Here is a 54,974-nt window from a genome sequence, read left to right as displayed (position 1 = left end):
AGCGGCGGACGAGGTCGGCCAGGGCCGGGGTGGGCACGAAGCGGTGGACCGGAGGGCTGAAGCCCCGCTCGTCGCGCAGGTGGGCGCGCTCGATCGGGTCGACGGCGCGGGGTGCGACCGGCTCCTCGGGCATGTGTCGGATTCTTACCAGACCCACCGACACCGCGGCCGCCACGATGGGGCCATGACCGACCTCACCGACCAGTACCTCGCCGACGCCCACCGCCTCACCGCCCTGCTCACCTCCGCCCACGACGCCGACTGGTCGGCGCCGAGCCCGTGCGAGGGCTGGAGCGCCGCCGACGTCGTCGACCACGTCGTCGACACCCAGCGCGACTTCCTCGCCCAGCGCGAGGCCGACCTCGGCGAGCGGCCGAGCGGCCCCCCGGACGCGGTGTGGGCCGCGCACACCGACGCCGTACGGCGCGCGGTCGCCGACGAGGCGTTCGTCTCCCGCGAGTACGACGGCTACTTCGGGCGCACCACCGTCGCCGACACCCTGGCCCGCTTCTACGGCTTCGACCTGCTGGTCCACCACTGGGACGTCGCCCGCGCCCTGGGCCGGGACGTCACCTGGGACGACGCGGAGATGGACCGGATCGACGCCGCGCTCGACGGCTTCGGGGACCACCTCTACGGCGAGGGCGTCTGCCGGCCCGCGCTCGAGACGCCCGCCGATGCGCCGCGTCAGGTGCGGCTGCTCGCGCGGATGGGCCGGGCGGCGTAAGACTGGAGGGGTGCTGCCCCTCTCCCCCGACGGCCACGAGCTGGCCGACCTGCTCCCGGCCGTGGGCCGGATGCTGGGCATCACCGGCGCCCCGGGCGCCGGGAAGTCGACGCTCGCCGCGCTCCTGGCCGCCCGGCACGCCGCGACCGTCGTGCCGATGGACGGCTTCCACCTCGCCGACGTCGAGCTCGACCGCCGCGGGCTGCGGGACCGCAAGGGCGCGCCCGAGACGTTCGACGCGGCCGGGTACGCCGCCCTGCTGCGGCGGGTGCGCGACCGCGAGGACCTGGTGCTGGCGCCGGCGTTCGAGCGCGACCTGGAGCAGCCGCTCGCGGGCGCGCTGCCCGTTGCCGGCGACGCCCGGCTGGTCGTCACCGAGGGCAACTACCTGCTGCTGCCCGAGCAGCCTTGGCCCCGCGTGCGCGCCCAGCTCGACGACGTCTGGCACGTCGTGGTCGACGACGACCTGCGCCTCGAGCGGCTCGTCGCGCGCCACGTCCGCTTCGGCAAGACGCCGGAGGAGGCTCGCGCCTGGGTCGAGCGGGTCGACCAGCCCAACGCGGTGCGGGTCCAGGCCGCCGCCGGCCGCGCCGATCTGGTCCTCGACCTCACCCACCTCGCCGAGACCCCCGGGGGTTGAGGAAGGCGCGCTAGCGCCTGTCTCGAAACCCCTTCTGCCGACAGGGTTTCGAGACGGGACTTCGTCCCTCCTCAACCCACGAGGGCGACGGGACTTCGTCCCTGCTCGACCACCGGAGGTGCTACTTGGGGGGCATCCGGATGCCGCCGTCGACGCGGACGACCTCGCCGTTCATGTAGGCGTTGGTGAGGCACTCGACGACCATGCTGGCGAGCTCGGCGGGGGTGCCGAGGCGCTTGGGGAACAGCACGTTCCTGCCGAGGTTCTCCTTGAAGGCATCCGCGTCGGGGCCCTCGCCGTAGATCGGGGTGTCGATCAGGCCCGGCGCCACGGTGTTGAGGCGGATGCCGGAGGCGGACAGGTCGCGCGCGACCGGGAGGGTCATGCCGACGACGCCGCCCTTGGACGCGGAGTACGACGCCTGGCCGATCTGGCCGTCGAAGGCCGCGACGCTGGCGAGGTTGACGATCGCCCCGCGGCAGCCGTCCTCGTCGGGCTCGTTCAGGCTCATCACGGTGGCGGCCTGGCGGACCATGTCGAAGGTGCCGATGAGGTTGATCTGCACGACCTTGGTGAACGCCTCGAGGGAGTGCGCCGACTCCAGCTGACCGTCGCGGCCGATGGTGCGCTGGGCCCAGCCGATGCCGGCGGAGTTGACGACCGCGCGCAGCGGCGCGATGTCGGCGGCGGCCTTGACCGCGGCGGCGATCTGGTCGGTGCTGGTCACGTCGACCTGGGCGAAGACGCCCTTGATCTCCTCGGCCAGGGCCTCGCCCTTGTCGGCCTGGAGGTCGGCGACCACGACGGTCGCACCGCGGGCGGCGAGCGCGCGGGCGGCGGCCGCGCCGATGCCCGAGGCGCCGCCGGTGACGATGGCAGAAGATCCGGTGAGTTCCATGGGCCGGACTCTAGTGCGGCTAGAGGTCGGTGGTCCCGCGGGCCACGAGCACCGCGGGACCCGTCATCAGGATCCGGTCATCAGCCGTCCACACGATCGAGAGGGTGCCGCCGGGGACGTCCACCCGGTACGTCGTGCCGCGCGGCGCCGCGTCGGCGACGGCGGCCGCGACCATCACCGCGCAGGCGCCGGTGCCGCAGGAGCGGGTCTCGCCCGAGCCGCGCTCGTGCACCCGCATCGCCACGTGGGCGGCGCCGCGGCGCACGACGAACTCGACGTTGACGCCGTCGGGGTAGACCGCCTCGTCGTGGGTCGGCGGGGTGACCAGGTCCCCCGCGTCGGCCAGGTCGTCGACGAACGCGACCGCGTGCGGGTTGCCGACGTCGACGTGGGTGGCCGGCCAGGAGTGGCCGGGCACCGACACCTCGGTCTCGCCCAGCACCTGCGGGGTCCCCATGTCGGCGGTGACGAGCCCGTCGTCGCGCATCGTGAGCACCTTGACGCCGTCGCGCGTGCCCACCGGGATGGGCGACGCGGGGTCGACGAGCCCCTCCTGGACCAGGTGCCGGGCGAAGACCCGGATGCCGTTGCCGCACATCTCCGAGAGGGACCCGTCGTGGTTGCGGTAGTCCATGAACCACTCGGCGTCCTGGCCGCGGCCGGCCTCGATCGCGTCCGTGCGGACCACGCGCAGCACGCCGTCGCCGCCGATCCCGGCGCGCCGGTCGCACAGCGCGCGCACGCGCGCGGGGTCGAGGTCGCCGTGGACGGTGCCGTCGTGGTCGGGCAGCAGGACGAAGTCGTTCTCGGTGCCGTGGCCCTTGAGGAAGTCGTAGGTCATGCGTACAGCTGCTCCTCGTAGGAGGGTCCGTAGTACTCGTCGAGCTCCTCGATCGTCTTGCCGCTGGGCTCCACGTCGTGGGCGAGCACGGCCCGGCGAGGCACGAGGCCGGTGGGGTCCCAGGTCTCGGGCTTCCACAGCTGCGAGCGCAGGAACGCCTTGGTGCAGTGGAAGAAGATCTCCTCGATGTCGACGACCACCGCGAGGATCGGGCGGTGGCCCTTGACCACGAGCTCGTCGAAGAACGGCGCGTCGCTGACGAGGCGGGCCCGGCCGTTGATCCTCAGGGTGTCGCCGCGGCCAGGGATCAGGAAGTCGAGACCGACGTGGGGGTTGTCGAGGATGTTCTTGTAGCCGTCGGCCCGGCGGTTGCCGGGCCGCTCCGCCAGGGCGATCGTCACGTCGTCGACGACGTGCACGAGCCGGCCCGCGGGGTCGCCCTTCGGCGAGGCGTCGCAGGCGCCCGACGCGCTCGAGGTCGCCATGACGCAGAACGGCGAGGCGGCGAGCCAGTCGCGGTCGACGTCGAGCAGCGACGTGCGGCCCTTGCCGACGGCCCGCGCGTTGGGCTCGCCGAGCAGGGCGACGAGCTCGTCGAGCGTCGTGATCTCGGGCCAGGCAGCGGTGCTCACTCCCACAGCGTAGGGGGCCCGACCACCTCGTAGCGGAGGCAGGCGAACGCCTTGTTCTGCGCGACCTCGACCAGCCGCAGGGCGTGGCGCCGCGGGAAGACGGGGCGTCCGGCGCCCAGGGTGACCGGCGCGACGTGGGCGACGATCTCGTCGAGCAGGCCCGCGTCGGCGAACTGCCCGGCGAGGTCTCCCCCGCCCACCACCCAGATCCCCTTGCCCGCGGCCGCGGACGCCATCTCGGCGTGCACCTGCGGCACCGGGGCGGAAGTGATCGTCACGGTGTCGGCGACCGGCTGCAGGTCGCGGTGCGTGAAGATCCAGGCCGGCATGTCGTAGGCCCAGGGGTCGCCGGTCCGGGCGTTGTGGGCGAGCACCCACTCGTACGTCGTGGCGCCCATCGCGATCGCGCCGATGCCCTGGATGAACTCGTCGTAGCCCATCGGCCCGGACTCGTCCTGGTCCTGCACGAACAGCCAGTCCAGCGAGTCGTGCTCGTCGGCGATGAACCCGTCGAGCGTGGTCGCCGTGTAGTACGTCGTCCGCGTCATCACGCGACTCCCGTCCGGGCGCGCAGCCAGTCGATCGGGTCGCCCTGGTCGACCGCGTGGCCGCCGGCGCGCAGCAGCTGGCGGACCAGGTGGCGACGGTGCGCGGCGTAGGTGAGCACGTGGGCGACCACGCTGCTCATCACGAAGCTCTCCGGCGGCTCGCAGAGCGCGTCGACGAGCCGGTCCTCCCAGCCGCCGCGGCGGTCGATGGCGCGCACGGTCGCCAGCCAGCGCGGGGCGACGGCGTCGTGGCGGGCGAGGAGCGACGCCGGGTCGTCGTCGCCGCGGGCCGGCAGGTCCAGGCCCTCGATGGCGGCCAGCCACACCTCCTTGCTCCAGACCAGGTGCTCCAGCACGGCCGCGAGCGACGCCTCCTCGCCGTCCCACTCCAGCACGGTGTTGCCGGGCAGGTGGTCGCGCCGGTAGTCATCGGCCCCGAGCCCCTTGGCGAGGTCGATCAGGGCTCGGGTGTCGTCCAGGTCGTGCTGGACCATCAGCTCGGTCACGGGGTTCATCGAGTGCTCCTGCGCGCGGACCCACAGCGAGGTGGGCGGGTGGAAGTGGATGCCGTTGGGGGCGGGCAGCCAGTGGCCACCCTCGCGGTCCCGGCTGGACACGTGGCTGGACATGTGACTGGACACGTGGCTGGGCACGTGGCCGAAGGCGCGACGGAAGGCGCGGCTGAAGCCCTCGACCGACTCGTAGCCGGCCTCGAACGCCGCGTCCGTCACCGACGTGCCGCCGCGCAGCCGCCAGGCCGCGCGCTCGAGCAGCACCCGACGCCGCATCGACACCGGCGGCTCGCCGGTGTCGCGGCTGAGCAGCCGGCTGAAGTGGTACGGCGAGGAGTGCGCGCCGCCCGCCATCTCGTCGAGCGTGCGGTGCTCCTCGTCCAGCACGGCGTCGAGCAGCTCGCGCAGCCGGTCACGTCCCTCCATGTCCACCAGTCTGGACCGCCCCGAGCACCGGCGCCCGACCGAACTTGCTCCGATGAGTCCGGGCCACCGGCGGGGTCGGCACGTCCATGACCACCGTGATCGGCGACATCACCCTCTCCCTCGACGGCTTCGTCAGCGGCGCCGGCGACGGCGTGGAGCGACTGCACTCCTGGGTCCTCGCGAGCGACGACCCGGTCGACCGCGAGGTGCTGGTGGAGGTCGGCGCCGCCGGGGCCGTGGTCATGGGCCGCACGACGTTCGACGCCGTGGACTCACCCGAGGGATGGGCGCCGGGACTCGGCTACGGCGCGCGCCAGGACACGCGTCCGCCGTTCTTCGTGGTGACGAGCAGTCCGCCCGAGCGGGTGCGGCTCGCCGACACCCACGACTTCACGTTCGTGACCGACGGACCGGCCGCTGCGGTCTCGGCGGCGGTCGCGGCCGCGGGCCCCGGCGACGTCCACGTCATGGGCGGCGGCGCCCTCGTGGGCTCGTGCCTGGCGGCCGGGCTCCTGGACCGGCTCAGCCTCCACATGGCGCCCGAGGTGCTCGGGGCGGGCACGCCGCTCTTCGAGGGCGTGGGCGGGCACCGGCTGGAGCGGCGCGACGTACGCGCGTCGGCGCACGCCGTGCACGTGGTCTACGACGTCGTGCGCTGAACCGCCGCGAGCGCCTGCTCCACGCGGTCGGGGGCGTCGAACGGGACCCAGACGATGCGCGGGTCCTTCTTGAACCAGGCGTCCTGCCGGCGCGAGAACTGGCGGGTCCCGATGACCGTGCGCTCGCGGGCGGCGTCGAGGGTCATGTCGCCGGAGAGGAAGGCCGCCACCTCGCGGTAGCCGATGGCGCGCGACGCCGTACGACCCTCGGCCAGGCCCTCGTCGAGCAGCCGCTCGACCTCCTCGACCAGCCCGGCGGCGAACATCTCGTCCACGCGCTGCTCGATGCGGCGGTCGAGGGCCGGTCGGTCGATGGTGAGGCCGATCTGCACGGTCGCCGGGTCGGCGTACGTGAGCTCGGGCAGGGCCGCCGACCACGGCTCGCCGGTGATCTCGATGACCTCGAGGGCCCGCACGACGCGGCGGCCGTTGTCGGGCACCATCTTGGCCGCGGCCCCCGGGTCGATCTCGGCGAGGCGCGCGTGCAGGGCTCGGGCGCCGACGCGCTCCAGCTCGGCCTCCCACCGCGCGCGCACGGCCTCGTCGGTCGCCGGGAAGTCGAAGCGGTCCAGGACGGCGCGGGTGTAGAGCGCGCTCCCGCCGACCAGGACCGGGGTGGTGCCGTCGCCGCGCAGTCGCGCCGCGGTCTCGCGGGCCTGGTCCTGGAAGTGCGCGACGGTGAGCGGCTCGCGCACCGAGAGCAGGTCGAGCAGGTGGTGAGGGATGCCGCGCCGCTCGGCGGGCGGGACCTTGGCGGTGCCGATGTCCATGCCGCGGTAGACCTGGAAGGCGTCGGTGTTGACGACCTCCCCGCCCAGCGCCTGCGCCAGGTCGAGCGACAGCCCGGTCTTGCCCGACGCGGTCGCGCCCACGAGCGCGACGATCGGGGGCAGGGTCATGTGGCTAGTGTGGCAAGCAACCACCCCGACCCAGACACGGAGGAGCGCCATGGGCTTCCTGGACGACGCGAAGAAGAAGCTGACCGACGCCGTGGACAAGCACGGGGACAAGATCTCCGACGGCATCGACAAGGCCGCCGCGGCGGCCGACCAGAAGACCGGCGGCAAGCACGCCGACAAGATCGCCAAGGTGCAGTCCAAGGCCAAGGACGGGCTGGACAAGCTCGACGGCAAGAACGACGACCTGCGATGAGCGAGTCGCCGACCACCGACGACGAGCTGACCGGCGAGCCGTTCGACACCCCGCCGGGCGAGCACGACAGCGAGCTGCCCGACGAGCACGACGACGGCCACACCGACCCCCTCCAGGAGGAGAACGCCGGCACCACCGAGGACCAGCCGTCCCAGTGAGCGACCCGGGCAGCGGCGACACCCACGGCCGCTTCGTGGTCGTGCCCGCGGCCTACGTCTTCCTGGTGCGTGACGGGGTCACCGGGCCGGAGGTGCTGCTGCAGCTGCGGCAGAACACCGGCTACATGGACGACCACTGGGCGGCCGCCGCGGCCGGGCACGTCGAGCGCGGGGAGACGGCGTACGACGCCGCCGAGCGCGAGGCGGCCGAGGAGATCGGCGTCAGCGGGCTGGACCTGCGGTTCGTGACCTCGATGCAGCGCACCCGCCACGCCGACGCGATCGACGAGCGGGTCGACTTCTTCTTCACCTCCCGGACCTGGACCGGCGAGCCCCGCGTCGTCGAGCCCGAGAAGTGCGCCGAGCTGCGCTGGTGCGCCCTCGACGCGCTGCCCGACCCCGTCGTGCCGCACGAGCTGGCTGTGTTGCAGTCGGTGCGGTCGGGTACCACGAAGCCCTACAGCACCTTCGGATTCTGAGGAGACGCCGCATGGTTGACGAAGACCTGGGCCCCAAGCCCGAGCCGCAGATCGAGCCCGGCGAGCCCAACCCCGGAGGCGTCGACGCGATCGACCACGGTGACGGCGTGGACGGCGAGGCCGCCGACGGCGACCCGACGCCCGCCGACCTGGACCCGCAGGACAACCCCGCCATCCAGGACGAGCCCGACGAGGTGCAGGAGGGTGAGGACACCTCGACCGAGGCCACCGAGACGGAGACCGACGAGGACAACACCGGTGGCGCCGACGAGGCCGACCGGGAGAACCCGGTATGAGCGGCGAGGGCGCCGCGGGGGCCGGAGGTCCGGTGGGGCCGGCTGGGCAGGACGAGCAGGCCGGTCCTGAAGGGCAGGCCGGGCGGGCCGGGCAAGCCGGTCCGGAGGGTCCGGAGGGGCAGGCCGGGAAGGCCGGTCCGGAGGGTCAGGCCGGTCCGGAGGGGCACGAGGCGCGTCCCGACGTACCCGACGACGACTACGACATCCAGTCGTCGGACCAGGACCCCTCGGGCGACCTCGGCGTGAGCAGTGAGCGCGAGGGCCACGCCGGCCCCGGCCAGCACGCCGCCACCGGCGTACGCGACACCAGCGAGGGCCGCACCACCTCCCTCGACGACGCCCCGCCCGAGCAGTCGACCGGCGGCCACGAGCCCAGCCCCGACGGCCTCGAGCCCAAGGCCGGCTACTCCAGCAAGGACCCGCGCTCCGACTGAGCGGCCCCGCGGTGCCGTGCGCCGCCCGCGTGAGTTTCGCCGGTCGACCGGCGAAACTGGACCTTGACCGCCGAAACTCCGTCGGTCAGGCGGGAGTTTCGTCGGTCAGGCCCGTGCCCGAGCTCGATGTCGGCAGTTGGTCAGCACATCGGGTCGCTCAAGCGCGGACAGGTCCGTCCGATGCCCCAACTGCCGACGTGGGTGACACCTCCGCGCACGTTTCTGGACCCTGACCGCTGAAGCTTCGTCGGTCAGGCGTGAGTTTCGCCGGTCGACCGGCGAATCTGGACCACGGCGCCTACCGCAGGCGCCGCACGTCGAGCGGGGTCTCGAGGGCGGTGCCGTGGGGGGTGCGGTCGACGGAGTAGGCGCCGGCGGAGCCGTTCTCGGCGAGGGCCTCGACGAGCTCGGTGCCGCGGTAGAGCAGGCCGGCGCCGTCGTCGGTGGCGTAGCCCGGCGGGAGGGTGCCGTCCGCGACCAGCGACTGGAAGAGCGGGCGGCGCTGCTCCTCGGAGTCGTAGTGGACGCCGTTGGAGTAGGGCAGGAGCGCCAGGCCGTTGGTGATCGGGCGCAGGTCCGGGCCGAAGGAGTCGGTGGTGCCGCCGACGTGCCAGCAGATCGAGCCCGCCGAGACGCCGGTCAGGACGACGCCGGCCTCCCACGCCTCGCGCATCGCCTCGCCCACGCCGTGCAGCTCCCACGTCGCCAGCAGCCCGGCGACGCTGCCGCCGAAGACCCAGATGACGTCCTGGGCCAGCAGGTGCTCCCGTACGTCGGGGACGTTGGGCATGGTGAAGAGCGACAGGTGCGAGCCGGCGAAGCCGGCCAGCTGGGCCATGTCGTAGAAGTTGCGGATGCCCTCCGCCGCGTCGCCGCCGGCGGTGCCGACGTAGCAGACCCGCGGCGCACGGCCGGTGACGCCGGCCAGGTCGACGGCGTGGCGCGTGAGCGGGCCGACCTCCCAGCGGGTGCGCGACCCGGCGACGATGCCGCCGGAGGTGGCCAGGATCGTGGGGGCGTCGGCGACCATCAGCGGCAGGCCGGGGCGGCGGGCAGCGGCGCGGGCACGCCGAGCGTGGGCATGCCGAGCGAGACGCCGGCGTCCGCCGGGCGACCCTGGCGGGCCTCCCACGCGTCGCCGGAGCGCGTGCGGCGCACGACGGCGGGGCTGTCGGCGACCAGGTGGTGCGGGGCGGCGTAGGTGATGTCGACCGTGACCAGGTCGCCCGGACGCACCGGCTCCGCCGGCGCGAGGAAGTGCACGAGCCGGTTGTCGGGACCACGGCCGGACAGGCGCAACGTCTCGGCGTCCTTGCGACCCTCGCCCTCCGACACCATCAGCTCGACGCGGCGCCCGACCAGGCGCTGGTTCTCCTGCCAGGCGATGTCGTTGACGAGCTCGACCAGGCGGCCGTAGCGGTCCTTGACCACGTCGGGCGGGACCTGCTCGTCGAGCGTGGCCGCCGGGGTGCCGGGGCGCTTGGAGTACTGGAAGGTGAAGGCACCCGAGAAGCGCGACTGCCGCACGACGTCCAGCGTCGCCTGGAAGTCCTCCTCGGTCTCGCCCGGGAAGCCCACGATGATGTCGGTGGTGATCGCGGCCTCGGGCATGGCGGCGCGCACCCGCTCGATGATGCCGAGGTACTTGGTCGAGCGGTAGGACCGGCGCATCGCCTTCAGCACGCGGTCGGAGCCGGACTGCAGCGGCATGTGCAGCGACGGCATCACGTGGGGCGTCTCGGCCATCGCCTCGATGACGTCGTCGGTGAACTCCGCCGGGTGGGGCGAGGTGAAGCGCACGCGCTCCAGCCCCTCGATCGACCCGCAGGCGCGCAGCAGCTTGGAGAAGGCCTGGCGGTCGCCGAACTCCACCCCGTAGGCGTTGACGTTCTGCCCGAGCAGGGTCACCTCGGAGACGCCGTCGGCGACCAGCGCCTCGATCTCGGCGAGGACGTCGCCGGGGCGGCGGTCCTTCTCCTTGCCGCGCAGGGCCGGCACGATGCAGAACGTGCAGGTGTTGTTGCAGCCCACCGAGATCGACACCCACGCGGCGTAGGCGGACTCGCGCTTGGTCGGCAGGGTCGAGGGGAAGACGTCCAGCGACTCCAGGATCTCGACCTGGGCCTCCTGCTGCACCCGCGCGCGCTCGAGCAGCACCGGCAGCGCGCCGATGTTGTGGGTGCCGAAGACGACGTCGACGTACGGCGCCTTGGCGGTGATCGTGTCGCGGTCCTTCTGCGCCAGGCAGCCGCCGACGGCGATCTGCATGTCCGGGTTGGCGGCCTTGATCGGCGCCAGGTGCGACAGGTTGCCGTAGAGCTTGTTGTCGGCGTTCTCGCGGACCGCGCAGGTGTTGAACACCACGACGTCGGCCTGCGTCTCGGCCGCCGCGTCCGCGCGGTCGAAGGCGGTGTAGCCGGCCGTCTCCAGCAGCCCGGTCAGGCGCTCGGAGTCGTGGACGTTCATCTGGCACCCGTAGGTGCGGACCTCGTAGGTGCGCGCGGAGCCGACGGCGGTGCGTGCGGGAGCGCTCGTGGGAGTGGCAGACATGACCCCGAAAGCGTACGGCGGCGCGCCCGCCCGCCCGAATCCCGTGGGTCACGGGTCTGCAACACCCCAGTCTCGACATGGCCCCATCGGACTATGTGCCGCTAGGGTCCCCCGCATGACTGCGCTGGAGAACGAGGAACGGACCCCGGGGACGGGAGAGCCGCTCGTCGTGCTCGACAAGGTCGACAAGTGGTTCGGCCAGCTGCACGTGCTCCGGGACATCAACCTCACCGTCCACCGTGGCGAGGTCGTCGTGGTGATCGGGCCGTCCGGGTCGGGCAAGTCGACGCTGTGTCGGGCCATCAACCGCCTCGAGACCATCGACAAGGGCACGATCACGCTCGACGGGCAGCCGCTGCCGCAGGAGGGCAAGGAGCTGGCCAACCTGCGCGCCGAGGTCGGCATGGTCTTCCAGAGCTTCAACCTCTTCGCCCACAAGACGATCCTCGAGAACGTCACGCTCGGACCGATCAAGGTGCGCAAGAAGCCGAAGGCCGAGGCCGAGGCCCGCGCCCACGAGCTGCTCGACCGCGTCGGCATCGGCCACCAGGCCGCCAAGTACCCCGCCCAGCTCTCCGGTGGCCAGCAGCAGCGCGTCGCGATCGCCCGCGCGCTGGCGATGGAGCCCAAGGTCATGCTCTTCGACGAGCCCACCTCGGCCCTGGACCCCGAGATGATCAAGGAGGTCCTCGACGTCATGGTCGACCTCGCCGAGCGCGGGATGACCATGGTCGTGGTGACCCACGAGATGGGCTTCGCCCGGACGGCGGCCGACCGCGTGCTGTTCATGGCCGACGGCCAGGTCGTCGAGGAGAACACCCCCGAACAGTTCTTCACCAACCCCCAGAGCGATCGGGCCAAGGACTTCCTCGGCAAGATCCTCAAGCACTGAAGGAGATTGCGTATGCGACACACGAGGATCAAGGCCGCCATCGCGGTACTCGGGCTGAGCCTCAGCCTCGCGGCCTGCGGCGACGCCGGCAGCGACGACGAGGGTCGTGACGTCGAGGCCGAGGAGGTGGAGGAGGGCAAGTTCGAGGAGGGCACGAAGATGGCCGAGCTCGCCGAGGCCGGCAAGATCACGATCGGCGTCAAGTACGACCAGCCCGGCCTGGGCTTCAAGGACGCCTCCTCCGACGTCCCGACCGGCTTCGACGTGGAGGTCGCCAAGCTCCTGGTGGCCGACCTCGGCATCGACCCCGCCTCGGACTCGGTCACCTGGGAGGAGACCATCTCCGACAACCGCGAGCCCTACCTCGAGGAGGGACGCGTCGACCTCGTGCTGGCGTCGTACTCGATCACCGACGAGCGCCGCAAGGTCGTCGGCCAGACCGGCCCGTACTTCGTCACCGGCCAGCAGGTGCTGGTGAAGGCGGACAGCGACATCGCCGGCATCGAGGACCTCAAGGGCAAGACGGTCTGCTCCGTGACGGGCTCGACCTCGCTGGAGAACGTCGAGGCCGCCGGCGCCAAGGGCGCCCCCGCCGACACCTACTCGCAGTGCGCCGAGGACGTCCTCAACGGCACCGTCGAGGCCATGTCGACCGACGGCTCGATCCTGCTGGGCCTCGCCGCCCAGAACGAGGGCGAGCTCAAGGTCGTCGGCGACGAGTTCTCCGAGGAGCGCATCGGCGTCGGCTACAGCCTGGAGACGCCCGAGATGTGCGACTGGATCAACGGCGTGCTCGAGGAGTCCTTCGAGGACGGCTCGTGGGCCGAGGCCTTCGAGCTGACGCTCGGCGGCAGCGGTGCCGAGACGCCGGAGCCCCCGGCCCTCGACCCGTGCCCCGCAGCCTGACCTGACACCGGTACGACGCCGGGACGAGCGGACCACCGCTCGTCCCGGCGTCGACCACGACCAGCACGAAAGGGCGCCCCGATGGACGTCGTGCTCGACAACGCGAGCGCTGTCGCACTGGCCTTCGGCTACACGCTGAGCCTGTTCGTCGTCGCCGGCGTGCTCTCCGGGATCTTCGGCACGCTGCTGGCGGCGATGAGGGTCGGCCCGGTGGCCGTCCTGAGCCGCGCCGCCGCGATCTACGTGACCCTCGTGCGCAACACCCCCCTGCTCATCGTCATCATCTTCTTCCGCTTCGCCGGCCCCAAGATCGGGCTGACGTGGAGCTTCGTCGACATCAGCATCGGCGACCTCAACCTCAACAACCTCTACGCCGCCTGCGTGGTGGGCCTGACGGTCTACACCACCGCCTTCGTGTGCGAGGCCCTGCGCTCGGGTGTGAACGCCGTCGACCTCGGCCAGGCCGAGGCGGCTCGCGCCATCGGCCTCCCGTTCAGCGGCGTCATGCGCGAGGTCGTCCTGCCGCAGGCCATGCGCGCCTCCGTGCCGCCGCTGGCGAGCGTGCAGATCGCGATGCTCAAGAACACCACCGTGTGCGGCGTCCTCGGCGTGCTCGAGGCCTTCGCCCGCATGAAGGGCCTCACCAACGACTACGCCAGCTCCCGGACGGAGATCTTCGTGGCCTTCGCACTCATCTTCGTCGTGCTCGTCGAGGTGCTCTCGTTCGCCTCCGCGCGCCTCGAGCGCCGCTGGAGGGTCGCGTAGTGGCCGCCGCCGTCCTCTTCGACGCCCCCGGTCCCAAGACCGTCCGGCGTCACCGGATCTACACCCTGGTCGCGTCGCTGTCGCTGCTCGCGGTCCTCGCGTTCATCGCCCTGCGCCTGCAGCAGACCGGACAGTTCGCCTACGTGAAGTGGGAGCCGCTGCTCACGCCCAAGTACATCGAGGCGCTGCTGGTCGACGGCCTCCTCAAGACGCTGCAGATGGCCTTCACCTCGATCATCTTCGCCGTCGTCTTCGGGGTCGTCTTCGGCGTCGGCAAGCTCTCCGAGCACGCCTGGGTCAGGTGGCCGTGCTGGGCGGTCGTGGAGTTCTTCCGCGCGGTGCCCGTGCTGCTGATGATGATCTTCTTCTTCTACGAGGTGAAGGTCGCCGGCGGCGTCAGCAACGGCACGACCGGCGCCTACTGGAGCGTCGTGGCCGCCCTGACCGTCTACAACGGCGCCGTGCTCGCCGAGGTGTTCCGCGCCGGCGTCCTCGCGGTGCCGCGCGGACAGGCCGAGGCGGCGTACGCGATCGGGATGCGCAAGACCCAGGTGATGAGCCTGATCCTGCTGCCGCAGGCGGTGAAGATCATGCTGCCGGCGATCATCAGCCAGTGCGTGGTCGCGCTCAAGGACACCAGCCTGGGCTACGCGATCGGGGCCATCGGACTCTCGACCGTGGGCCGCAGCATCTACAACGGCTTCCAGAACCAGATCCAGACGGTCTTCGTCATGGCGCTGCTCTACATCGTGGTCAACTACCTGCTGACGCTGGTCGCCACCTGGGTGCAGCACAAGCTGGTGGGTCAGCGGAAGCCGCTCGAGGTCGGCATGGTCGGCGGCCCGACTCCGGACCGGACGCTCGTCTAGCCCTCAGCGGGTCTTCGGCGTCACCCAGAGCCGGATGACGCCCTCGACCACCACGGTGCCGTCGTCGCGGACGCCGCGGACGCGGACCGGGAGGTCGGGGTCGTCGGAGGTCCACTGCTCGGGGTCGGTCTCGGCGACGCAGGTGATGTCGCTGGTGGCCTTGGCGGTGTAGGCGACCTCCATGCCCTTGGGGATCCAGCGCCGGTCCGCCGGGATGCTCGCCTCGGCGAGCGCCCCCATCGCGGCCTCGAGGCCGTTGCAGAGCGCGATGGCGTGCACGGTCCCGAGGTGGTTGTGCACCCCGCGGCGCTTGGGGATCAGCAGCTCCGCACGGTTCGGGCGGATGTCGACGAAGCGCGGGCGGATCGTCGCGAAGTACGGCGCGCGCTGGCTGAACGCGAGCGAGAACACGCGCCGGCCCACGGCGGGGCCCAGCAGGGGCAGGGCGTTGGCGCGCTTCCAGAGGGTGAGGACCTGGCTCATGCGGCCAGACGTTACCAGTCGGTAACTTCTCACGGCCCCACCTGACACGTGTCAAGTCCTGCTAGCGTCCGCCAGCGTGACGCACACCACACCGGCGGACGGCCAGGAGCTGCCCGAGCTCGCCTGCTACGGGCTGGCCGGCCACAGCGCCTCCCCGGCCGACCTGATCGGCGAGGTCCGGGAGGCGGAGCGGCTGGGCATCGGCTCGGTGTTCCTCTCGGAGCGGTTCAACGTCAAGGACGCCGCGGTGCTGGCCGGCGCGGCGGTCGCGGCCTCGACGACGATCGGCGTCGCCACGGCCGCCACCAACCACAACACCCGGCACCCGCTCGTGACGGCCACCATGGCGACCACGCTGCACCGGATGAGCGGCGGCCGCTACGCGCTCGGCCTGGGCCGCGGCTTCGACCTGCTCTTCGACGTGATGGGACTCCCCCGCGTCACCGGCGCCCAGATGACCGACGCGGTGGGCATCTACCGGCGGCTGTGGCACGGCGAGGCGTTCGGCCACGAGGGGCCGGCCGGGAGCTACCCCTACCTCAGCCAGGACAGCAGCTTCGACGAGGACGTCCCGGTGCTGATGATGGCGATCGGCGAGAAGTCGTTGGCCCTCGCCGGCCGCGTGGCCGACGGGGTCGTCCTGCACACCTTCCTCGGCGACGAGACGCTGGCGCGCTCGGTCCGCACCGTGCGCGAGTCGGCCGCGGCCGCCGGCCGCGACCCGTCCGCCGTACGGATCTGGGCGGTGCTGGCCGTCGTCGAGGAGTCGGTGCCCGAGGAGCTCGCGCTGCGCAAGCTGGTCGGCCGGCTGGCGACGTACCTCCAGGGGTACGGCGAGGTGCTGGTCCGCGCCAACGGCTGGGACCTCGCGGACCTGCAGCGCTTCCGGGAGGACCCGCTCGTGCAGGGGTACGCCGGCGCGTTCGACGCCGTGGGCACCACCGAGCAGCTGACCTACCTGCGCGACGAGGTGCTGCCGGCCGAATGGCTGGCTGCCTCCGCGACCGGGAGCGCGGAGGCCTGCGCGCGGCGGGTGCTCGACCAGCTCGACGCCGGCGCGGACAGCGTCGTGCTGCACGGCGCGACACCCGGCGAGCTGGCGCCGGTGGTGGAGGCCTGGCGGGCGATCCGGCCCCGGGAGCGCTTCGAGGGGCTGCCGACCAACCCGGGGTGGGCGCGATGAGCGCCGGGGTCGTCACCGAGGTCGAGGGGCTCACCTCCGCGTGGCTGGGCGAGGCACTCGGCGGCCGCGTCGACGACGTGGTGGCGACGCCGGTCGGGACCGGCCAGATCGGCACCTGCTACCGCCTGACCCTGACCGGCGACGGCGTGCCCGCCTCGGTCCTCGTCAAGCTGCCCGCCGCCGACCAGGGCTCGCGCGACCTGCTCGCGGGCGCCTACCGCGGCGAGCTGGTCTTCTACGCCGACATCGCACCGACGGTGGCCGTGCGGGTCCCGACGTGCCACTACGCGGCCATCACGCCCGACAGCGGCGACTTCGTCCTGGTGATGGAGGACCTGGCGCCCGCCGTGCAGGGGGACCAGATCGGCGGCTGCACCGTCGCGCAGGCACGCGACGCGGTGACCAACCTGGCCGGGCTGCACGGCCCGCGCTGGAGCGACCCGACCCTGCAGGACTACGACCACCTCACGCTGCAGTCGCCCGCGGACATCGACCTCCTCACCGAGCTGGCCCCCTCGACGACCGAGCTGTTCGTCGAGGGACTCGGCGACCTGGTCTCGCCCGAGGACCGGGCCACACTGCGGGCGTGCGCCGAGGTGGTCGGGCCGTGGAGCTACGCGCGCGGCGAGCGCTACGCGCTCGTGCACGGCGACTACCGCCTCGACAACCTGATGTTCCACCCCGACGGCGCCTCCGGCTCCGTGGCGCTGGACTGGCAGACGCTCTCGCTGGGCCTGCCCGCCCGCGACCTCGCCTACTTCGTGGGCACCTCGCTCGACCCCGAGGCGCGCCGGGCCCACGAGCGCGACCTCGTGGCGGCGTACCACCGGGCACTGCTGGGCCACGGCGTCACCGGGCACGACCTCGAGGAGTGCTGGGAGGACTACCGCTTCGCGATGGTCCAGGGCCCCCTCGTCGCGACCTTCGGCTGCGCCTACGGGACCCGCAGCGAGCGGGGCGACCGGATGTTCGCCACGATGGTGGCGCGCTCGTGCGCCGCCATCCGCGACCTGGGCACGCTCTCGCTGGTCTGACTCAGTCGCGCGCGACCAGCAGCTCGACACGGTTGCCGTGCCCGTCGAACGTGTGCACGCGGTCGTGGCCGGGGAAGGTGTCCCGTTGGCTGAGGTCGACGTCGTAGCCGGCCTCCTCGAGCCGGTGTCGCACGGCGTCCAGAGCGTCGGCTCCCTCCAGCACGAGTGCAGGGTGCGCCTTGCGGGCGGGCGCGAACGGGTCCTCGACGCCGACGTGGATCTCCGCGGTCACGCCCCCGGAGCCGTCGACGGCGCGGAACCAGACGCCGCCGCGGGCGCGCAGCTCCTCGGGCTTCTCGACCTCGGTCATGCCGAGCGCGGCGGCGTAGAAGCGCCGGGCGACGTCCTCGCCGCCCGGCGGGCAGGCGACCTGGACGTGGTGGAGCCTCACGACGCGCGCCGGGCGACCACGAAGATCCGCCGGAACGGCAGCACGACCCTTCCGTCCCGCGCGGGGTAAGCCTCGCGGAGGCGTCGCTTGAACTCCGCCTCGAAGTCGGGTCGCAGGTCGTCGGGCAGCGCCTGCAGCGTGGGGCGGGCGCCGGTGGCCGAGACCCAGGTGAAGACCGGGTCCTCGCCGGTGAGGACGTGCAGGTACGTCGTCTCCCACGCGTCGACCTCGCAGCCGAGCGCGGCGAGCCGGTCGAGGTAGACGACCGGGTCGTGGCTGGCCGGGGTCGCGATGCCCTGCACGTGCGGGGCGTACGGCGCCTCGCCGGCCAGCGCGGCGCGCAGGGTGTGGCTGGGCTCGTCGAAGTTCCCCGGCACCTGGAAGGCCAGCCACCCGCCGGGGCGCACCGCGTCGACGAGCTGCGGCAGCAGCTCGAGGTGGCCGGGCACCCACTGGAGCGTGGCGTTGCTGACCAGCACGTCCACACCGCCCTCGGGGGGCTGCCAGGTGCGGACGTCGCCGACCTCGAAGTGCGCGTCGGGCTGCGCCTCCCGCGCCGCGCGGATCATCTCCTCGCTCGAGTCGACGCCCACGACGTGCGCGTCGGGCCAGCGTCGCCCGAGCAGGGCGGTGAGGTTGCCCGGGCCGCAGCCGAGGTCGACGACGCGGCCTGGCGCGCTCGCGTCGACGCGGCCGAGCAGCTCCACGAACGGGCGCCCGCGCTCGTCGGCGTAGGTGAGGTAGCGGTCCGGGTCCCACGTGTGGGTAGGTGTGTGCGTCGGTGCCATCGGTCCATCGTGCGACCCATTTATCTCGATGTCAAGATTCTCGACGCATCCGCTACGCTGCTGCCATGCGGGACGAGGTGGACGAGCTGGTCGAGTCGTGGGCGCGCGAGCGCGACGACCTCGACCTCGAGCCGGTCGCCGTCTTCAGCCGGATCAGCCGCCTGGCCCGCCACCTCGACCTCGCCCGCCGCGCCGCGTTCACCGCGCACGGCATCGAGTCGTGGGAGTTCGACGTGCTCGCGGCGCTGCGCCGCGCCGGTGCGCCGTACGAGCTGTCGCCGGGGCGCCTGCTGCGCGAGACGCTCGTGACCAGCGGGACGATGACCAACCGCGTCGACCGGCTGGCGGCGCGCGGCTTCGTCGAGCGCTACCCCGACCCCGAGGACCGGCGCGGCGTCATCGTCCGGCTCACCCGCGAGGGCAAGACCGCCGTGGACGCCGCCTTCGAGGCGCTGCTCGAGGCCGAGCGGGCGCTGCTCGCCGACCTCGCGCCGGCCCAGCAGAAGCGGCTCGCCGGCCTGCTGCGCACGCTGCTCGCGCCGTACGCCTGAGTCGATCGGCCCCGGGGGTTGAGGAAGGCGCGCAGCGCCTGTCTCGAAACCCCGTGCGGGACCTCAGCCCTCGAGGATGTCGGCGGCCTCGAGCCACTCGAGCTCGAAGCCGTCCTTCTGCGCGAGCAGCGTCTGGAGCTCGGCGCTGAGCTCGGCGACGCGGGCGTAGTCCTGGGAGTGCTCGACGATGAGGGCGTTGAGCTCGGCCTCGCGCGCGTTGACGCGGGCCAGCTGCTTCTCCAGCCGGGCCAGCGTCTTGCGGGCGGTGCGCTCCTCGGCGCCGCCCAGCTTGCGCTTGGGCGGCGCACCACCGGACGGGGCGGCGGAAGGAGCCGCGGCCGCGGCCAGCGACGCCGTGCGCCGCTCGAGGTACTCGTCCACGCCGCGCGGCAGCATCGAGATCTTGCCGTCGCCGAGCAGCGCCCAGACGGAGTCGGTGACGCGCTCGAGGAAGTAGCGGTCGTGCGAGACCACGATCAGCGTGCCCGGCCAGCCGTCGAGGAAGTCCTCGAGGACGTTGAGGGTGTCGATGTCCAGGTCGTTGGTGGGCTCGTCGAGGAGCAGCACGTTGGGCTCGTCGAGCAGCAGCCGCAGCAGCTGGAAGCGGCGCCGCTCGCCACCGGACAGGTCGCCGATGCGGGTGGTCAGCTTGTCGCCGGTGAAGCCGAAGCGCTCCAGCATCGAGGTGGCCGTGATCTCGCCGTCGCGGGTGCGGGTGACGCGGCTGACCTTCTCGACCGTCTCCAGCACGCGGCCGGTGGGGTCGAGGTCGTCGAGCTGCTGCGAGAGGTGCTTCAGCGCGATCGTGCGGCCGTGCTTGACCCGTCCCGACTGCGGCGCGAGCTCGCCCGAGATGAGGCTCAGGACGGAGGTCTTGCCGGCGCCGTTGACCCCGACGATGCCGACCCGGTCACCCGGGCCCAGCCGCCAGGTGGCGTGCGAGAGCAGGGTCCGGTCGCCGCGCACCAGGTCGACGTCCTCGATGTCGACGACGTCCTTGCCGAGGCGCTGCGAGGCGAACCGCTGCAGCTCCAGCCGGTCCCGCGGCGGCGGGACGTCCGCGATCAGCGCGTTGGCGGCGTCGATGCGGAACTGCGGCTTCGAGGTCCGGGCCGGCGGGCCGCGGCGCAGCCAGGCCAGCTCCTTGCGGACGAGGTTCTGGCGGCGCGCCTCCGAGGCGGAGGCCTGGCGCTGCCGCTCGGCCTTGGCGAGCACGAAGGAGGCGTAGCCGCCCTCGTAGGCGTCGACGACGCCGTCGTGCACCTCCCACGTCCACTGGCACACCTCGTCGAGGAACCAGCGGTCGTGGGTGACGACGACCATGGCCGACTCCCGCGCGGACAGGTGAGCGGCCAGCCAGGCGACCGCCTCGACGTCGAGGTGGTTGGTGGGCTCGTCGAGCACGATCAGGTCGTGGTCGCCCAGGAGCAGCGCGGCCAGCGAGCAGCGGCGCCGCTCGCCGCCGGAGAGGCCGACGACCGGGCGGTCCAGGGAGACCCCGGCCAGCAGGGTCTCCACGACCTCGCGGGTGCGCTGCTCGGCCGCCCACTCGTGGTCGGCGAGGCCGCCGAGCACGGCCTCGCGCACGGTGTGGGTGTCGACCAGCTCGTCGCCCTGGTGGAGGTACCCGACGTGCAGGCCGCGCTGGCGCGACACCCGCCCGCTGTCGGGCTCCTCGAGGCCCATCATCACCTCGAGCAGCGTGGTCTTGCCGTCGCCGTTGCGACCGACGATGCCGATGCGCTGGCCCTCGCCGATGCCGAGCGACACCTCGGTGAGCAGCGGCCGGACGCCGTAGGACTTGGAGACGCGCTCGAGGTTCAGCAGGTTAGCCATGGTGTCCTCCGACGACGTGGGCGCCCGCGACCGCACCGTTGGCGACCAGGACGACGCCGTGCCCGAGCCTCATCATCGCGCCCGCCAGGTCGCGGGCATGGTCGGCGGACTCGCACAGGAAGACGCAGGTGGGGCCGGAGCCGCTGACGAGGCCGCGGAGCGCGCCCTCCTCCTCGCCCTGGTCCAGGAGCGCCCCCAGGTCGGGGCGCAGGTCGATCGCCGGCTGCTGCAGGTCGTTGCGCAGGAGCCGCGCGAGCCGGTGCGGCTCGCCCGAGGCCACGGCGGCGACGAGCTCGTCGGCCGGCGGCGGGGTGGGCGAGGCGTCGGGGAAGAGCTTGTCGAAGTGGGCGTAGACCGCCGGGGTCGACATGCCCTCGAGGCTGGGCACGAGCACCCACCACCAGGTGCCGGCGTCGGGAAGGGGCGTGACGATCTCGCCGCGACCGGTGCCGAGGGCGGTGCCGCCCAGGAGCGCGAACGGGACGTCGCTGCCCAGCTCGGCCGCGATCGCGAGCAGGTCCTCGTCGCTGGTCTGGGCGTCCCAGAGGCGGTCGAGCGCGACGAGCGCGGCGGCGGCGTCGGCGGACCCGCCGGCCAGTCCCCCGGCCACCGGGATGGCCTTCTCGATGAGCAGGTGCCCGTCGGCGGCGACGCCGTGGTGGCGGGCCAGGAGCGAGGCGGCGCGCGTGACGATGTTGCCGCTGTCGACGGGGATCGCGCCGGCGTCGACCCAGTCGGCGACCTGCAGGCGCAGGTCCCAGCCGGGCTCGTCGTCGCGCGCGGTGACGTCGTCGCAGAGGCCGACGGCCTGGTAGACGGTCGTGAGGGGGTGGAAGCCGTCCTCGCGGGCGGCGCCCACCCCGAGGTGCAGGTTGATCTTCGCGGCGGCGCGCACCGTCACGGGCGCACCGGTGGGCGTGGTCATGGCGGTCACGGGTGCAGCACCTCGGCGATCCGCGCGAACTCCACGACCGAGAGCGACTCGCCGCGGGCCATCGGGTCCACACCGGCGCGCTCCAGCGCGGCGGAGGCGTCCTCGGCCGAGCCGACCAGCGGCCGCAGCGCGCCCCGCAGCACCTTGCGGCGGTGGGCGAAGGCCAGGTCCACCACGGCGAAGACCTGCTCGCGGGTCGCGGTCGTGGCCGGCGGCTCGCGCCGGCTCCAGGCGACCAGCCCGGAGTCCACGTTCGGCGCCGGCCAGAAGACGTTGCGCCCGATGGCACCGGCCCGGCGGACGTCGGCGTACCAGGCGGCCTTGACCGACGGGACGCCGTAGACCTTGGATCCTGGAGCCGCCGCAAGCCGGTCGGCGACCTCGGCCTGGACCATCACCAGGCCCCGCTCGAGCGAGGGCAGCAGCTGGAGGAGGTGCAGCAGCACCGGCACGGACACGTTGTAGGGCAGGTTGGCGACCAGCGCCGTGGGCGCCGGTCCGGGCAGCGCGGCGATCCGCATGGCGTCGTCGAGGAGCACCTCGAAGCGGTCGGCCTGCTCGGGGGCGTACGTCGCCACGGTCTCGGGCAGCAGCCCGGCCAGCAACTCGTCGACCTCGATCGCGACCACGCGCGAGGCCACGCCGAGCAGCCCCAGCGTCAGCGAGCCCAGGCCGGGGCCGACCTCCACGACCACGTCGTCGGGCCCGATGCCGGACTCCCGGACGATGCGCCGCACGGTGTTGGGGTCGATCACGAAGTTCTGCCCGCGCTGCTTCGTGGGGCGCAGGTCGAGGCGGGCCGCGAGCGAACGCACCTCTGCCGGCCCGAGAAGCCTCGGACCGGCAGAGGTGTCAGACATGACGGCCACGGTAGTGGCCGCTGGTCGGGCTCAGGTGGGGAGCCCCAGCTTGGCCGCGCAGCCGGGCCAGGAGCCGTAGCCGCCGGTGGCGTCGCGCAGGCGCGTGGCCACGGCGATCTGGGTCTCGCGGCTGTTCTGGCTGGGGAGCCCGGTGCCGCCGTAGGCCTGCCACGTGCCGAGGTTGAACTGGAGGCCGCCGTAGTAGCCGTTGCCGGTGTTGATGGCCCAGTTGCCGCCCGACTCGCACTGGGCGAGGGAGTCCCAGACGGTGCTGCCGGACTCGTAGGCCGACGCGGTGCCGACCTCGACGATCTTGTCGACGGGCTTGCGCAGCACCTGCTGGCGCAAGACCTTGCGCACGGTCAGCTCGCCGTTGCGGTACTCCAGGCGGTAGGTCACGTTGCGCCTGCCCTCGCGGCCCTCGCGGACCACCGTGGTCTCGCCCTCGGTGCTGGTGTCGTCCTCGCGCTCGATCGTGGAGAAGCCCAGGGGCTCGCCCTTGACGCTCTTGCGCACGACGCGGATGTCGGTGAAGACGATCTTGTCGCCGTCCTCGACGACCGTCCCGAGGCCGGGCTCGGCCTGGTCGGTGCGCTGGATGGGCACGCCGAGCTCGCCGAGCGCCTCCTGCACGGTCAGGGCGGTGACCCGGCGGGTGACCGGCTTGCGGCCGGCGACCGCGAAGGTCAGCCGCTTGGCGGTCACGACCTCGAGCTCGAGGCCCTCCCGGTCGATCTCGGCGCCGCGGCTCACGGAGACGGCGGCGTCGCGGGTGACGCTCATGCCGATCTCGCCCAGCGCGGAGGTCACGTCGGTGGCCGTCACCCAGTGGGTCTGCTCCACGCCGTCGACGACCACCTGCAGCGGTCGTGCGTACTTGACGCTCACCAGGCTGCCGTCCTCGACCTCCTCGTCGAGGCTCGGCACGACGACGTCGCGCTCGCCGACCTCGATGCCCTCGGCGTCGAGGACCTCGCCGACGGTGTCGCCGAACGCCGTGACCTCGCGGGTCTGGCCGTCGACCGACACCCGCAGCGTGGTGCCGAGGGAGGCGTAGCCGAACGTCGTGCCGACGACCGCCAGGGCCGCCACGACGGCGAGCGTCACGAGGACGCGCCGGCTGCGCAGGATGGTGCCGATGGTGCGGGTGGTGCTGGGGGTCACGTTGCTCCGACCGTCGTTCTCTCCGGTCCTCGGGGCGCCAGCGCGGGTGCAGCAGGTGGTGAGCGCTGGCCAGAACCTCCCCCGATCCCGGCCGTCTGCGTTCCAGCACACCAGCGCCCCGGGCCCGATGGCAAACCCTGGCAGTTCCTCCGAGGGGCCCGCGTGACCGAGATCTCGGCGTTCAGCAGCCCTCTCAGGGCTACCAGGCGCCGCCGAACGCGCGCTCCGTCGTGGCGTCGACGGCCGCGCAGAGCGCCTCGAGGTCATCCCCGCGCACCTCGGCCATGGCCCGCATCGTGTGGGGGACGAGGTAGGAGGCGTTGGGCCGCCCGCGGTAGGGCGTCGGGGTCAGGAACGGCGCGTCGGTCTCGACCAGCAGCCGGTCGGTGGGCACCACGACCAGCGCGTCGCGCAGCGGCTGGGCGTTCTTGAAGGTGACGGTGCCGGCGAAGGAGAGGTAGGCGCCGCGGTCGAGGCACCGGCGCGCGAAGCCGGCGTCGCCGGAGAAGCAGTGCATCACCCACCGGTCGGGCACGCCCTCCTCGTCGAGCACGGCCAGGACCTCGTCGTGGGCGTCGCGGTCGTGGATGACCAGCGTCTTGTCGAGTCGCTTGGCGAGGTCGATGTGGCGGCGGAAGGACTCCACCTGGGCGGCGCGACCCTCCTCGCCGGTGCGGAAGTGGTCGAGGCCGGTCTCGCCGATCGCCCGCACCTTGTCGTGGCTGCGGGCGAGCGACTCGATCTCCGCCAGCGCCTCCTCGAGGGTGCCGGCCTCCGCCTGGCGGGGCGCCTCGTTGGGGTGCAGCGCGACGCCCGCGACGAGGGCCGCGTGCTCCGCCGCCGCCTCGACCGCCCAGCGGGCGCCGGGGAGGTCGCAGCCGATCTGGACGATGCGCGGCACCCCGACCGCGGCGGCCGCCGCGATCGCGTCGGCGGTCGGGACCCGGTCGCCGTCGGCGATGTCAAGGTGGCAGTGGTTGTCGACGACGGGGTGCGGCAGCGGCTCGGGCGCGGGTGGCCGCTCGCGGTCGCGACGGCTGCCGCTCCGCTCCTCCGTGGCCGCGCGACTGCGGGTGGGCTCCTCGGTCACACCGACCACACGCGGTCCAGCACGGCGCTCGCCAGCTGCTCGGGCGCCTGGGTGGGGATCCAGTGGGTGACGTCGGGCAGCTCCACGAACGAGTACGGCGCGTCGACGTACGACGCGGTGAGCTCGGCGCCGCGGCGGTCGATCGCGGTGTCGCCGTCACTCCACACGAACGTCGTCGGGACCGTCGTGTGCCGGGTGGCGAGCTCGCGGTCGACGAACGGGATCGCGCGGTACCACGACAGGCCGCCCGTGAGCGCGCCCGTGTCGACGACCTCGCGGCGGCAGCGGGCGACCTCCTCGCGGGTCATGCCGGCCTGGGCCAGGCCCAGGTCGAAGGGTCCCCCTCGGCGGCGCGCCGCGAGCTCCACGACGTACGGCGCCTGGAACAGCAGCATGTACCAGGAGCGCAGCCCCTGGGCCGAGCTCAGCACGGCCTTCTGGAACGCCGCCGGGTGGGGCACCGACACGGCGGTGAGCGTGCGCACCAGCACCGGGCGCCGGGCGGCCAGCCCCCACGCGACCGCCGCGCCCCAGTCGTGCCCGACCACGTGGGCCGAGCCACCGACGCGCTCGATGAGCGCGGCGACGTCGTCGACGAGCTCGGTCAGACGGTAGGCCCGTCGCCCCGAGGGACGCGCGCGCTCGGAGTAGCCCCGCTGGTCGAGCGCGAGGGTGCGCAGGCCCGCGGCGTGCAGCAGCGGAGCGACGTGGCGCCACGAGGTGGCCCGCTCGGGGAAGCCGTGCAGCAGCACGACCACGTCGCCGTCGACCGGTCCCTCGTCGAGGACGTCGAAGGCGAGCCCGTCGCGCGTCAGGGTGCGGATGCGCCGGGTCATGCGCCGTGCACCAGGTTGTAGACCTCGCGCTTCGGCACGCCGGCCTCCTTGGCGACCTCGACGATCGCGTCCTTGCGGGTCATGCCCCGATCCTCCCTCTCCCGTACGGCATCGCGCAGGCTGGTCTCGTCGGAGGCCACCGTCGGCCCGCCGTCGGCGCCCTGGACCACGATCGTGACCTCGCCGCGCACGCCCTCGCCCGCCCAGGCCACGAGCTCGCCGAGCTGTCCGCGGCGCACCTCCTCGTGGGTCTTGGTGAGCTCGCGGCACACGGCGGCAGCCCGGTCCTCGCCCCAGGCCTCGGCCATGGCGCGCAGGGCGGTCTCGGTGCGGTGCGGGGCCTCGAAGAAGACCATCGTGCGCTCCTCCCCCGCCAGCGAGGCCAGCCGCCGCGACCGCTCCCCCTGCTTGCGCGGCAGGAAGCCCTCGAAGCAGAAGCGGTCGACCGGCAGCCCGGAGACAGCGAGCGCGGTCAGCACCGCGGAGGGTCCCGGCACCGCCGTGACGAGCACCCCGGCCTCGACCGCGGCGGCGACCAGGCGGTAGCCGGGGTCGGAGACGCTCGGCATGCCGGCGTCGGTGACCAGCAGGACGCGCCGCCCCTCGAGCAGCGCCTCCAGGAGCACGGGGGTGCGTGCCGACTCGTTGCCCTCGAAGTAGGAGACGACGCGACCGGTCACCGTGACGCCCAGGTCGGACGTCAGCCGCTTGAGCCGACGCGTGTCCTCGGCGGCGACGACGTCGGCTCCCGCCAGCTCCTCCGACAGCCGCGGCGGCGCGTCCGCCACCCGGCCGATGGGGGTCGCGGCGAGCACCAGCACCCCGGGTCCGCGCTCGTCGTTCGTCACGCGGCGATCATGCCACCGCGGCACGTAGAGTCCTGCCCCGTGACGACCGTCGACCGCGCTCCGAGCGAGGGGTTGTCCACCACCGTCGACGGCCGCCCGGTGCCGCTCGCCCGCGAGCGGGCGCGACGTCCCCGGTGGCCGAGCGACCTCGACGACCCGCTCACCTCGTGGGGTGCCGCGCTCGGCGTCACGCTGCTCGCGCTCTTCCTCCGGCTGTGGCACCTCGGCACGCCGAAGGAGTTCGAGTTCGACGAGACGTACTACGCCAAGGACGCGTGGTCGATGGCCAACCACGGCTACGTCCGCGAGTACGTCGAGGACGCCGACACGCTGATCCTCGACGGCAAGACCTCGGGGGTCTGGACCGACGACCCGTCGATGATCGTCCACCCCGAGGCCGGCAAGTGGGTCATCGCGCTGGGCGAGAAGGCGTTCGGGATGGACCCGTTCGGCTGGCGGATCTCGGCCGCGGTGGTCGGCGCCCTCATGGTGCTGGTCATGTGCCGGCTGGTGCGGCGCCTGACCGGCTCGACCGCCCTCGGCTGCGTCGCCGGCCTCCTGCTCAGCCTCGACGGCCTGCACTTCGTGCTCTCGCGGCTGGCGCTGCTCGACATCTTCCTGGCCTTCTTCCTGCTCTGCGCCGTGACCTGCCTGGTCGTCGACCGCGACTGGTACCGCGCCCGGATGGCGGCCGCCGTGGACGGGCCCCTCGGCCCCTCCTCCTGGGGACCCGTGCGGCCGCTCCTGCTGCGGCCGTGGCTGGTGCTGGGCGGCGTCTTCTTCGGCCTCGCGGTCGGGACCAAGTGGACCGCGGCGGTGCCGCTGGCGGCGTTCGGGATCATGGTCTGGCTCTGGAGCGCCGGCGCGCGCCGCTCGTTCGGGGTCCGCTGGCCGGTGCTGCGCTCCGCGGTGGTCGACGGGCTGCCGGCGTTCGCGCAGCTGGTCCTGGTCGCGTTCGTGGTCTACGTCGGGACCTGGACCGGGTGGCTGATGCACGCCGGCGAGTACGAGGAGCACCTCTCGGCGACGCAGTACACCCGGTTCGTGGCCGAGGGCGCGACCTGCGAGGACGAGCCGACGCTCGACGACGACCGCTGGCCGACGGCCTCGCAGCCCGACGCCACGGGGCCGGCCGAGGCGGTGCAGTCGCTGCGGTCGCTGTGGAGCTACCACCAGGACCTCTTCACCTTCCACACCCACTTCCTCAACTGCAGCGACCACCCCTACCGCTCCCAGCCGGCCGGCTGGCTCCTGCTCAACCGACCGGTCGGCGTCGCCGCCGAGACCGACATCAAGCCCGGCACCGGCGGCTGCCAGGCCCCGGCCGACAGCACGTGCCTGCGCCAGGTGCTGCTCCTCGGGACGCCGATGCTGTGGTGGGGCGGGATCCTCGCGCTGCTCTACGCCGTGGTCCGCTGGGTCGGCGCGCGCGACTGGCGCTTCGGGTTCGCGGTGGTCGGCACCGCCTCCACCTGGCTGCCCTGGCTGCGCTACGACGACCGGCCGATCTTCCTCTTCTACGCCGTGGCGATGCTGCCGTTCATCGTCGTCGCGATCACCCTGGCGATGGGTCGGCTGATCGGGCCCTCGCGGCTGCCGTCCTCGCGACGGACGGCGGGCGTGGTGGTGGCCGGGTCGTTCTTCGTGCTCGTGCTGGTCAACTTCGCGTGGTTCTGGCCGATCTACACCGACGAGCTGCTCACCCGCGGGGAGTGGCTGGACCGGATCTGGTTCAAGCGCTGGATCTGAGGCCCCTCCCAGCCGGGCCGACGGGCACGTCAACGAGGCCCTAGGCTCTCGGCATGACCTCGTGGCGACCCGGCTGGGACGCGTTCCCCCAGCCGCTGCTGGACTTCTGGACCGAGCGGCACCTGTGCACGCTCACGACGCTGCGGCCGGACGGCCGGCCCCACGTCGTCCCGGTCGGGGTGGCCCTCGACGTGGAGCAGCGCTGCGCCTGGGTGATCACCAACGACGTGTCCCGCAAGGCCCGCAACGTCGCCGGCGGCGGCATCGTCGCCGCGTGCCAGGTCGACGGCGGCCGCTGGTCGACCCTCGAGGGGCACGCCACCGTCGTCAGCGACCCGGCGTCGGTGGCCCGCGCCTGCGAGCGGTACGCCTCGCGCTACCGCACCCCCCGCGAGAACCCCACCCGCGTCGCCATCCGCATCGAGGTCGAGCGCTTCATGTCCTCCTCCGCCGTCTGAGGAGGCGGCGCACCCGCGTCAGCGCACCCGCACCACGAGCCGGCGGGACCGGGACGGCGACACGTCGCGCGAGCCGGCATAGCTGACGACGAGCGTGCGCCGTCCGGCCGGAAGGCGCTTGGTCACCAGCACCAGCCGACCGCGAGCGGACGTCCTCAGCACCCCTCGGGCGACGACCCTGCTGCCCAGGCGCACCACCACCGTGCCGGCGACGGGCGCCGTCGACGCGACCTGGATGCCGAGCCGGGCCCTGCGCGCGCGGACCTTCGCCGCGGCGACGGTGGTGCGCGAGCCGGTCCTGGCCACCCGGACCGGCAGCACCCGGCTCGACGACCCCGCGTGGGTGGACGTCCCCAAGTACGTCGCGGACACCGCGCGCGTGCCGGCGGCACCGGCCGGGATCCTCGCGACGGCGCTGCCGTCGGGACGCACCGGGACGGTCGCGACGCGTGCGCCGCCGACCACGAAGGCCAGGTCACCGGACGGGACGCTGCCGTCGGCCGAGGTCACCCGCGCCGTGGCGGTGACCGGGGCGCCGTACGCCGTCGTCGTGGTGCGGTCGAGCGTGAGCCCGGTCGACGTCGCCACGGCGCTCGCGGCGTCGATCCTCAGCCGCAGGTCCTCGGCGACCGAGGGCGAGGAGATGTCGGTGCCGGAGTGCCCGACCCGGATCGTCCAGCTGCCGGTGCGCCCGCTCGCCCACTCGGTCAGCGGGACCCCGAGCGCCTGGTTGCCGCCGGGGTAGGCAGCGCGGGCGATCTCGGTGAAGTCCTGCGAGCCGACCGGCGCGGCCGACACGACGAGGTCGCCCTCGACGTCGGCCACGGTGCCCGGGTCCGCGGAGCGCGCGGACCCCAGGATCGAGACCGGGTCGCCCTGGGTGACCACGGAGCTGCTGATGCCGGCCGCGGTGGTCGTCGGCATCCTGACGACGGTGACCTCGCCGAGGAACGAGCCCATGCCGACCGAGGTCGCGCCGTAGTCCGCGTCGCCGGAGTAGTACACGTGGGCCTGGGGATAGGCGCCCGGCGTCATGCCCAGGTCCCGTAGCGCGAAGGTGCCGTCGCGGCGGATGGCGTAGGTGCTGCGCACCGATCCGCCCTGGAACATCGACATGGTGCCGCCACCGGGCTCGACCGCGGTGTCGCGGTCCGGGACCAGGTCCCCGAAGAGCGGGGCGCTGTAGCTGATCGTCGGGCTGGCGACGGTGACATGGGCGCCGATGAACCACGGCCTCACCGTCAGCTGGCTCTCCCCGGACGAGGTCTCGGTGGCGACGAGGACCTTCAGCCGGTACTCGGTCCCGGCCCGGAAGCGACCGAGCGTCGGGATCGCGAAGCGCGCGGTGTTCGCCGCCATCTCCTTCGACGCGAGCACCTCGTCGCCCTGCAGGACCGTGGCGGTCTGCTCGCTGCCGGTGCTGCGGACGCTGAACACCAGGTCGTCGCCGTAGCGCGGGTCCTCGGTCTTGGTGACGGTCACGACGAGGGGAGGCGCCTCGCCGCCGCCGGGGGGCTCGGCGACGGCGGAGGCCGCCGGAAGCAGGCCGAGCACGGTGGCGAGCGGCAGGAGGCCGGCCAGCAGCGCGAGGGCGCCGCGACGGGAAGGGGTCGGAGGTGCAGACATGTCCGTCTCTTTCTGGTGGAGGAGGCCCGAGCGTGCGCGGGGCCGCTGGGGCAGCCCTGGGACGCCGCTGGGACGCCGCTCCGGACCGCTCCCAGAGCGGTCCCAGTGCGACCCCAGGGGCCCGGCCCACTCTCGGACCGACCAGTCACCGACCTCCCTGGAGCACCCATGTCCCGCACCACCCAGGCCCTCGTGGCCGGCGTCGTGGCGCTGACCGCGCTCGGCGCGGCGCCCGGCCCGTCCTCGGCGCACGTCCCGGGCAGCGGCGCCGGCGCCTCGCGCACCGGCACCGCCGCCGGCACGATCGTCTTCATCCGGTCCCACGACGTGTGGATCGCTCGGGGCGACGGCTCCGGCGCCCGTCCGCTCACCCACGACGGGACCGCCGCCTTCCCCTACGGCTCCCCCACGCAGTCCGATGCCGGCACCGTCGTCGCGACCCACGTCCAGGACCTGGTCCGGATGACCCAGCACGGCCGCGTCCTGAACCGGCTGAACCCCGGGTCGCTCCCGACGTCCATGGGCACCCGGATCGACGGCATGCCCGTCGACGCGGCGATCTCCCCCGACGGCCGTCGGATCGCCTACACCTTCACCAGGCACCTGGGCCCCGGCACCGGCTTCCGCTCCGCCACCGGCTACACCGCCGCCGACCGGCTCACCGACCCGGCGCCGCACGCCACGACGTTCTTCTGGGATCCCTCGTGGGTGGGCAACGGGCGGACCCTGCAGCACGGCGGCGCCGGCTCCCACGTCAACCTCCACGACCTCGGGTCTGCGCCGGAGCACTGGTTCGGCGCCTCCACCGGCGACTTCGACGACACCGAGCTGAGCCGCGACGGGCGTCTGCTCGCCGGGATCTTCGCCGACGGCGGACCGCCCAGCCTCGTGTGGTTCGCGGTGTCCGGCGACGCCCGCAGCGGCCCCCCACCTGCTGCTCCGGACCTGCTGTGCCAGGTCGGGCCGGTCTCCGGCATCACCCACCCGACCTGGGCGCCGGACAGCGACTCGCTGGCCTGGCAGGAGAGCGACGGGATCTGGACCCGCTCCGGGGCCCGCGACTGCTCCGTCCCGTCGCGGCTCGTGCTGCCGGGTGGCTCCGAGCCGCACTGGTCCCCCGCCACGCTGACCGCACCGGCGCCCGTGGCGCTGCGCAGCACCCGGCGACCCGCGATCTCCGGCAAGGCGGTGGTGGGCCGCACCCTGCGCGCCCGCCCCGGCGCCTGGAACGTGCCCGGGGCACAGGTGGTCCTGCAGTGGCTGCGCGGCGGCAAGGTCGTCGGCCGAGGAGCCGCGCACCGCGTCGCCCGACGCGACCGCGGCAGGGTCCTCACGGTCCGGGCGACCGCCCGCAAGGCCGGGCACGGCTCGGCCACCGCGACCTCGCGCCCCGTGCGGGTGCGGCGATGAGCGCCGGCCGGGAGGCGACGTTCGCGTCCTCGGTGCGGGTGCCCCTGCCCGCCGGCGTCGTCGCCGACTACGTCCTGGACTGGGGCAACGACCCGCAGTGGCGCGCCCAGGTCCTGCGCTTCACCTGTGATCCGCCGGGGCGCGCGATCCCCGGTCAGGTCCTGCGGGAGGAGCTCCGCTTCGCGGGGCTCACCTTCCGCACCGAGACCGTCGTACGACGCACCACCCCCCTGAGTGCGTCGTACGACGGCGGGTCCGGCGCGGTGCTCGTGAGGGGCACCCGCCGGGTCACGCTCGTCGACGACGAGCACTGCGAGGTCACGACGACCACGCACGTCCGGCTGGTGGGGGCGCTGCGCCCCTTCGCGCCGGTGCTCACCCCCTCCTACCGCCGCGCCGACCACGCGGACCTGCTCCGCCTACCGCAGGTGCTCCTCCAGCACCGCGACCGACCCTCCGAAGGAGTCCACCCGTGACCACGCTGCTCCCCGGCCAGGCCGCCGCCCCGACCGGCCCCGCCGACCTGTCGATGATGTACGTGCTGCACCACGGCTTCCGGCGCGACCTCAGGCGCTTCGTCGAGGCCGTGCACCTCACCCCGCTCGACGAGCGCCGCACCTGGCGGGCGCTGCTCGAGCGCTGGGACCTGTTCGCCCGCCTGCTCCACGACCACCACCACAAGGAGGACGAGCACCTCTGGCCGCTGCTGCGCGCCAAGGTAGACACCGCCGGCGACCGCGCCGCCGCCCGCGTGCTGGACGCGATGGAGTCCGAGCACGCCGCCATCGACCCGTTGCTGGAGGCGGTCCACAGCGGCTTCTCCTCGCTGGCGGGCGCGCCGTCCGCGACGGTGCGCGCCGGGCTCGCCGCCGACCTGGCGCGGGCCCGCGACGACCTCGGCGCCCACCTCGGGCACGAGGAGCGCGACGCGATCGCGATCCTCCAGCGCTACGTGCCCGGGGAGGAGTGGTCGGACGTCGAGCGCAGCAAGTTCCGCGGAGGCCTGGCCCCCGGCGACCTGCTGCGGCTGCTGCCCTGGTGCGTGGAGGACCTGCCGGAGGACGTGTCGGGTCCACTCCTGGCGGAGGCGGGCCTCGTGCTCCGGGCCGTGCTGCGCCTGGGACGACCCCGGTTCGGTCGGCTGGAGCGGGCGGCCTTCGCCCACGTGCCCGCGGGCGTGGGCGCGTGAACGGCATCGTGACCCCGGTCGGCGACACCGACTTCGGCGACGTGGTCCTGGGCTCGGTGACGCCGGTGCTCGTCGACTTCCACGCCAACTGGTGCGGGCCGTGCCGCCAGGTCGGGCCGGTCCTGGACGAGCTGGCGACGGAGCTGGACTGGATGCAGTTCGTCCGCCTGGACGTCGACGCCCACCCGGTGACCGCGGCCGCCTACCGGGTGACCGGGCTCCCCACGCTGCTGGTCTTCGACTGCGGCGAGCTGGTGCTCTCCATCGTGGGCGCACGCCCACGCCGCACCGTGCGCGACCTGCTGCTCACGCTCGCGCCCGACGACCGGCGCCGCGCCGGTCAGATCGTGTAGCGGCGCCGCGTCGCCAGCAGCTCGGCCTCCACCCGCGCCAGCCCCCACTCGCGGGCGAGGGCGACGGCGGCGTCGGCGTGTGCCGACGCCGCCTCGTGGTCCCCCAGCGCGGCCGCGCCCCAGGCCAGGAAGGCGTCGACCGGCCCGAGGGGCACCGCGCTCCCGGCCGCGCACATGCGTCCGGCGTACGGCGCCGCGAGGGGGTACGCCGCCGCGGCGAGGTCGCTGTCCCCGAGCCCCAGGGCGATCTCGCAGGCCAGGCAGGCGTACACCAGGCCGACGAAGGTGGTGAGCACGTCGCCGCCGGCGAGATCGACACCCTGGTGCTCGTGGAGAGCGCGCGCCGCCTCGACCCGACCGGCGCGCAGGAGCACCACCACGGCCACGGGTCCCGCGGGGATGGTCGTGTCGCCGGCGAGGTCGGCCATCGTCTCCACGAGCCGGTCGTAGTCGCCGGCCAGCATCCCCCGTGCGACCGTCGTCACCGTCAGCGCGTCGACCAGGTTGGGCATCCGGAGCCGCTGCGCCAGCTCGCCGAGCCGCGCGAGGGACGCGTCGGCCTGCTCCAGCTCTCCCCACATCGTCAGCCACGGCACCTCCAGCACGCGGAGGAACGCCTCCGCGGTGGCCAGGCCACGTCGGCGGCACTGGTCGCTCAGGTGCGGCAGCGCCGCGCGCACGGCCGCGGCGTCGCCCAGCTCGCTCGCCACCGAGACACCCAGCGCGTCGGCCAGCAGCCGCAGGCGGGTGTCGCCGGCCGCCTCGGCGGCCGCGCGCGCCGAGGCGACGTAGCCGGCGCGGTCGAGCACCGCGTCGGCGCGCGAGCGCGCGGAGAACGCGCCGAGGTAGGCGACCGCACGCAGCCGCGGCTCGTCGTGCTCGGCCTCGGCGATGGCCAGGGCCTCCGCCACCAGGGCGTCGATGCGCGGGGAGTCGCCGCCGTAGTAGAGCTCCATCGCCAGCGCCAGCTGGGCCCGGCACCGCAGACCGCGCTCGGCCTCCGGGAGCGCGACCAGCGCACGCTCCAGCGCCTCGACGACGGGCCGGTGCACCACCCCGAACGGTCGCACCTGCCACAGCGCCCCCTCCATGGTGGAGATCGCGGCACGCGCCGCGAGGACCGGGTCGCCGAGCCGCTCGGCCACGGAGACCGCGTCGTCCACGGCGTCGGAGACGCCCTGCCAGTCGGCGCTCCAGCGGCACGCGTCGGCGAGCATCATCAGCAGCTCGAAGCGCTGGTCGTCGCCGCTGCCGAGGTCGAGCTCCTGCCACCCGACCGCGCGGCGCAGCAGCCGGGCCTCCTCGTCGTAGGCGCCGTCCAGGCGCGCCTGCTCGGCGGCGACGAGCACCGAGCGCCACGCCTCCCCGACATGGGCGTAGCCCGCCAGCTCCCAGTGGTGGGCGAGCGCCGCTCGCTGGTCGGGCCGGCGCAGCCCGGAGTGGCCCTCGAGGACCCGGCTGACCGCGCGGTGCCAGCCCGCTCGCGTCTGCTGCGCCTGCTGGTCGTGCAGGGCCTCGCGCACCACGCCGTGCGAGAACCGGTAGGCCGCGTGGACCCGGCCCTCGTCGACCACGAGACCGGCCTCGAGCGCGGGGCCCAGCAGCTCCACGGTCTGGTCCGGGGTGCGCTCGACCATCAGGCTGAGCAGGTCCAGGTCGAAGACGACGTCGACCACCGCAGCGGCCTCGAGGACGGCCCCGGTGGTCTCGGGAAGCGCTCGCAGGCGGCTGAGGACCACGTCGGACAGAGAGCCCGACAGCGTGCCGCCCGAGAGCGCGAGCTCGGTGAGGAAGAAGGGGTTGCCGGAGGTGCGCTCCCACAGCGCGCGGAGCGAGCCGGGGTCGGCGGCGCCCGCCACCGTCTCGACGAGGGCGGCGGCATCCTCCTCCGGGAGCCCGCCCAGGTCGAGGCGGACGGTCTGGCCGCGGGCCAGCTCGGCGGCCAGGCCGCTGACGGCCTGGTCGGTGAGAGAGTCGACGCGCGCCGTCACGAGCACGCAGAGCCGCTCGTGCCGGGCGACGGACTGCAGGTGCGCCAGCAGCCGGCGCGTGGGCTCGTCGGCCCACTGGACGTCCTCGATCACCAGCAGCAGCGGGCTGGTGCGCGCCGTGCCGCACAACGCCCGGGCGACCGCGTCCCACGTCGCGAAGTCCGTGGCCGACGCGGTGTCGAGCAGTCCCTGGACCTCGGGCGGGTCGGGGAGCTGCTCGCCGAGCGCCGTCGCGATGGACCGCCACGGCCACAGCGGAGGCGGCCCGTCCACGGAGCACTGGCCCACCGCGACGGTGAAGCCCTGCTCGAAGGCCGCGAGCGCGACCTCGTGGGCCAGACGCGACTTCCCGACGCCGGCCTCTCCGGTGAGCAGGACGACGTGCGGGCGCCCGTCGGCGGCGTCCGCCAGCACCTCACCGAGACGGGCGGTCTCGGCGGCACGGCCGGCCAGCGGCCAGCGCGGCACGGGCGGGGACTCCCGGAAGCGGCCCTGGCGCGCGACCTCGGTCCGGTCCAGGCCGGCCGTCGGGGCGCTCGCCCCGCGGTCACCCCACTCCAGCGAGGCGTCCTGGCGCAGGATCGCCAGGTGCAGCTCGCGCACCGCCTGGCTGGGATCCACCCCCAGCTCGTCGGCCAGCAGGCCGCGCAGGGACTGCAGCGCGGACAGCGCCTCCGCCTGTCGTCCGCTGCGCGCGAGCGCGACGGCCAGCAGTGCCCACCACCGCTCGTGCAGCGGGTGCGCCGACGTCATCCGCCTCAGCTCGGGCACCGTCTCGGCGTGCCGGCCGAGCGCCAGGGCCGCGACCACGCGCAGCTCCTGACCCGCGGCGAGGAGGTCGCCGAGCCGCGCGCGCTCCGCCACCGCGGTCGGGTCGTCGCCCAGCTCCGGGTAGGGCTCGCCGCGCCACAGCGCCAGCGCCCGGTCGAGCACGGCGGAGGCCCGGAGCAGCGGGTCCTCGCCCCGACCACCCGGCCGCGGCCGCAGCGGGTCGGGCACGTCCTGCAGCAGGGCCCTCGCCCCGGCGACGGCCTGCTCGAGCACGGAGACGTCGCGCTCCGACCGGGGTGCGTGCAGCGCGTAGCCCCCGTCGACGGTGACCAGCACGCGGGGCGCCTCCCGAGGGGCGCGGTCGGGCTCCAGCACGCGCCTGAGCGCGGCGACGTACCCGTGCAGCGTGGCGAGCGCCCCCGCGGGCGGGTGCTCGCCCCACACCCGGGCGATGACGGTCCCGGTCGGGACCGGCGCGCCCTCAGCGATGGCGAGCGCCGCCAGGATGGCCCGCTGACGCCGGGTGCCGAGATCGACCACGCGACCGCCGTCTCGCACCTCGACGGGTCCCAGGACGGCGATCTGCACCGCCCCACCCTAGGAAACCGAGGTCGTGACCGCGGAGGTTTTTCGCCACTCGGATGCGACCGCGAGCACCTGGGTACCTCTGACCATGGCCTCCGACAGCTCCAAGCTCTTCACCGCCGTCTCGCTCGCCTCCGCCCTCGGCGCCGCCGCCATGGCGAAGAAGGGGCTGAACGCCTCGTGGAAGGCGGCGACGGGCAAGAACCCGCCCGCCAACCCGGCCGACCCCGACGTCAACGTCTGGGAGGCCGTGGCGTGGGCCGCCGTGAGCGGCACGCTCATCGCCCTGGCCCGGATGTTCGCCACGCGCCAGGCGGCGCACGTCTACGCCAAGCAGACCGGCCACCTTCCCCCGGGCCTGCGCCGCGACGGCCAGGACAAGGACGCTCCCACGCCGGTCTCCTGACCCACGCCGCCCACCTGCGAGACTGAGCGTCTCGTGGGGGGAGGTGGCGATGAGCCCGGTTGGTGCACAGGTCGGAGAGCTCCGACCGATCTACCAGATCATGCGCCGCATCAACGGCGGCGCCGACGTCGACTCCGTCCTCGACGCGGTCGCCGAGGGGGTCGCGCAGGCCGTCGGCTTCGAGGTGGCGGCCATCAGCTACCTCACCCGCGACCTGACCTTCCACATCTCGGCGGTCTCGGGCAGCGCCGAGGCGCGTGAGCAGCTGCTCGGGCAGGAGGTCTCGCTCGCGTCGATGGAGGACGAGCTGGCCATGGCCGAGCAGTGGGGGTCGCTGCTGTTCATCCCGGCGGAGCGGCTCGGAGACGTGTCGACCGGGTGGTTCCCCACGGTCGACGCCGACGCCGAGGAGCTGCCCGACGCCGACCGGTGGCGCCCCGAGGACACCCTCCGCTCCCCGCTGCGCTCCCCCGCGGGAGAGCTGCTGGGGCTGCTGTCGGTGGACATGCCCGTCGACGGCCTGCGGCCCGACCGGGAGCGGCGCGAGCTGCTGGAGATGTATTCCGACCTCGCCGGGATCGCGCTGCACAACGCCCGCCGCGCCTCCGAGCTGGAGGAGCAGGTCCGGCTCGCGGCGGCGGTCGAGGCGATCCACAGCAACGCCACCCGCTCGCTGGACGTCAGCCACATCATCGACAGCAGCGTGCATCCGATCGCCGAGGCCCTCGCTGCGGACAGCCTGTGGCTGCGCGCCCTGGCGGACGGTGACCGGGTCTCGGGCACCGGAGCCCGCTACCCCGAGGGCGTCGACGACGCACCGGACGAGCTGCTCGAGATCGTCGCCGGCTCGGCGAAGGACGCGTGGGCCACGGGGCAGATCGCGCTGGCCCGGATCGAGGACTCCTCCGCGGGGCCGGCGACTCCCCTGCTGACGGCGCGCACCGCCGCGCCGACCGGCCCGAGCCTCGAGCCCGGCGAGCGGCTCGAGGTGGCCGGCGGCCGCGCCGGGTGGGTGCCCCGACGGACCCGCCGGCACGACCCGACCGGCCCCCAGCAGGAGGCGCTCACCGACTACCTGCGGCCGCTGGGCGCGCAGACGCTGCTGCTGGCGCCGCTGGGCGCCGGGCCCGACTGCCTGGGCTACCTCGTCGTCGTACGCCGCGTGGGTCGCGCGGAGTTCTCCTCCCACGAGGTCCAGGCCGCGGGCCAGATCGCCCGCAACCTCGGCCAGGCCGTCCTCAACGCGCGCCTCCTCGAGCGCGAGCACGTGCTGGTCGGTCAGCTGGAGGCGCTCGACCACTACAAGAGCGACCTGATCTCGACGGTGTCCCACGAGCTCCGCACGCCGTTGACGGCCATCAAGGGCCACCTCGAGCTCATCGAGGACGACCCGGCCTCGGCGCCCCCGTCGAGCTTCGCCGTGATCGGGCGCAACCTCGAGCGCGTCCTCGCCCTCATCAACGACCTGCTGACGCTCAAGCAGCTCACCGACGCCGACGTCCCCACCACCTCCGGCGTCGTCGACCTGCACCAGGCCGCGCTCGACGCGGCGTCCTCGATGCGGCCGATGGCCGCGGAGAAGGGCGTGGCGCTCACCGTGCTGCCTCACGCCGGGCCCCTGCTCATCAGCGGCGACCGCGACGAGCTCGAGCGGGTGGCGCTCAACCTGGTCGGCAACGCCGTGAAGTACACCCCCTCCGGCGGCCGGGTCACGGTGTCCACGGAGCGCACCGAGCGCTTCGTGCGGCTGGTGGTGCAGGACACCGGCTACGGCATCAGCAAGCACGACCAGGAGGAGCTGTTCTCGGAGTTCTTCCGCTCGACCAACCCCGAGGCCCTGGCGCTGCCGGGCACCGGGCTCGGGCTGAGCATCGTGCGCCGCATCGTGCAGCGCCACGGCGGGTCGATCCTGCTCGACTCCGCGCTGGGCACCGGCAGCACCTTCACGGTCCGCCTGCCGCTCAGCCGGACCACCGGCTGACGCCGGCTCAGGTCACCAGGGCGGGCAGGGCCGCGTCGGAGGCGAGCAGCGCCTCGCGGTCGTACGTGGACGTGCTGGCCATCAGCTCGTCGGCCTGCGTCCGCTCCACGAGCCGCTCCAGCGCGCGCCGCACGGTCGCCGGGCCGCCCGCCACGGCCCGCTCCAGCGACGCGTCGACCCGGCGGCGTACCTGATCGGGCCAGGGCTGCGTCCGTATCGACTCCGGGCTCTCCAACGCAGGGAACTCCCCGGTCTGCCGCGAGCGGGCCATGGCCCACGCCTCGGGCAGCGCGAGCTCGCGCGCCGTGACGTCGTCGTCGGCGACCGTGACGTCCAGGGAGACCGTCACCGACGGGGCGCTCCCCCAGTGCGGCCGGAAGTCGCGCCGGTATGCGCCGAGCGCGTCCCCCACGTCCGGGTCGTCCAGGATCGGACCACCCACCACCACGGGCAGCCCGAGCCCGGCGGCCAACCGCAGCCCCCGGCCGGTGGCGAGCACGTGCATCGGCACCGGCGCGGTCTCGGGGCGGACGGTCACTGGCGCCGTGCCCTCGAGGTAGCCGCGCAGCTCGACCAGGTCGCCCTCGAAGGCGTCCGCCGCGTCCGCGTCGTGGCGCAGCGCCTGCCGCACGGGGGCGGTGAACCCCAGGGAGCGCCCGAGACCGAGGTCGACGCGACCGGGGTACAGCGCCTCGAGCACGCGGAACTGCTCGGCCACGACGAAGGGCTGGTGGTGCGGCAGCATGACGCCGCCCGACCCGATGCGGATCCGAGACGTCGCGGCGCCGATGGCCGCGAGCAGCACCGCAGGGGCGCCCGACGCGATGCCCGGCACGGCGTGGTGCTCGGCGACCCAGAACCGCTCGTAGCCGACGGTCTCCGCGTGCACCGCGCGCTCGACCGTGCCGGTCAGCCCCTCGGCGTCGGGTCGTCCCACCCGGGTCCGGGAGCGGTCCAGCAGCGAGAGCCTCACGGCGGGTCAACGCCGCGGAAGGCGGTGGCCTTCCCTCGGACGTTCCTAGGAGGAGCCGGGTTCGGCGACGACGAACTCGAGGTAGGCGACGGGGTTGTCGAACTCGCCGGTCCGCAGGGAGACCTGGAGGCGCCAGGTGCCGGGCGCGGGCAGGACGACCTGGGCGGTGTGGGTCCCGGCGATCTCGGAGGTCAGCGGCACGGAGCCGAGGTCGACCTGCTCGGAGAACAGTCGGGCGCGCGGCGCCTCGTAGAAGACGGCAGGCGCGCCGGTCATGTCGCGCAGCTGGAGGGTCAGGGTCGTGGGCCCGACAGCCTGCGGCGAGAGCGACGCCTCGACCGTCACGTCGTCCAGCGGCGCCACCTGGGGGCCGCCCAGCGTCGGGTCGGCGGCGCTCGCGGCGGACGCCTCGGGCTCGGGGCTCTCGTCCACGAGGACACCGGTGACCAGCAGGACGGCGAGCAGGACGCCGGCCTCCGCGAACGTCGAGCGCGCGACCAGCCGGCTGCCGCTGTCGCGGTCGCGGCGCTTGACCGCCTGACGCAGGCGTGGCAGGAGGGCGAAGCGGTTCCAGGCCGCGATCCCCACGGCGACCGCAGCGAGCGCGACCTTGGCGAGCAGCAGCAGTCCGTAGTCGGTGTCCACCAGCGGGCTCCAGGCGCCGACGATGCGCCACGCCAGCAGGACGCCGGTCACCGTCAGCGCCCCCAGGACACCGGCCGCGACGCCCGAGAAGCGGGCCAGGACCTCGCCGCCGGCGGCGTCCCGCCCGGTCAGCCGCGGCAGCACGAGTGCGAGGCCCACCAGCCCGCCGAGCCAGACGCTGCCGGCGAGCAGGTGCAGCACGTCGGCCGCGACCGCCAGCGCCTCCGGGCTCGCGGCGCGAGTGTGCCCGGTGAGTCCCGGCGCGGCGACCGCCACGAGGCCCGCGCCCAGGGCCGCCCGCGCGCGGCCCCGCCCGGGCTCCCCGCCGCCGAGCAGGACGACGGCCGCGACCGAGCCGAGGACGACCGCGGCCGTCACGCCGTACTCGGCGGCGGGGAGGGCCGACCAGGTCGCCGCCTCCCGGAGGGAGCCGAGACCGCCGCCGAGCTGGTAGACGGCGGTGAGGGGAAGTCCGGCCAGCCAGCCCAGCGCCGCGGCCGCCGCGGCCACCCGGGCCACGCGCACGAGGCGGCGGCGAGCGGACGACGGCACGGCCGGCGTGAGCAGGAGCAGGGTGAAGACCACGAGCCCCACGGCCAGCAGGAGACCGACGTACCCGACGGCGCGGGCGGCGCTCAGGGTTCCGGGGGCGTCCGTGGTGGCGGCCGAGGTGTCGGCCGGCGGCGTCACACGGGCGCTCGGCGCGCCGACCGAGAAGCTGAGGGAGCCGCTGATCGGGTGGCCGTCCTCGGACAGGACGCGCCACACGAGCACGAGGGTGCCGTCGGCGACGTCCTGGGTGAGCTCGACCCCCAGCTCCTCGCCGCTGACGGCCGACGAGGAGGTGACCGGCTCCCCCTGGGCGTCGAAGACCTGGACCCCGTCCGGGACGCCCGTGACGGCCTCGTCGAAGGTGAGCGAGATCCGCTCGGGGACGGCCTCGAGCACCGCTCCCTCGCCGGGGTCGCTGCCGATCAGCGTGGCGTGCGCGCTGGCGGGCGCCGCGGCGCCCAGCACCAGGAGCGGCACCAGGAGGGCGGTGAGCGCCAACAGGACGAGGGGCGCGGCTCGTCGCCAGCGGTTCACGGGTCACGTCCTGGTGTGGTCGGGGTCGGCCGCCGCGCGGGTGCGCTGTGACCAGCGCCACTGAACCAGCGCGCTGAACCGATGTCAAGAATGTGAACCGCCGCCGGATTCCCCTAGACTGTGGTTCACATCACTGAACCCAGGCCGCCCATGTGGACTCGATCCCTCGGGCGGTCAACCGAGAAGGGACCACCCCCATGCCCAACATCACCGTCGAGCTCCTGCGCGGACGCACGGTCGAGCAGCGCCGCGCCTTCGCCGCCGCCGTCGCCGACAACGCCGTCGAGCTCCTGGGCGCGCGCCGCCAGGACGTCCGGATGGTCTTCAGCGAGATCACCCCCGACATCGTCGCCAACGGCGGTGTCCTTGCCAGCGAGGACGAGAGCCGCGCGGGCGTCGTCGCCGCCCTCGCCGACGAGAGCTGACCGACCGCCTCTGCAGGTAACACGTCGTCCACGTCTCCTCCCGCCCGCTGCAGCGAGATGGAAGAGACGTGGACGACGTGTTACATGGGGCTGTCGACTGCCGGCCGACGACGTACGACGAAGCGGGCCCGGAGGACATGTCCTCCGGGCCCGCTGCTGTGTCGCTACCTCGTGGTCACCGCGTGACGCGGAGCGTCACGCTGCGGGTGACCGCGGCGGCGTAGGGGCTGCCGAGGTAGGCGACGGTCACCTTGAGGCGACCGACCCGCGCCGCCTTGGGCAGCCTCACGACCACCCTGCCGTTGCGGACCGTCCCGACGACCTTCTTGCCCTTCACCGTGACGCGCACCTGGCCGGTGAGCGTGACGCCGGGCGCGGTCAGCGTGACCTTGACGGTGGCCCGCTTGCCCCGCTTGACCTTGCCCGGGGCCTGCACCTTCATCACCGGCACGGCCTTGACCACCACCAGCTGCACCTGTCCCGTAGACGCGTCGTGCGAGGCGTCGCCGGCGTAGCGCAGGGTGAGCGGGTGCGTGCCCGGAGCCAAGGCCCTGGCGGGCAGCGCGACCGAGGCCTTGCCGGCCGTGACCGTGCCGGAGCCGAGGACCCTCGAGCCGCTCAGCACGTCGACCCGTCCGGTGGCCGTGGCCGGGCTCACCGCGACCGCCACCGTGCCGGCTCGACCGTAGGTCACCCTGCCGGCCGACCCGGACACCGTCGTCCCGTTCGGCTCGGCCACCGTGATCGTGACGGCGGTCGGGGCGGAGGAGAGCCCACCGCCGCTCACCTTGTAGGTGAAGCCGTCCGTGCCGGAGAAGCCCGGCTCGGGGGTGTAGGTGAACGAGCCGTCGGGCTGGAGCGTCACCTGGCCGTGCTCCGGCTGGGTGGCGTCCGTCGCCGTCAGGACGTCGTCCTGGGCATCGGTGTCGTTGGCCAGCACGCCGGGGGCCGGGACCGTCAGGGCCTGGCCGTGGGCGGTGCTGTAGGAGTCCGCGGACCCGACCGGCGCGTCGTACAGCTCGGAGACCTGGTCACCGGACAGCTCGTAGCCGTACATCCGGAAGTCGTCGATCAGGCCGTCGAACTTCGGGTCGGGCCAGCTCGTGCTGCCCAGCGCGTTGACCGTGGTCTCCCCACCCACTCCGATGTCCCCGATGCCCAGGGTGAAGTCGTCCCGAGTGTTCATCAGCTCGCCGTCGAAGTAGATCCGCCCGGTCGAGCCGCTCATGGTGAACACCACGTGCGTCCAGTCACCGATGGGCAGGTCGTTGCCCCCACCCAGCGTCAGCCTCTCCTGCGTCGGGTTGCCCGGCGCCTTGAACGTCGCCGCGAACCCGGTGGGGCCGGCGGCCTGCGTGGAGGACTGCAGCAGGAAGAAGGTGTCCGTGCTGCTGCCGATCTGGAGCAGCGGGACCCAGTTGGGCAGGGCGTCCGGCCGGGCCCACAGGGACACGGTGAACTCCTCGTCCAGGCCCGCGTCGATGTTGTCGGGCAGGTCGACGTAGTTGCTGCTGCCACCGCCGCCACCGGGCAGCGACGCGGCGGAGCCGTGCCTGCCCGGCGCCCAGCCGGTGTCGCCGAGGAGCGTCGCCGCTCCGACCGAGGGGTCGCTGCCGGTGTTGGCCGACGACGTGCCCGCGCCCTCGTCGAAGGCGTAGTGGATCGGCACGCCCTCGCCCGGCGGCGGCCGCTCGACCGTGTGCGTGACGCTCGCCCGGGAGGGGCGCCAGCCGTCGGCCGCCAGGTAGCGGACCTCGATCTCGTGCTCGCCCGGGCTCAGGGTGAGCTCGGGGAACGTGACCGCACCGGAGACCAGGGCCACGGGTACGCCGACGCGCGCGCCGTCGACCCACAGCTCGGCCTCGCCACCGGCCGCCGCGTCCGCCTCGTCCTCGACCTGCGCCGACACCGACAGCGGCTCGCCGAACGGCGAGGGCGAGGCGGGGTCGACCGTGACGGTCGTGGTCGTGCGCAGCGAGGCGCCGTCGGCGTACAGGGCCTCGACGTCGGCGTCGGTGAGCGCGGCGCGGTAGAGCCGCACCTCGTCCATGCGACCGTCGAACGCCGGGTCGGGATAGCCGTTGCGGCCGAGCCAGTTGTTGCTGGTCGGACCCACGTCGGTCATGTCGATGGTGAGGTCGTCGCGGGTCGCGATCTCCTCGCCGTTGAGGTAGAGCGTGGCCGTGGCACCCTCGCGGGTGACCACGACGTGGTTCCACGCGCCGGCGTCCACGTCGCGCGTGGGGTTGGCGTAGATCCGCTCCTGGAGGTTGGAGCCCTTGGCCTTGAAGGTGGCCGCCAGCCCCGTGTTCCCGTCGGCCTGCGTCTGCATCTGGATCTGGAAGAAGCTCCCGGCCCCCTCCAGCCCGTCACCGATGTGGAACAGGTTGATCCAGTTGCCCTTGGTGTCCGGTCGGACCCAGAACGAGGTCGTGAAGCTCTCCTCGCCCTGGAGCAGGTTGTCGGGCAGGTCGACGGTGTTGGCGTTGGTGCCGCCCGGCAGCTCGAGCGCGCCGCCGATGACCCCGTCGGGCGACCATCCGGTCGCGCCGGTCAGGGTCGCCGCCCCGACCGAGTCGTCGGTGCCGGTGTTGGCGGCCGTGGTGCCCTCGCCCTCCTCGAACTCGTAGTGGATGGGGACGTCCGCGAGACCGGGGTCGACGCCGATGACGACGAGGTCGTCGACGACGAGCCCGGCACCCGGACCGGTCTGCGCAAGGGTGAGCGTCTCCGAGCGCTTCGACGCCGTGAAGGTGCCGACGTAGGTGTCGAAGCCGGTCCGCGAGGACCGCTCGGTCGTGGCCGTCAGCGTGGCGTCGAGCGAGCCGATGCCGAGCGTGCCGGTGGCGGGCGCCGTGCCGGCCGAGCGGCCGTCACGGGCGTAGTGGAGCGAGAGCCGGTAGTCGCGGCCGGGCTCCAGGCCCTCGATCGTGCGCTCCAGGCTCCCGGCCCCGCCGAGGGCGAGGTGGTAGCCGGTGGCGCCGAGGCCGCCGTTGGCCTCGTTGCGGGCCCGGACCAGCTGGACCGGGCTGTCGACGGACCACGGCGCCATGCGGCCGTTGTCCGCGGCGACGTCGACGACGCCGGCGGGGTTGCCGCCGCGCCAGTCGGTAGGCACCCGCGGGTACTCGAACTGGTCGACGACCTGCGGGGTCCGCACGTCCATCTCGACCTCGGGGTCGAGGTCCATCATCGAGGCGACCGACGGGGTGCCGTCCGCGTCGAAGACGAACAGCATGTAGGCGCCCGGAGGGGCGTACGTGCCGTCGGTCGGGGCGGTGATCGTGACCTCGCCCGTGCCCTCGTCCTGGGTGAACTCCAGGTCCTGGAAGTTCTGGTCGTTGTTGAAGCCGTGCGTCACCGAGCCGTTGCGGACCAGCGTCACGCGGGAGACCTCGGTGGACGACGCGATGTCGAAGGTGCCGTTGTAGCCGATCTCCTGCGGTGCGTCGGTGATCTCGGGCCGCTCGGCCGGCTGCTCGCCGTCGAACAGGTACGCCGGGGAGTAGTACTCCACGTCGGTGTAGTTGCGCGGGCCGGGCGCGCCGCCGCCGCCGATCATCACGCGACCGTCGGGCAGGAGCAGCGCGGTGGAGTGGTAGAGCCGGGCGTGCTGCTGGGGCACCTCGACGGTGGTCCACTCGCCGGTCTCGGGGTCCCAGATCTCCGGGTTGGTCGCGACGCCGCCGCCACCGTTGTTCTCGCGGCCACCGCCGGTGACGAGGACGTCACCGTCGGGCAGGACCGTCGAGGTCGCCCAGTGCCGGCGGTGCTTCATCGGGGCGGTCGCCTCGACGACGGGCTGCGCCGTGCCGCCGGTGATGTCGACGGTGAAGCCGGCACGCGCGCCGGCGGGACCGCCGCCGTTGGCCCACCAGCCGCCCCCGACCTGGAGGATCTTGCCGGGGCGGTACATCGTGGCCGTCGACGTGGCGCCGACGGGGTTCCCGAGCTGGGCGCCCTGGTTGCTGATGCCGGCGGGCAGGGTGCCTCGCAGCGTCACCTCACCGTCGCCGCTGGGGTCGAGCTCGAACATCTGCGTGCCGCTGATGTTGAACAGGTTGCCGCTCCCGGGCGCCACGAAGGCCCGCGGGTACCACCAGCGGTTCTCGTCCTGGCCCGCGTGGTCGGCGCCGCCGTCGCCGTAGGCGGCGGGGCTCCGGGCGCCGGTGAGAAGGCGCCAGCCGGAGCCCTCGTCGGCCGTGCGGATCTCGGGGGTGAGCACGCCGGGGCCGCCGGGACCGCCGCGCAGCGCGCCGCCCTGCACGACGATGTCGCCGTTGGGCATCGTGGTCCCGGTGGGGTACCAGCGCGGGAGGTTCATCGGGGCGTCGTTCTGGAGCCCGTTGTTGGTGGTGTAGGTCGTGACGCCGATCGCGGCGTCGTTGGGGTCGTTGGCCCCGAGGCTGTCGTCGCCGCCGACCGTCATGGTCGCGCCGCGGTGGGGGTCCTGCACCTGCATCGAGCAGAAGAGGTCGGTGTAGGTGGTGTTGGGCATCAGGCCGTGGTCGAGGTTCGCCAGCGTCCGCGGCACCTCGGGGTTCCAGATGTCGATCTCGAACTGGCCGCCCTGGGAGATGCAGCCGTTGCCGTCGAAGTCGTAGGGCGCGTTGTCGGTGCAGCCGGTCGAGGTGCTGCCGAAGGACTGCACGGTGCCGTCGGAGGTCAGCGCGGCGTTGATCGGCATCAGCGGCCAGGGGGTGACCTCGCTCATCGCGCCGTTGACGGCCTTGGAGGGGGGCGAGCAGTCGGCGGGCAGGAGGCCGGCGGCGTAGGCCATGCCGTTGCGCAGCTGGGTGCGCATGTGCGGCTCGGAGTAGGCCGAGCCCTCGTGGCCCATCCCGGTGTACCAGGAGCGGCCGCTGTCGATCTGCTGGCACCAGGTGATCGGGTGCGAGGTGCCCAGGCGGCCGCCGCCGTAGGACTCCTCGTCGGCCTCCAGGAGGGTGCGGACGTTCGGCGCCGGGTTGACCGTCCAGTCGTACCACTCGTCGCTGCGGGTGAAGTCGGCCGGCAGCCCCTGCGTCAGCGGGTGGTCGGCGTCCTTGACCACGACCCGGCCGGGACGGACCGCGGGGTTCTCCGGGTGGCCCTCGGACATCGCTCCGACGAGGCGGAGGTAGAACGGGTTGACGTCGTGCTCGCTGGTGCCGACCGACCAGCCGGCGTAGTGCAGTCCGACGTAGCCGCCGCCACCGCGGATGTAGCCCTCGAGGGCGGCGCGCTGCGCGTCGTTGAACAGCACGCCACCGGTCTGGGCGAAGACCACCGCGTCCTTGGTGGCGAGGTTCTCCGTCGTGAACGCCGCCGGGTCCTCGGTCTCCTGGATCTCGACCGTCTGGCTGTACTGGGTGGCGAGCTCCGCCGTCAGGTCGCGCACGGCCTGGCGGGCCTGGACCTGCGAGGCGTGGAAGTTGGCCTTGTAGAAGAGCAGGATCTTGAGGCTGCCGTCCGCGGGCGCGGCCAGCGGGGCCGGGGCCGCGGCGGCGCTGACCGCCGGGAGCCCGACGCCGAGGCCGACGGCCAGCGCGAGGACGAGGTAGGTCAGGCGGGCTGACGAGCGGCGGACCGACCGGCGGAGCAGGTTCATCTGGGATCCCTTGGCTTGGGTTGGGCTCTGCGGCACCGGAGCGTCGGCACTCGACGCTCACGGTGGCCCGACGCTATGACCGCGGTCACACAGAGTCAAGAACTTGGTACAGATTTGTGAACTATTTGTATCTATTGTCCACATGTGTGAACACACATGACAGAACCCCACGTCCCGCGCACCGCCCAGGAGGGCGGGACGGGGGCGTGGGGCTCGCAGGGACCTGCTGTCAGCGGCGTACCCGGGCGCTGCCGCCGGAGGCCAGGGAGCGGACCTCCTCGCGCGTCACCATCGAGGTGTCGCCGGGCGTCGTCATGGCCAGGGCGCCGTGGGCGGCGCCCAGCTCGAGGCACTCCTGGAGGTCCTCGCCCGAGAGCAGCCCGTAGACCAGCCCCGAGGCGAAGCCGTCACCGCCGCCGACCCGGTCGAGGATGGCCAGGTGGTCGCGGGCGGCCGACGTCAGGACCCCGGTCTCGGGTGACCACGCAATGGCCTGCCAGTCGTTGTCGCTGGCGGAGTGGACCGTGCGCAGGGTGGTGGCGACCGCCGAGAGCCACGGCATCTTCTGCGCGACGGTGTTGACCATCGCGGCGAAGCTGTCGATCGGCAGCGTCCTGAGGTGCTCGTCGACGTGCTCGACGTCGAACCCGAGCGAGGCCGTGAAGTCCTCCTCGTTGCCGATCATCACGTCGACGTGGCTCGCCAGCCGGGTGTTGACGTCGCGGGCGTACTCACTGCCGCCGATGCCGGCCCACAGGCTGGGCCGGTAGTTCAGGTCGAACGACACGACGGTGCCGTGGCGCTGCGCGGCCGACATCGCCTCCTCGGCCACCAGGGCGGCACTCTCCGACAGCCCGGCGAAGATCCCGCCGGTGTGCAGCCACCGCACCCCGCGACGGCCGAACAGGTCGTCCCAGTCGACGGTTCCGGGCGCCAGCTGGCTGATGGCGGTGTTGGCGCGGTCGGAGACGCCGAGGGCACCCCGGACGCCGAAGCCGCGCTCGGTGAAGTTCAGCCCGTTGCGCACGGTCCGGCCGATGCCGTCGTACTTGTCCCAGCGGATCAGCGAGGTGTCGACGCCGCCCTGCATGATGAGGTTCTCGACCAGTCGGCCGACCTCGTTGTCGGCCAGCGCGGTCACGACGCCGGCGCGCAGCCCGAAGACCTTGCGCATCCCGCGGGCGACGTTGTACTCCCCGCCGCCCTCCCAGGCCTCGAACCGGCGGGCGGTGCGGACACGGCCCTCCCCCGGGTCCAGCCGCAGCATCACCTCCCCGAGCGCGACGATGTCGAACTCGCACTCGGCGGCGGGACGGGTCTCGATCATGACGGAGCTCCTGTGAGGGCAGAGGTGGGCGTGGCGAGACGGACGGCCGCCTCCGAGCGGGCGGTGACCTCGTCCCAGCGGCCGGCGGCGAGCAGGTCGGGCGCGACCATCCAGCTCCCGCCGACGGCACGGACCGCGGGGTGGGCGAGGTAGGCGGGGGCGCTGTCCACGGTGATCCCGCCGGTGGGCACGAACCGCACCTGGGGGAACGCCGCGGCGAGGGCCTTGAGCGTCGGCAGCCCGCCGCAGGCCTCGGCCGGGAAGAGCTTGACGGTCTCGAGGCCGAGGTCGAGGGCCGCGATGATCTCCGACGCGGTGCTGACGCCGGGGACGACCGTCAGGTCGAGCTCCTGGCAGCGGCGTACGACGGCGGCGCTGAGCCCCGGCGACACCACGAAGCGGGCCCCGGCCTGGTGGGCGAGGTCGACCTGCGCCGCGGTGATCACGGTGCCGGCGCCGACCAGCAGCTCCGGGCGTGCGGCCATCCGGGCCAGGACCGCGGCGGCCCCCGGGGTGCGGAAAGTGACCTCCGCGACCGGGAGACCGCCGGCGACCAGCGCCGCGCCCAGGTCGTCGGCCGCCCCGGCGTCGTCGAGGACGACGACCGGGACGACGCGATGGGACCCGAGGACGTCCGCCGAGCTCATCGGAGCTCGGCGATGACGGTCTTGAGCTCGGTGTAGTCGTCCAGGCCGAACGACCCGAGCTCGCGTCCCCAGCCGGACTGCTTGAAGCCGCCGCGGGGCAGCGTCACGTCGTCGGCGTGCCAGGTGTTGAGCCAGACCGTGCCGGCGCGGAGCTTGGAGCCGACCCGGTGGGCGGTGCCCAGGTCCTTGGACCAGACGCCGGCCGCCAGGCCGTAGACGGTGTTGTTGGCGGCCGCGACGACCTCGTCCTCGGTGTCGAACGGGATCGCGGTGATGACCGGGCCGAAGATCTCGTCGGTCTGGATCGCCATCTGCTCGGTGACGTCGGTGATCAGGGTCGGCGCGAAGAAGTAGCCCTGGTCCTTGGCAGGGTCGCTGCTGCCGGCGGCGAGGGTCGCCCCGTCGGCGACGGCGCCGCGGACGTAGCCGATGACCTTCTCGTGCTGCTCCTGCGAGACGAGCGGACCCATCGTGGTGTTGGGGTCGAAGCCGTCGCCCACCGTGATGGCCCGGGCCGCGGCGGCGACGCCCTCGATCACCTGGTCGAAGACCTCGCGCTGGACGTAGAGCCGGGAGCCGTTGACGCAGCACTGACCCTCGTTGAAGAAGCCGGCCAGCGCGGCGCCGGCGATCGCGGCGTCGAGGTCGGCGTCGGCGAAGATGATGTTGGGCGCCTTGCCGCCGAGCTCCAGCGACACCTTCTTCAGGTTCTTCGAGGCGCCGGCGGCGATCTTCTTGCCGACCTCCGTGCTGCCTGTGAAGGCGACCTTGTCGACGTCGTGGTGGTCGACCAGCGCGGCTCCGGCGTCACCGAAGCCCGGCACGACGTTGACGACGCCGGCGGGGACGCCGGCCTCGAGGAGCAGCTGGCCCAGGCGCAGGGCGGTCAGCGGGGTCTGCTCGGCGGGCTTGAGGATCACGGTGTTGCCCGCGGTGATCGCGGGGACGATCTTGAAGGCCGCCATGGTCAGCGGGAAGTTCCAGGGAACGATGCCCGCGACGACGCCGATGGCCTCGCGGCGGGTGTAGGCGTGGAACTCACGGCCCGGCACCGACATCGGGATCGTGGTGCCCTCCATCTTGGTGGCCCAGCCGGCGAAGTAGCGGAACAGCTCCGCGGCGACCCCGACGTCGCCGCGGGCGGCCTCGAGGCTCTTGCCGTTGTCGAGGGACTCCAGCTGGGCGAACTCCTCGGCCTGGGCGTCGATCAGGTCGCCGATGCGCCACAGCAGGTGGGAGCGGTCGCGCGGGGTGAACTTCGACCACGCCGACGGCGACTCGAAGGCGGTGCGGGCCGCCACGACCGCGCGGTCGATGTCGACGGCGGAGGCCTGGGCGACCTGGACGAGCACCTCCTCGGTGGCGGGGTTGACGGTCGCGAAGGTCTTGCCGTCCTTGGCGTCCACCCACTCCCCGTCGATGAGGAGCTGCTTGGGCGAGGACAGGAACGAGCGGACGTTGGGGAGGAGCTGGTCGTTCGGCATGGTGGCCTTCCTGGTGGTTCGAGTTCGTGGTTCGAGTGCGTGGTGCGGGAGGGGAGGGGCGGTGGCTACTTGATGATCAACACCTTGGAGCGGTCGAGGGTGAGGGCGACGGCGGCGACGATGATCGCGCCGTAGAGGATCTGCTCCCAGGCCGACGGCACCCCCACGATGGGCAGGCCGACGCGGAGCAGGGTGATGACGAGGGCGCCGACGAGCGAGCGCCAGACCGACCCGTGGCCGCCGGTGATCGCGGTGCCGCCGACGACAATGGCCGCCACGGCGGGCAGCAGCAGGTTGTCGGCCATCGTGGGGCTGCCGCTGAAGTTGCGAGACACGAGCATCACCGAGGCCAGGCCCGCGCAGGCGCCCGACACCGTGAACGCCGCGACCTTGACCAGGTCGACCGGCGTGCCGGCCAGGCGCGCGGCCGGCTCGGAGTAGCCGGTGGCGGTGATCCAGCTCTGGATCGGCGTCAGCCGCAGGACCAGCGCGATCGCGGCCACCACGATGACGGCCACGACGAACGCCATGGGCACGTAGCCGCCGACGTACAGCGTGAGCCACTCGGTGGCGGCGCGGTCGGTGATCCGCACCGGGCCGGCGTCGGAGATGACGAGCGCGACCGCGGAGAAGATGCTCATGCCGCCGAGCGTCACGATGAACGACGGGATGCGCAGCAGCACGTGGGTGAGGCCCTGCACCGCCCCGATGCAGGCGGTGGCCGCGATGACGGCGAGCGTGGTGAGACCGCCCAGGTCCGGCAGCCACAGCGCGAAGAACACCGTGGACAGCGAGGTCAGGGCGGCGATCGAGAGGTCGATGCCCCCGCACAGCACGACCAGGGTCGCGCCGACGGCGAGCACGACCAGCGGCGCCGACGTGCGGACGACGGCGGTGAGGCTGCGCTGCGTGAGGAAGTCGGGGTCGGCGATCGACAGGGCGGCGAGCAGTGCCACCAGGGCGATGAGCGGCATGAACGACGTCAGCCGCTGTCCCAGGGTCGGACCGCCCTTGTCGGCGTGGCCGACGTCGGCCGCCGGCGTGGCGAGCACGGGGGTGGACATGTCAGACCATCTCCTTGACGAGGTCGAGGGGCGTCGGCTTGGCGCCGGACGGGCAGTCGATCTCCTTGGTGACCCGGCCGTCGCTCATCACGACGATCCGGTCGGACATGCCGATGGCCTCCTCGAGACTGTCGGCCAGCAGGACCGTGGCCACGCCGTTGCCGGCGAGCTCGCGCATGAGCCGGTAGACCTCCGAGCGCGCTCCGATGTCCAGGCCGCGGGTCGGGTGGTCCAGCAGCAGCAGCTTGATGTCACCGGCGATCAGCCAGCGCGCCAGCACGACCTTCTGCTGGTTGCCGCCCGAGAGCCGCTGGATCGCGGTGCCACGGTGGGGGGTGCGGATCGAGAGGCGGTCGATCCACCGGTCGACCAGCGTCGCCTGCTTGCGCGGGGACACCAGCGGGCCGGTGCAGCGGGCGCCCTGCTTGGTCAGGACCATGTTGTCGGCGACCGACATCGGTCCGACCATGCCCTCGGTCTTGCGCTCGGCCGGCACGTAGCCGATGCCGGCGGCGCAGGCGGCGCGGGTGCCGGACAGGTCGAGCTTCTTGCCGTCCAGCGTCACGTCGCCGGCCGTCGTGGGCTCGGCGCCGAACAGGGCGCGGCACACGTCCTCGCGGCCCGAGCCGTGGACGCCGACGATGCCGACGATCTCGCCGGGGGCGACGTCGAGGTCGACGTCGCGGAACGTCGCACCGGACATGCCCCGCACGCTGAGGAGCGACTCACGTCGGTCGGCGGCCTGGACCCCGCCGCCGTGGTAGTGGTCGTCGGACCCGGTGGACCCGATCATCATCCGGTGGAGCTCGGCCGGCACGGCGCCGGCGGTCGGCAGCTCGCCGACCGACTGGCCGCCGCGCAGCACGCTCACGCGGTCGCACACGTCCAGGACCTCGTCGAGGCGGTGGGACACGAAGACCACGGAGGCGAACTCGCGCAGCCGGCGGACCTGGGCGAAGAGGGTCTCGATCTCCTTCGACTCCAGCACCGAGGTGGGCTCGTCGAGGATGATCACCGGCGGGTGCTGGCTGCGCTGCTCGATGCGGAGGAGCTTGGCGATCTCGACCATCTGCCGGTCGGCGAAGGAGAGCGTGTCGGTGCGGGCCAGCGGGTTGATGTCGGAGCCGATCTTGTCGAGCTGCTCCTGGGCCATCTTGCGCATGGTCTCCCAGCGGTACACGCCCCGGCGGACGGCCGAGCCCTCCGAGCCGAGCACGATGTTCTCGGCGGCGGTGAGGTTGGGCACCAGCGACTGCTCCTGGAACACCATGCCGATGCCGTTCTCGGCGGCCTCCACGACGCTGCGCATCCGGACCCGCTCGCCGCGCACGTAGATCTCGCCGGTGTCGGGACGCACCAGGCCGACCAGCGCCTTGAGGAGCGTGGACTTGCCGGCGCCGTTCTCGCCCGCGAGCCCGAGCACCTCGTGCTGGCGGACGACCAGGTCGACCCCGTCGAGCGCCTTGACGCCCGGGTAGTGCTTGACGAGGCCACGGACCTCGAGTGCCGGCACGGGGGCCGGCTCGGAGACCGTCTGCTCGGGCTGGACATCGATGCTCACTTGACCACCTGGTTCCTTCGACGTTGCGGGAGGACGGCCGCGGCGACCGCGACGACGACGATGAGGCCCTGGACGCCGCCCTGCCAGTAGGGGCTGACCCCGATCTGCACGAGGCCGTTGATCACCACGGTCACGAGCAGGACGCCCACGGTGGAGTGCAGGACGCCGCCGCGGCCGCCGGTGAGCAGGGTGCCGCCGACCACCGCGGCGGTGATCGCCTGGAAGTCGAAGCCCCTGCCGGCCTGGACAAGGCCGGCGCTGAGCTGGCTGGTGACCATCACGCCCGCCAGCCCGTAGAAGGCCCCGGCCATGGTGAACACCGCCACCTTGTAGGGCTTCACGCGGATGCCCGAGAGCGACAGCACCTCCTCGGCGCCGCCGATGGCGTAGGCGTAGCGGCCCAGGCGGGAGTAGCGCTGCACCAGCCAGCCCACGAGGATGCACGCGACGGCGATCCAGGTGAGGTAGGAGAAGCCGAGGAACCGCTCGACGGCCCAGCTCGCGAGCATCTTGTCGGTGATGTTGGGCTGCACGCCGTTGAACATCAGGGTCGCCAGGCCGAGGCCCACCGCGGAGACGCCGAGGGTGGTCATGAACGACGGCACCTTGAGGAGCACCAGCGCCAGACCGCTGAGGCAGCCGAGGGCCGCCGCGATGGCGACGGCGACCAGGACCCCCAGCAGTCCCAGGTCGTTGCCGTTGCGGTTGTTGGCCACCAGGAGCGCCACCGCGATCGCGGAGGCGCCCATGAGGCCGGGCGCGGAGAGGTCGATCGACCCCATCATCAGGACGAACGTGATGCCGCAGGTGACGACCGCGAGGACCGCGGCCGTGTCCATGATGTTCTGGACGTTGGTGAAGGTACGGAAGTCGTCGCTCAGGACCGAGAAGGCCAGGAAGATGACGACCAGTGCGATCGGAGGACCGGCGTCCCGGAACGACACCCCCCGCCGAGGCTGGGGGCGCGCCACGACGGTGTCGACGTGCTCGGCGGGGGATGTCAGGGTCACGAGATCGCGCCCTGCGAACGGCTGAAGACGTTGTCGCAGGCGAAGTCGGCCTCGTCGGTCTTCGGCTCCATGTACTCCGCGACGTTGTCCTTCTCGATCAGGAACTGCTCGGCGTACCAGGCGCGCTCCTCGGCGGCGACGTCGTCCATGGACAGCTCGCCGGTGGCGACGCAGTAGCCGATGGCCAGGCCGATGCCGCCCTGCCACGGGCCGTCGCTGGAGACGGTCGCGGTCATGGCGCCGTCCTCGATGGCGGTGAGC

General features: G+C 73.4%; 55 protein-coding genes (2 of these 55 running past the window's edge). 24 read left to right on the top strand and 31 right to left on the bottom strand.

Annotation, left to right across the window (positions count from 1 at the left end):
* Positions 1-133: the beginning of an AraC family transcriptional regulator gene (locus tag IRQ30_RS01610; protein ID WP_193611297.1), read on the bottom strand. It extends 710 nt beyond the left edge of the window; 133 of the gene's 843 nt are visible here — the first part of the coding sequence; it begins with the start codon at positions 131-133; its stop codon lies off the left edge, out of view.
* 51 nt (positions 134-184) lie between these two features.
* Between IRQ30_RS01610 and IRQ30_RS01605 the strand changes: the two genes are divergently transcribed.
* Both IRQ30_RS01605 and IRQ30_RS01600 read left to right on the top strand, forming a co-directional pair.
* Complete coding sequence (locus IRQ30_RS01605; protein WP_193611296.1) at positions 185-727, top strand: maleylpyruvate isomerase family mycothiol-dependent enzyme; 543 nt, start codon at positions 185-187, stop codon at positions 725-727.
* Between the two features lie 10 nt (positions 728-737).
* Entirely contained in the window at positions 738-1,367 is a 630-nt protein-coding gene (locus IRQ30_RS01600) for a nucleoside/nucleotide kinase family protein (protein WP_338089519.1), read from the top strand.
* Between the two features lie 121 nt (positions 1,368-1,488).
* Here the strand turns inward: IRQ30_RS01600 and IRQ30_RS01595 are convergent, their stop codons facing one another.
* From IRQ30_RS01595 to IRQ30_RS01575, 5 genes are read right to left on the bottom strand one after another with little or no spacing between them, the layout of a single operon-like run.
* Positions 1,489-2,265, bottom strand: coding sequence for an SDR family NAD(P)-dependent oxidoreductase (locus IRQ30_RS01595; RefSeq protein WP_193611294.1), 777 nt, complete (start codon positions 2,263-2,265; stop codon positions 1,489-1,491).
* Positions 2,266-2,284: 19 nt separating this feature from the next.
* Positions 2,285-3,106, bottom strand: coding sequence for a diaminopimelate epimerase (gene dapF, locus IRQ30_RS01590; RefSeq protein WP_193611293.1), 822 nt, complete (start codon positions 3,104-3,106; stop codon positions 2,285-2,287).
* Positions 3,103-3,738, bottom strand: a complete 636-nt coding sequence (locus IRQ30_RS01585) for an MSMEG_1061 family FMN-dependent PPOX-type flavoprotein (RefSeq protein ID WP_193611292.1) — start codon at positions 3,736-3,738, stop codon at positions 3,103-3,105. The genes dapF and IRQ30_RS01585 overlap by 4 nt, the downstream gene beginning before the upstream one ends.
* Positions 3,735-4,286: a dihydrofolate reductase family protein gene (locus IRQ30_RS01580; protein ID WP_193611291.1), complete on the bottom strand. Its 552-nt coding sequence runs from the start codon at positions 4,284-4,286 to the stop codon at positions 3,735-3,737. The genes IRQ30_RS01585 and IRQ30_RS01580 overlap by 4 nt, the downstream gene beginning before the upstream one ends.
* The gene (locus IRQ30_RS01575; protein ID WP_227466762.1) at positions 4,286-5,224 is read right to left on the bottom strand and encodes a helix-turn-helix domain-containing protein; all 939 of its coding nucleotides are present in this window, start codon (positions 5,222-5,224) and stop codon (positions 4,286-4,288) included. The genes IRQ30_RS01580 and IRQ30_RS01575 overlap by 1 nt, the downstream gene beginning before the upstream one ends.
* An 86-nt stretch (positions 5,225-5,310) precedes the next feature.
* Here IRQ30_RS01575 and IRQ30_RS01570 point away from each other — a divergent pair, with 86 nt between their 5' ends.
* Positions 5,311-5,883 carry a dihydrofolate reductase family protein gene (locus IRQ30_RS01570; RefSeq protein ID WP_193611289.1) on the top strand — a complete coding sequence of 191 codons (573 nt, stop codon included), beginning with the start codon at positions 5,311-5,313 and terminating at the stop codon, positions 5,881-5,883.
* On the opposite strand, the gene miaA is transcribed toward IRQ30_RS01570, so the two are convergent.
* The gene (miaA, locus tag IRQ30_RS01565; protein WP_193611288.1) at positions 5,865-6,782 is read right to left on the bottom strand and encodes a tRNA (adenosine(37)-N6)-dimethylallyltransferase MiaA; all 918 of its coding nucleotides are present in this window, start codon (positions 6,780-6,782) and stop codon (positions 5,865-5,867) included. The two genes, IRQ30_RS01570 and miaA, sit on opposite strands and share 19 nt — an antisense overlap.
* A 49-nt stretch (positions 6,783-6,831) precedes the next feature.
* On the opposite strand from miaA, the gene IRQ30_RS01560 reads away from it, so the two are divergent.
* Genes IRQ30_RS01560 through IRQ30_RS01540 form a run of 5 tightly spaced genes read left to right on the top strand, consistent with a single transcriptional unit; the run spans position 6,832 to position 8,402 of the window.
* Complete coding sequence (locus IRQ30_RS01560; RefSeq protein ID WP_193606575.1) at positions 6,832-7,035, top strand: antitoxin; 204 nt, start codon at positions 6,832-6,834, stop codon at positions 7,033-7,035.
* Complete coding sequence (locus tag IRQ30_RS01555) at positions 7,032-7,193, top strand: hypothetical protein (protein ID WP_193611287.1); 162 nt, start codon at positions 7,032-7,034, stop codon at positions 7,191-7,193. The genes IRQ30_RS01560 and IRQ30_RS01555 overlap by 4 nt, the downstream gene beginning before the upstream one ends.
* Positions 7,190-7,672 (top strand): NUDIX domain-containing protein, encoded by a 483-nt coding sequence (locus IRQ30_RS01550; protein ID WP_193611286.1) that lies wholly within the window; start codon positions 7,190-7,192, stop codon positions 7,670-7,672. The genes IRQ30_RS01555 and IRQ30_RS01550 overlap by 4 nt, the downstream gene beginning before the upstream one ends.
* Before the next feature lie 11 nt (positions 7,673-7,683).
* On the top strand, positions 7,684-7,968 hold the full coding sequence (locus IRQ30_RS01545) for a hypothetical protein (protein WP_193606578.1): 285 nt from the start codon (positions 7,684-7,686) through the stop codon (positions 7,966-7,968).
* The gene (locus tag IRQ30_RS01540) at positions 7,965-8,402 is read left to right on the top strand and encodes a hypothetical protein (protein ID WP_193611285.1); all 438 of its coding nucleotides are present in this window, start codon (positions 7,965-7,967) and stop codon (positions 8,400-8,402) included. The genes IRQ30_RS01545 and IRQ30_RS01540 overlap by 4 nt, the downstream gene beginning before the upstream one ends.
* A 298-nt stretch (positions 8,403-8,700) precedes the next feature.
* Here the strand turns inward: IRQ30_RS01540 and IRQ30_RS01535 are convergent, their stop codons facing one another.
* Positions 8,701-9,432, bottom strand: a complete 732-nt coding sequence (locus tag IRQ30_RS01535; protein WP_193611284.1) for a Type 1 glutamine amidotransferase-like domain-containing protein — start codon at positions 9,430-9,432, stop codon at positions 8,701-8,703.
* Complete coding sequence (gene miaB / locus IRQ30_RS01530) at positions 9,432-10,952, bottom strand: tRNA (N6-isopentenyl adenosine(37)-C2)-methylthiotransferase MiaB (protein WP_193611283.1); 1,521 nt, start codon at positions 10,950-10,952, stop codon at positions 9,432-9,434. Before miaB ends, IRQ30_RS01535 begins: the two co-directional genes overlap by 1 nt.
* Before the next feature lie 115 nt (positions 10,953-11,067).
* Between miaB and IRQ30_RS01525 the strand changes: the two genes are divergently transcribed.
* The 4 genes from IRQ30_RS01525 (at position 11,068) to IRQ30_RS01510 (ending at position 14,384) form a co-directional block, all read left to right on the top strand.
* Positions 11,068-11,844, top strand: a complete 777-nt coding sequence (locus IRQ30_RS01525; RefSeq protein ID WP_193611282.1) for an amino acid ABC transporter ATP-binding protein — start codon at positions 11,068-11,070, stop codon at positions 11,842-11,844.
* Between the two features lie 12 nt (positions 11,845-11,856).
* Positions 11,857-12,750: a glutamate ABC transporter substrate-binding protein gene (locus IRQ30_RS01520; RefSeq protein WP_193606583.1), complete on the top strand. Its 894-nt coding sequence runs from the start codon at positions 11,857-11,859 to the stop codon at positions 12,748-12,750.
* A gap of 81 nt (positions 12,751-12,831) precedes the next feature.
* Positions 12,832-13,515, top strand: coding sequence for an amino acid ABC transporter permease (locus IRQ30_RS01515; protein WP_193611281.1), 684 nt, complete (start codon positions 12,832-12,834; stop codon positions 13,513-13,515).
* On the top strand, positions 13,515-14,384 hold the full coding sequence (locus IRQ30_RS01510) for an ABC transporter permease subunit (protein ID WP_193611280.1): 870 nt from the start codon (positions 13,515-13,517) through the stop codon (positions 14,382-14,384). The genes IRQ30_RS01515 and IRQ30_RS01510 overlap by 1 nt, the downstream gene beginning before the upstream one ends.
* Positions 14,385-14,387: 3 nt before the next feature.
* Here IRQ30_RS01510 and IRQ30_RS01505 read toward each other — a convergent pair whose 3' ends face one another.
* On the bottom strand, positions 14,388-14,867 hold the full coding sequence (locus tag IRQ30_RS01505) for a hotdog fold domain-containing protein (RefSeq protein ID WP_193611279.1): 480 nt from the start codon (positions 14,865-14,867) through the stop codon (positions 14,388-14,390).
* Between the two features lie 76 nt (positions 14,868-14,943).
* On the opposite strand from IRQ30_RS01505, the gene IRQ30_RS01500 reads away from it, so the two are divergent.
* Complete coding sequence (locus IRQ30_RS01500) at positions 14,944-16,050, top strand: TIGR03857 family LLM class F420-dependent oxidoreductase (protein WP_193611278.1); 1,107 nt, start codon at positions 14,944-14,946, stop codon at positions 16,048-16,050.
* Positions 16,047-17,084 (top strand): phosphotransferase family protein, encoded by a 1,038-nt coding sequence (locus IRQ30_RS01495; RefSeq protein WP_193611277.1) that lies wholly within the window; start codon positions 16,047-16,049, stop codon positions 17,082-17,084. Before IRQ30_RS01500 ends, IRQ30_RS01495 begins: the two co-directional genes overlap by 4 nt.
* Before the next feature lies 1 nt (position 17,085).
* Here IRQ30_RS01495 and IRQ30_RS01490 read toward each other — a convergent pair whose 3' ends face one another.
* Positions 17,086-17,475, bottom strand: a complete 390-nt coding sequence (locus tag IRQ30_RS01490; RefSeq protein ID WP_193611276.1) for a VOC family protein — start codon at positions 17,473-17,475, stop codon at positions 17,086-17,088.
* Entirely contained in the window at positions 17,472-18,263 is a 792-nt protein-coding gene (locus IRQ30_RS01485) for a trans-aconitate 2-methyltransferase (protein WP_193611275.1), read from the bottom strand. The genes IRQ30_RS01490 and IRQ30_RS01485 overlap by 4 nt, the downstream gene beginning before the upstream one ends.
* A gap of 65 nt (positions 18,264-18,328) precedes the next feature.
* Between IRQ30_RS01485 and IRQ30_RS01480 the strand changes: the two genes are divergently transcribed.
* Positions 18,329-18,814 (top strand): MarR family winged helix-turn-helix transcriptional regulator, encoded by a 486-nt coding sequence (locus tag IRQ30_RS01480; RefSeq protein ID WP_193611274.1) that lies wholly within the window; start codon positions 18,329-18,331, stop codon positions 18,812-18,814.
* A 63-nt stretch (positions 18,815-18,877) separates the two neighbouring features.
* On the opposite strand, the gene IRQ30_RS01475 is transcribed toward IRQ30_RS01480, so the two are convergent.
* The 7 genes from IRQ30_RS01475 to rsmI all read right to left on the bottom strand — a co-directional run bounded on the left by IRQ30_RS01475 (position 18,878) and on the right by rsmI (position 26,382).
* Positions 18,878-20,650 carry an ABC-F family ATP-binding cassette domain-containing protein gene (locus IRQ30_RS01475; protein WP_193611273.1) on the bottom strand — a complete coding sequence of 591 codons (1,773 nt, stop codon included), beginning with the start codon at positions 20,648-20,650 and terminating at the stop codon, positions 18,878-18,880.
* A complete protein-coding gene (locus tag IRQ30_RS01470; protein WP_227466843.1) occupies positions 20,643-21,575 on the bottom strand; it encodes a 4-(cytidine 5'-diphospho)-2-C-methyl-D-erythritol kinase in 933 nt (310 codons plus the stop codon). The genes IRQ30_RS01475 and IRQ30_RS01470 overlap by 8 nt, the downstream gene beginning before the upstream one ends.
* 5 nt (positions 21,576-21,580) lie before the next feature.
* Positions 21,581-22,444, bottom strand: coding sequence for a 16S rRNA (adenine(1518)-N(6)/adenine(1519)-N(6))-dimethyltransferase RsmA (gene rsmA / locus IRQ30_RS01465; protein ID WP_193611272.1), 864 nt, complete (start codon positions 22,442-22,444; stop codon positions 21,581-21,583).
* 30 nt (positions 22,445-22,474) lie between these two features.
* Positions 22,475-23,608, bottom strand: a complete 1,134-nt coding sequence (locus IRQ30_RS01460) for a transglycosylase family protein (protein ID WP_338089518.1) — start codon at positions 23,606-23,608, stop codon at positions 22,475-22,477.
* Positions 23,609-23,807: 199 nt separating this feature from the next.
* Positions 23,808-24,698: a TatD family hydrolase gene (locus IRQ30_RS01455; protein WP_338089517.1), complete on the bottom strand. Its 891-nt coding sequence runs from the start codon at positions 24,696-24,698 to the stop codon at positions 23,808-23,810.
* On the bottom strand, positions 24,695-25,534 hold the full coding sequence (locus IRQ30_RS01450; protein ID WP_193611269.1) for an alpha/beta fold hydrolase: 840 nt from the start codon (positions 25,532-25,534) through the stop codon (positions 24,695-24,697). The genes IRQ30_RS01455 and IRQ30_RS01450 overlap by 4 nt, the downstream gene beginning before the upstream one ends.
* The gene (gene rsmI / locus IRQ30_RS01445; RefSeq protein ID WP_338089516.1) at positions 25,531-26,382 is read right to left on the bottom strand and encodes a 16S rRNA (cytidine(1402)-2'-O)-methyltransferase; all 852 of its coding nucleotides are present in this window, start codon (positions 26,380-26,382) and stop codon (positions 25,531-25,533) included. Before rsmI ends, IRQ30_RS01450 begins: the two co-directional genes overlap by 4 nt.
* 39 nt (positions 26,383-26,421) lie before the next feature.
* On the opposite strand from rsmI, the gene IRQ30_RS01440 reads away from it, so the two are divergent.
* Both IRQ30_RS01440 and IRQ30_RS01435 read left to right on the top strand, forming a co-directional pair.
* On the top strand, positions 26,422-28,131 hold the full coding sequence (locus IRQ30_RS01440) for a dolichyl-phosphate-mannose--protein mannosyltransferase (protein ID WP_338089515.1): 1,710 nt from the start codon (positions 26,422-26,424) through the stop codon (positions 28,129-28,131).
* A gap of 53 nt (positions 28,132-28,184) precedes the next feature.
* Positions 28,185-28,589, top strand: a complete 405-nt coding sequence (locus IRQ30_RS01435; protein WP_193611267.1) for a pyridoxamine 5'-phosphate oxidase family protein — start codon at positions 28,185-28,187, stop codon at positions 28,587-28,589.
* An 18-nt stretch (positions 28,590-28,607) separates the two neighbouring features.
* Here the strand turns inward: IRQ30_RS01435 and IRQ30_RS01430 are convergent, their stop codons facing one another.
* Positions 28,608-30,215: an Ig-like domain-containing protein gene (locus IRQ30_RS01430; RefSeq protein WP_193606598.1), complete on the bottom strand. Its 1,608-nt coding sequence runs from the start codon at positions 30,213-30,215 to the stop codon at positions 28,608-28,610.
* Between the two features lie 168 nt (positions 30,216-30,383).
* Between IRQ30_RS01430 and IRQ30_RS01425 the strand changes: the two genes are divergently transcribed.
* From IRQ30_RS01425 to IRQ30_RS01410, 4 genes are read left to right on the top strand one after another with little or no spacing between them, the layout of a single operon-like run.
* On the top strand, positions 30,384-31,625 hold the full coding sequence (locus IRQ30_RS01425; RefSeq protein WP_193611266.1) for a PD40 domain-containing protein: 1,242 nt from the start codon (positions 30,384-30,386) through the stop codon (positions 31,623-31,625).
* A complete protein-coding gene (locus IRQ30_RS01420; protein ID WP_193611265.1) occupies positions 31,622-32,101 on the top strand; it encodes an SRPBCC family protein in 480 nt (159 codons plus the stop codon). The genes IRQ30_RS01425 and IRQ30_RS01420 overlap by 4 nt, the downstream gene beginning before the upstream one ends.
* On the top strand, positions 32,098-32,814 hold the full coding sequence (locus tag IRQ30_RS01415; protein ID WP_193611264.1) for a hemerythrin domain-containing protein: 717 nt from the start codon (positions 32,098-32,100) through the stop codon (positions 32,812-32,814). The genes IRQ30_RS01420 and IRQ30_RS01415 overlap by 4 nt, the downstream gene beginning before the upstream one ends.
* A complete protein-coding gene (locus tag IRQ30_RS01410; RefSeq protein ID WP_193611263.1) occupies positions 32,811-33,167 on the top strand; it encodes a thioredoxin domain-containing protein in 357 nt (118 codons plus the stop codon). The genes IRQ30_RS01415 and IRQ30_RS01410 overlap by 4 nt, the downstream gene beginning before the upstream one ends.
* On the opposite strand, the gene IRQ30_RS01405 is transcribed toward IRQ30_RS01410, so the two are convergent.
* Positions 33,155-36,517, bottom strand: coding sequence for a BTAD domain-containing putative transcriptional regulator (locus tag IRQ30_RS01405; RefSeq protein ID WP_193611262.1), 3,363 nt, complete (start codon positions 36,515-36,517; stop codon positions 33,155-33,157). The two genes, IRQ30_RS01410 and IRQ30_RS01405, sit on opposite strands and share 13 nt — an antisense overlap.
* Before the next feature lie 85 nt (positions 36,518-36,602).
* Between IRQ30_RS01405 and IRQ30_RS01400 the strand changes: the two genes are divergently transcribed.
* Both IRQ30_RS01400 and IRQ30_RS01395 read left to right on the top strand, forming a co-directional pair.
* The gene (locus IRQ30_RS01400) at positions 36,603-36,920 is read left to right on the top strand and encodes a DUF4235 domain-containing protein (protein WP_193606604.1); all 318 of its coding nucleotides are present in this window, start codon (positions 36,603-36,605) and stop codon (positions 36,918-36,920) included.
* A 49-nt stretch (positions 36,921-36,969) separates the two neighbouring features.
* Complete coding sequence (locus IRQ30_RS01395) at positions 36,970-38,901, top strand: sensor histidine kinase (protein ID WP_193611261.1); 1,932 nt, start codon at positions 36,970-36,972, stop codon at positions 38,899-38,901.
* A 7-nt stretch (positions 38,902-38,908) separates the two neighbouring features.
* Here IRQ30_RS01395 and IRQ30_RS01390 read toward each other — a convergent pair whose 3' ends face one another.
* Positions 38,909-39,874: an MsnO8 family LLM class oxidoreductase gene (locus IRQ30_RS01390; RefSeq protein ID WP_193611260.1), complete on the bottom strand. Its 966-nt coding sequence runs from the start codon at positions 39,872-39,874 to the stop codon at positions 38,909-38,911.
* Positions 39,875-39,919: 45 nt separating this feature from the next.
* Positions 39,920-41,605 (bottom strand): copper resistance CopC/CopD family protein, encoded by a 1,686-nt coding sequence (locus IRQ30_RS01385; RefSeq protein ID WP_338089514.1) that lies wholly within the window; start codon positions 41,603-41,605, stop codon positions 39,920-39,922.
* 197 nt (positions 41,606-41,802) lie between these two features.
* Here IRQ30_RS01385 and IRQ30_RS01380 point away from each other — a divergent pair, with 197 nt between their 5' ends.
* Positions 41,803-42,030 carry a tautomerase family protein gene (locus IRQ30_RS01380; RefSeq protein WP_193611259.1) on the top strand — a complete coding sequence of 76 codons (228 nt, stop codon included), beginning with the start codon at positions 41,803-41,805 and terminating at the stop codon, positions 42,028-42,030.
* 175 nt (positions 42,031-42,205) lie between these two features.
* Here the strand turns inward: IRQ30_RS01380 and IRQ30_RS01375 are convergent, their stop codons facing one another.
* The 8 genes from IRQ30_RS01375 to IRQ30_RS01340 all read right to left on the bottom strand — a co-directional run.
* Complete coding sequence (locus IRQ30_RS01375; RefSeq protein WP_193611258.1) at positions 42,206-47,620, bottom strand: LamG-like jellyroll fold domain-containing protein; 5,415 nt, start codon at positions 47,618-47,620, stop codon at positions 42,206-42,208.
* A 229-nt stretch (positions 47,621-47,849) separates the two neighbouring features.
* Entirely contained in the window at positions 47,850-48,947 is a 1,098-nt protein-coding gene (locus tag IRQ30_RS01370; protein ID WP_193611257.1) for a sugar kinase, read from the bottom strand.
* Entirely contained in the window at positions 48,944-49,594 is a 651-nt protein-coding gene (gene eda, locus IRQ30_RS01365) for a bifunctional 4-hydroxy-2-oxoglutarate aldolase/2-dehydro-3-deoxy-phosphogluconate aldolase (RefSeq protein ID WP_193611256.1), read from the bottom strand. The genes IRQ30_RS01370 and eda overlap by 4 nt, the downstream gene beginning before the upstream one ends.
* Positions 49,591-51,078, bottom strand: coding sequence for an aldehyde dehydrogenase family protein (locus tag IRQ30_RS01360; RefSeq protein WP_134741225.1), 1,488 nt, complete (start codon positions 51,076-51,078; stop codon positions 49,591-49,593). Before IRQ30_RS01360 ends, eda begins: the two co-directional genes overlap by 4 nt.
* Positions 51,079-51,143: 65 nt before the next feature.
* The gene (locus IRQ30_RS01355; protein WP_193611255.1) at positions 51,144-52,142 is read right to left on the bottom strand and encodes an ABC transporter permease; all 999 of its coding nucleotides are present in this window, start codon (positions 52,140-52,142) and stop codon (positions 51,144-51,146) included.
* A gap of 1 nt (position 52,143) precedes the next feature.
* Positions 52,144-53,703 carry an ATP-binding cassette domain-containing protein gene (locus IRQ30_RS01350; protein ID WP_193611254.1) on the bottom strand — a complete coding sequence of 520 codons (1,560 nt, stop codon included), beginning with the start codon at positions 53,701-53,703 and terminating at the stop codon, positions 52,144-52,146.
* Positions 53,700-54,713, bottom strand: a complete 1,014-nt coding sequence (locus IRQ30_RS01345; protein ID WP_338089513.1) for an ABC transporter permease — start codon at positions 54,711-54,713, stop codon at positions 53,700-53,702. Before IRQ30_RS01345 ends, IRQ30_RS01350 begins: the two co-directional genes overlap by 4 nt.
* Positions 54,710-54,974: the end of a sugar ABC transporter substrate-binding protein gene (locus tag IRQ30_RS01340; RefSeq protein ID WP_193611253.1), read on the bottom strand. It continues 827 nt past the right edge of the window; only the last 265 of its 1,092 coding nucleotides appear in the window; the start codon falls outside the window, past its right edge; its stop codon occupies positions 54,710-54,712. The genes IRQ30_RS01345 and IRQ30_RS01340 overlap by 4 nt, the downstream gene beginning before the upstream one ends.

Source organism: Nocardioides lijunqiniae (assembly GCF_015024225.1).
GTDB classification, from domain to species: Bacteria; Actinomycetota; Actinomycetes; order Propionibacteriales; family Nocardioidaceae; genus Nocardioides; species Nocardioides lijunqiniae.
This window is presented reverse-complemented; position numbering and strand designations above follow the sequence as displayed.

Coding starts and splice junctions, on each gene's coding strand:
- IRQ30_RS01605 (WP_193611296.1), top strand. CDS start 185: ATGACCGACCTCACCGACCAGTACCTCGCCGACGCCCACCGCCTCACC.
- IRQ30_RS01595 (WP_193611294.1), bottom strand. CDS start 2,265: ATGGAACTCACCGGATCTTCTGCCATCGTCACCGGCGGCGCCTCGGGC.
- dapF (WP_193611293.1), bottom strand. CDS start 3,106: ATGACCTACGACTTCCTCAAGGGCCACGGCACCGAGAACGACTTCGTC.
- IRQ30_RS01580 (WP_193611291.1), bottom strand. CDS start 4,286: ATGACGCGGACGACGTACTACACGGCGACCACGCTCGACGGGTTCATC.
- IRQ30_RS01575 (WP_227466762.1), bottom strand. CDS start 5,224: ATGGAGGGACGTGACCGGCTGCGCGAGCTGCTCGACGCCGTGCTGGAC.
- IRQ30_RS01570 (WP_193611289.1), top strand. CDS start 5,311: ATGACCACCGTGATCGGCGACATCACCCTCTCCCTCGACGGCTTCGTC.
- miaA (WP_193611288.1), bottom strand. CDS start 6,782: ATGACCCTGCCCCCGATCGTCGCGCTCGTGGGCGCGACCGCGTCGGGC.
- IRQ30_RS01560 (WP_193606575.1), top strand. CDS start 6,832: ATGGGCTTCCTGGACGACGCGAAGAAGAAGCTGACCGACGCCGTGGAC.
- IRQ30_RS01555 (WP_193611287.1), top strand. CDS start 7,032: ATGAGCGAGTCGCCGACCACCGACGACGAGCTGACCGGCGAGCCGTTC.
- IRQ30_RS01545 (WP_193606578.1), top strand. CDS start 7,684: ATGGTTGACGAAGACCTGGGCCCCAAGCCCGAGCCGCAGATCGAGCCC.
- IRQ30_RS01540 (WP_193611285.1), top strand. CDS start 7,965: ATGAGCGGCGAGGGCGCCGCGGGGGCCGGAGGTCCGGTGGGGCCGGCT.
- IRQ30_RS01535 (WP_193611284.1), bottom strand. CDS start 9,432: ATGGTCGCCGACGCCCCCACGATCCTGGCCACCTCCGGCGGCATCGTC.
- miaB (WP_193611283.1), bottom strand. CDS start 10,952: ATGTCTGCCACTCCCACGAGCGCTCCCGCACGCACCGCCGTCGGCTCC.
- IRQ30_RS01525 (WP_193611282.1), top strand. CDS start 11,068: ATGACTGCGCTGGAGAACGAGGAACGGACCCCGGGGACGGGAGAGCCG.
- IRQ30_RS01520 (WP_193606583.1), top strand. CDS start 11,857: ATGCGACACACGAGGATCAAGGCCGCCATCGCGGTACTCGGGCTGAGC.
- IRQ30_RS01515 (WP_193611281.1), top strand. CDS start 12,832: ATGGACGTCGTGCTCGACAACGCGAGCGCTGTCGCACTGGCCTTCGGC.
- IRQ30_RS01505 (WP_193611279.1), bottom strand. CDS start 14,867: ATGAGCCAGGTCCTCACCCTCTGGAAGCGCGCCAACGCCCTGCCCCTG.
- IRQ30_RS01495 (WP_193611277.1), top strand. CDS start 16,047: ATGAGCGCCGGGGTCGTCACCGAGGTCGAGGGGCTCACCTCCGCGTGG.
- IRQ30_RS01485 (WP_193611275.1), bottom strand. CDS start 18,263: ATGGCACCGACGCACACACCTACCCACACGTGGGACCCGGACCGCTAC.
- IRQ30_RS01480 (WP_193611274.1), top strand. CDS start 18,329: ATGCGGGACGAGGTGGACGAGCTGGTCGAGTCGTGGGCGCGCGAGCGC.
- IRQ30_RS01475 (WP_193611273.1), bottom strand. CDS start 20,650: ATGGCTAACCTGCTGAACCTCGAGCGCGTCTCCAAGTCCTACGGCGTC.
- IRQ30_RS01470 (WP_227466843.1), bottom strand. CDS start 21,575: ATGACCACGCCCACCGGTGCGCCCGTGACGGTGCGCGCCGCCGCGAAG.
- rsmA (WP_193611272.1), bottom strand. CDS start 22,444: ATGTCTGACACCTCTGCCGGTCCGAGGCTTCTCGGGCCGGCAGAGGTG.
- IRQ30_RS01450 (WP_193611269.1), bottom strand. CDS start 25,534: ATGACCCGGCGCATCCGCACCCTGACGCGCGACGGGCTCGCCTTCGAC.
- IRQ30_RS01435 (WP_193611267.1), top strand. CDS start 28,185: ATGACCTCGTGGCGACCCGGCTGGGACGCGTTCCCCCAGCCGCTGCTG.
- IRQ30_RS01430 (WP_193606598.1), bottom strand. CDS start 30,215: ATGTCTGCACCTCCGACCCCTTCCCGTCGCGGCGCCCTCGCGCTGCTG.
- IRQ30_RS01425 (WP_193611266.1), top strand. CDS start 30,384: ATGTCCCGCACCACCCAGGCCCTCGTGGCCGGCGTCGTGGCGCTGACC.
- IRQ30_RS01420 (WP_193611265.1), top strand. CDS start 31,622: ATGAGCGCCGGCCGGGAGGCGACGTTCGCGTCCTCGGTGCGGGTGCCC.
- IRQ30_RS01400 (WP_193606604.1), top strand. CDS start 36,603: ATGGCCTCCGACAGCTCCAAGCTCTTCACCGCCGTCTCGCTCGCCTCC.
- IRQ30_RS01395 (WP_193611261.1), top strand. CDS start 36,970: ATGAGCCCGGTTGGTGCACAGGTCGGAGAGCTCCGACCGATCTACCAG.
- IRQ30_RS01380 (WP_193611259.1), top strand. CDS start 41,803: ATGCCCAACATCACCGTCGAGCTCCTGCGCGGACGCACGGTCGAGCAG.
- IRQ30_RS01375 (WP_193611258.1), bottom strand. CDS start 47,620: ATGAACCTGCTCCGCCGGTCGGTCCGCCGCTCGTCAGCCCGCCTGACC.
- IRQ30_RS01370 (WP_193611257.1), bottom strand. CDS start 48,947: ATGATCGAGACCCGTCCCGCCGCCGAGTGCGAGTTCGACATCGTCGCG.
- eda (WP_193611256.1), bottom strand. CDS start 49,594: ATGAGCTCGGCGGACGTCCTCGGGTCCCATCGCGTCGTCCCGGTCGTC.
- IRQ30_RS01360 (WP_134741225.1), bottom strand. CDS start 51,078: ATGCCGAACGACCAGCTCCTCCCCAACGTCCGCTCGTTCCTGTCCTCG.
- IRQ30_RS01355 (WP_193611255.1), bottom strand. CDS start 52,142: ATGTCCACCCCCGTGCTCGCCACGCCGGCGGCCGACGTCGGCCACGCC.